The 46,465-nt window shown below is 52.2% G+C and carries 56 protein-coding genes and 1 pseudogene; 51 read left to right on the top strand and 6 right to left on the bottom strand.

Annotated features, from left to right (window positions below):
- The first annotated feature begins 111 nt into the window (after positions 1-111).
- The 13 genes from P8Z34_10745 to P8Z34_10685 all read left to right on the top strand — a co-directional run bounded on the left by P8Z34_10745 (position 112) and on the right by P8Z34_10685 (position 10,819).
- Positions 112-447 carry a TIGR04076 family protein gene (locus P8Z34_10745; GenBank protein ID MEJ2551151.1) on the top strand — a complete coding sequence of 112 codons (336 nt, stop codon included), beginning with the start codon at positions 112-114 and terminating at the stop codon, positions 445-447.
- 269 nt (positions 448-716) lie between these two features.
- Entirely contained in the window at positions 717-1,928 is a 1,212-nt protein-coding gene (locus P8Z34_10740; protein ID MEJ2551150.1) for a glycosyltransferase, read from the top strand.
- 388 nt (positions 1,929-2,316) lie between these two features.
- The gene (locus tag P8Z34_10735) at positions 2,317-2,694 is read left to right on the top strand and encodes a hypothetical protein (GenBank protein ID MEJ2551149.1); all 378 of its coding nucleotides are present in this window, start codon (positions 2,317-2,319) and stop codon (positions 2,692-2,694) included.
- A gap of 253 nt (positions 2,695-2,947) precedes the next feature.
- Positions 2,948-3,496 (top strand): hypothetical protein, encoded by a 549-nt coding sequence (locus P8Z34_10730; GenBank protein ID MEJ2551148.1) that lies wholly within the window; start codon positions 2,948-2,950, stop codon positions 3,494-3,496.
- Positions 3,497-3,896: 400 nt separating this feature from the next.
- Positions 3,897-4,265 (top strand): hypothetical protein, encoded by a 369-nt coding sequence (locus tag P8Z34_10725; GenBank protein ID MEJ2551147.1) that lies wholly within the window; start codon positions 3,897-3,899, stop codon positions 4,263-4,265.
- A gap of 305 nt (positions 4,266-4,570) precedes the next feature.
- Positions 4,571-5,035, top strand: a complete 465-nt coding sequence (locus P8Z34_10720) for a heme-degrading domain-containing protein (GenBank protein ID MEJ2551146.1) — start codon at positions 4,571-4,573, stop codon at positions 5,033-5,035.
- On the top strand, positions 5,036-6,211 hold the full coding sequence (locus P8Z34_10715; GenBank protein MEJ2551145.1) for a Gfo/Idh/MocA family oxidoreductase: 1,176 nt from the start codon (positions 5,036-5,038) through the stop codon (positions 6,209-6,211).
- Positions 6,212-6,336: 125 nt separating this feature from the next.
- Positions 6,337-6,702, top strand: a complete 366-nt coding sequence (locus P8Z34_10710) for a hypothetical protein (protein MEJ2551144.1) — start codon at positions 6,337-6,339, stop codon at positions 6,700-6,702.
- Positions 6,703-6,926: 224 nt separating this feature from the next.
- Entirely contained in the window at positions 6,927-7,661 is a 735-nt protein-coding gene (locus tag P8Z34_10705) for an SDR family NAD(P)-dependent oxidoreductase (protein ID MEJ2551143.1), read from the top strand.
- A 646-nt stretch (positions 7,662-8,307) separates the two neighbouring features.
- The gene (locus P8Z34_10700; protein ID MEJ2551142.1) at positions 8,308-8,715 is read left to right on the top strand and encodes a VOC family protein; all 408 of its coding nucleotides are present in this window, start codon (positions 8,308-8,310) and stop codon (positions 8,713-8,715) included.
- A gap of 136 nt (positions 8,716-8,851) precedes the next feature.
- Positions 8,852-9,367, top strand: a complete 516-nt coding sequence (locus tag P8Z34_10695) for a hypothetical protein (protein MEJ2551141.1) — start codon at positions 8,852-8,854, stop codon at positions 9,365-9,367.
- A 459-nt stretch (positions 9,368-9,826) separates the two neighbouring features.
- Positions 9,827-10,120, top strand: coding sequence for a hypothetical protein (locus P8Z34_10690; protein MEJ2551140.1), 294 nt, complete (start codon positions 9,827-9,829; stop codon positions 10,118-10,120).
- Positions 10,121-10,141: 21 nt separating this feature from the next.
- Positions 10,142-10,819, top strand: a complete 678-nt coding sequence (locus P8Z34_10685; GenBank protein ID MEJ2551139.1) for a CPBP family intramembrane metalloprotease — start codon at positions 10,142-10,144, stop codon at positions 10,817-10,819.
- 523 nt (positions 10,820-11,342) lie between these two features.
- Here the strand turns inward: P8Z34_10685 and P8Z34_10680 are convergent.
- On the bottom strand, positions 11,343-11,495 hold the full coding sequence (locus tag P8Z34_10680) for a VOC family protein (protein ID MEJ2551138.1): 153 nt from the start codon (positions 11,493-11,495) through the stop codon (positions 11,343-11,345).
- A gap of 43 nt (positions 11,496-11,538) precedes the next feature.
- Here P8Z34_10680 and P8Z34_10675 point away from each other — a divergent pair.
- The 4 genes and pseudogenes from P8Z34_10675 (at position 11,539) to P8Z34_10660 (ending at position 14,661) form a co-directional block, all read left to right on the top strand.
- Positions 11,539-11,982, top strand: a pseudogene (locus P8Z34_10675) (VOC family protein).
- Between the two features lie 129 nt (positions 11,983-12,111).
- Positions 12,112-12,492 carry a DUF4260 domain-containing protein gene (locus tag P8Z34_10670; protein MEJ2551137.1) on the top strand — a complete coding sequence of 127 codons (381 nt, stop codon included), beginning with the start codon at positions 12,112-12,114 and terminating at the stop codon, positions 12,490-12,492.
- An 831-nt stretch (positions 12,493-13,323) separates the two neighbouring features.
- On the top strand, positions 13,324-13,884 hold the full coding sequence (locus P8Z34_10665) for a dihydrofolate reductase family protein (protein MEJ2551136.1): 561 nt from the start codon (positions 13,324-13,326) through the stop codon (positions 13,882-13,884).
- Positions 13,885-14,277: 393 nt separating this feature from the next.
- Complete coding sequence (locus P8Z34_10660) at positions 14,278-14,661, top strand: DUF1801 domain-containing protein (GenBank protein ID MEJ2551135.1); 384 nt, start codon at positions 14,278-14,280, stop codon at positions 14,659-14,661.
- A gap of 197 nt (positions 14,662-14,858) precedes the next feature.
- Here the strand turns inward: P8Z34_10660 and P8Z34_10655 are convergent, their stop codons facing one another.
- Entirely contained in the window at positions 14,859-15,314 is a 456-nt protein-coding gene (locus tag P8Z34_10655) for a DUF1801 domain-containing protein (GenBank protein MEJ2551134.1), read from the bottom strand.
- A 281-nt stretch (positions 15,315-15,595) separates the two neighbouring features.
- Positions 15,596-15,856 carry a hypothetical protein gene (locus tag P8Z34_10650; protein MEJ2551133.1) on the bottom strand — a complete coding sequence of 87 codons (261 nt, stop codon included), beginning with the start codon at positions 15,854-15,856 and terminating at the stop codon, positions 15,596-15,598.
- Between the two features lie 471 nt (positions 15,857-16,327).
- Between P8Z34_10650 and P8Z34_10645 the strand changes: the two genes are divergently transcribed.
- The 25 genes from P8Z34_10645 (at position 16,328) to P8Z34_10525 (ending at position 37,002) form a co-directional block, all read left to right on the top strand.
- Positions 16,328-17,722: a HEAT repeat domain-containing protein gene (locus tag P8Z34_10645; protein ID MEJ2551132.1), complete on the top strand. Its 1,395-nt coding sequence runs from the start codon at positions 16,328-16,330 to the stop codon at positions 17,720-17,722.
- 173 nt (positions 17,723-17,895) lie between these two features.
- Positions 17,896-18,456 (top strand): flavodoxin family protein, encoded by a 561-nt coding sequence (locus P8Z34_10640; protein ID MEJ2551131.1) that lies wholly within the window; start codon positions 17,896-17,898, stop codon positions 18,454-18,456.
- Between the two features lie 88 nt (positions 18,457-18,544).
- Positions 18,545-19,807, top strand: coding sequence for an alpha/beta hydrolase (locus tag P8Z34_10635; GenBank protein MEJ2551130.1), 1,263 nt, complete (start codon positions 18,545-18,547; stop codon positions 19,805-19,807).
- Between the two features lie 223 nt (positions 19,808-20,030).
- On the top strand, positions 20,031-21,692 hold the full coding sequence (locus P8Z34_10630; GenBank protein ID MEJ2551129.1) for an FG-GAP-like repeat-containing protein: 1,662 nt from the start codon (positions 20,031-20,033) through the stop codon (positions 21,690-21,692).
- Positions 21,693-21,986: 294 nt separating this feature from the next.
- Entirely contained in the window at positions 21,987-22,892 is a 906-nt protein-coding gene (locus tag P8Z34_10625; protein MEJ2551128.1) for a hypothetical protein, read from the top strand.
- 52 nt (positions 22,893-22,944) lie between these two features.
- Positions 22,945-23,376 (top strand): hypothetical protein, encoded by a 432-nt coding sequence (locus tag P8Z34_10620; GenBank protein MEJ2551127.1) that lies wholly within the window; start codon positions 22,945-22,947, stop codon positions 23,374-23,376.
- Positions 23,358-24,125 carry a dihydrofolate reductase family protein gene (locus P8Z34_10615; protein ID MEJ2551126.1) on the top strand — a complete coding sequence of 256 codons (768 nt, stop codon included), beginning with the start codon at positions 23,358-23,360 and terminating at the stop codon, positions 24,123-24,125. Before P8Z34_10620 ends, P8Z34_10615 begins: the two co-directional genes overlap by 19 nt.
- A gap of 43 nt (positions 24,126-24,168) precedes the next feature.
- Positions 24,169-24,555, top strand: coding sequence for a nuclear transport factor 2 family protein (locus P8Z34_10610; protein MEJ2551125.1), 387 nt, complete (start codon positions 24,169-24,171; stop codon positions 24,553-24,555).
- A 21-nt stretch (positions 24,556-24,576) separates the two neighbouring features.
- A complete protein-coding gene (locus P8Z34_10605) occupies positions 24,577-25,350 on the top strand; it encodes a TIGR01458 family HAD-type hydrolase (protein MEJ2551124.1) in 774 nt (257 codons plus the stop codon).
- Between the two features lie 94 nt (positions 25,351-25,444).
- Complete coding sequence (locus P8Z34_10600) at positions 25,445-25,981, top strand: DUF1697 domain-containing protein (GenBank protein ID MEJ2551123.1); 537 nt, start codon at positions 25,445-25,447, stop codon at positions 25,979-25,981.
- A 261-nt stretch (positions 25,982-26,242) separates the two neighbouring features.
- Positions 26,243-26,890 carry a hypothetical protein gene (locus P8Z34_10595; GenBank protein ID MEJ2551122.1) on the top strand — a complete coding sequence of 216 codons (648 nt, stop codon included), beginning with the start codon at positions 26,243-26,245 and terminating at the stop codon, positions 26,888-26,890.
- Between the two features lie 172 nt (positions 26,891-27,062).
- Positions 27,063-27,386 carry a hypothetical protein gene (locus P8Z34_10590; protein ID MEJ2551121.1) on the top strand — a complete coding sequence of 108 codons (324 nt, stop codon included), beginning with the start codon at positions 27,063-27,065 and terminating at the stop codon, positions 27,384-27,386.
- A 166-nt stretch (positions 27,387-27,552) separates the two neighbouring features.
- Positions 27,553-28,245 carry a methyltransferase domain-containing protein gene (locus P8Z34_10585; protein MEJ2551120.1) on the top strand — a complete coding sequence of 231 codons (693 nt, stop codon included), beginning with the start codon at positions 27,553-27,555 and terminating at the stop codon, positions 28,243-28,245.
- A 172-nt stretch (positions 28,246-28,417) separates the two neighbouring features.
- The gene (locus P8Z34_10580) at positions 28,418-29,149 is read left to right on the top strand and encodes a class I SAM-dependent methyltransferase (protein ID MEJ2551119.1); all 732 of its coding nucleotides are present in this window, start codon (positions 28,418-28,420) and stop codon (positions 29,147-29,149) included.
- A 94-nt stretch (positions 29,150-29,243) separates the two neighbouring features.
- On the top strand, positions 29,244-29,981 hold the full coding sequence (locus P8Z34_10575) for a class I SAM-dependent methyltransferase (protein ID MEJ2551118.1): 738 nt from the start codon (positions 29,244-29,246) through the stop codon (positions 29,979-29,981).
- A gap of 185 nt (positions 29,982-30,166) precedes the next feature.
- Positions 30,167-30,592 (top strand): tetratricopeptide repeat protein, encoded by a 426-nt coding sequence (locus P8Z34_10570; GenBank protein ID MEJ2551117.1) that lies wholly within the window; start codon positions 30,167-30,169, stop codon positions 30,590-30,592.
- Between the two features lie 29 nt (positions 30,593-30,621).
- The gene (locus P8Z34_10565) at positions 30,622-31,365 is read left to right on the top strand and encodes a class I SAM-dependent methyltransferase (GenBank protein ID MEJ2551116.1); all 744 of its coding nucleotides are present in this window, start codon (positions 30,622-30,624) and stop codon (positions 31,363-31,365) included.
- Between the two features lie 383 nt (positions 31,366-31,748).
- Positions 31,749-32,258: a hypothetical protein gene (locus P8Z34_10560; protein ID MEJ2551115.1), complete on the top strand. Its 510-nt coding sequence runs from the start codon at positions 31,749-31,751 to the stop codon at positions 32,256-32,258.
- Positions 32,259-32,426: 168 nt separating this feature from the next.
- Positions 32,427-32,897, top strand: coding sequence for a hypothetical protein (locus P8Z34_10555; protein ID MEJ2551114.1), 471 nt, complete (start codon positions 32,427-32,429; stop codon positions 32,895-32,897).
- Between the two features lie 133 nt (positions 32,898-33,030).
- Positions 33,031-33,348, top strand: a complete 318-nt coding sequence (locus P8Z34_10550) for a hypothetical protein (protein MEJ2551113.1) — start codon at positions 33,031-33,033, stop codon at positions 33,346-33,348.
- Between the two features lie 221 nt (positions 33,349-33,569).
- Complete coding sequence (locus P8Z34_10545) at positions 33,570-34,001, top strand: VOC family protein (protein MEJ2551112.1); 432 nt, start codon at positions 33,570-33,572, stop codon at positions 33,999-34,001.
- Positions 34,002-34,026: 25 nt separating this feature from the next.
- Positions 34,027-34,935 (top strand): esterase, encoded by a 909-nt coding sequence (locus P8Z34_10540; protein ID MEJ2551111.1) that lies wholly within the window; start codon positions 34,027-34,029, stop codon positions 34,933-34,935.
- A 196-nt stretch (positions 34,936-35,131) separates the two neighbouring features.
- Complete coding sequence (locus tag P8Z34_10535) at positions 35,132-35,704, top strand: TIGR00730 family Rossman fold protein (GenBank protein ID MEJ2551110.1); 573 nt, start codon at positions 35,132-35,134, stop codon at positions 35,702-35,704.
- 63 nt (positions 35,705-35,767) lie between these two features.
- A complete protein-coding gene (locus tag P8Z34_10530) occupies positions 35,768-36,673 on the top strand; it encodes a sulfotransferase domain-containing protein (GenBank protein MEJ2551109.1) in 906 nt (301 codons plus the stop codon).
- Between the two features lie 44 nt (positions 36,674-36,717).
- The gene (locus P8Z34_10525) at positions 36,718-37,002 is read left to right on the top strand and encodes a DUF1330 domain-containing protein (protein MEJ2551108.1); all 285 of its coding nucleotides are present in this window, start codon (positions 36,718-36,720) and stop codon (positions 37,000-37,002) included.
- Here P8Z34_10525 and P8Z34_10520 read toward each other — a convergent pair.
- Together P8Z34_10520 and P8Z34_10515 are read right to left on the bottom strand one after the other, a co-directional pair.
- Positions 36,986-37,972 (bottom strand): oxidoreductase, encoded by a 987-nt coding sequence (locus tag P8Z34_10520; protein MEJ2551107.1) that lies wholly within the window; start codon positions 37,970-37,972, stop codon positions 36,986-36,988. The genes P8Z34_10525 and P8Z34_10520 overlap by 17 nt on opposite strands.
- Before the next feature lie 59 nt (positions 37,973-38,031).
- On the bottom strand, positions 38,032-38,616 hold the full coding sequence (locus tag P8Z34_10515) for a TetR/AcrR family transcriptional regulator (protein MEJ2551106.1): 585 nt from the start codon (positions 38,614-38,616) through the stop codon (positions 38,032-38,034).
- A gap of 300 nt (positions 38,617-38,916) precedes the next feature.
- On the opposite strand from P8Z34_10515, the gene P8Z34_10510 reads away from it, so the two are divergent.
- Together P8Z34_10510 and P8Z34_10505 are read left to right on the top strand one after the other, a co-directional pair.
- Positions 38,917-39,561 carry a methyltransferase domain-containing protein gene (locus P8Z34_10510; GenBank protein ID MEJ2551105.1) on the top strand — a complete coding sequence of 215 codons (645 nt, stop codon included), beginning with the start codon at positions 38,917-38,919 and terminating at the stop codon, positions 39,559-39,561.
- 93 nt (positions 39,562-39,654) lie between these two features.
- Positions 39,655-40,161 carry a carboxymuconolactone decarboxylase family protein gene (locus tag P8Z34_10505; GenBank protein ID MEJ2551104.1) on the top strand — a complete coding sequence of 169 codons (507 nt, stop codon included), beginning with the start codon at positions 39,655-39,657 and terminating at the stop codon, positions 40,159-40,161.
- A gap of 25 nt (positions 40,162-40,186) precedes the next feature.
- Here the strand turns inward: P8Z34_10505 and P8Z34_10500 are convergent, their stop codons facing one another.
- A complete protein-coding gene (locus P8Z34_10500; protein ID MEJ2551103.1) occupies positions 40,187-40,870 on the bottom strand; it encodes an isoprenylcysteine carboxylmethyltransferase family protein in 684 nt (227 codons plus the stop codon).
- A 148-nt stretch (positions 40,871-41,018) separates the two neighbouring features.
- On the opposite strand from P8Z34_10500, the gene P8Z34_10495 reads away from it, so the two are divergent.
- From P8Z34_10495 to P8Z34_10465, 7 genes are all read left to right on the top strand, one after another.
- Positions 41,019-41,510 (top strand): hypothetical protein, encoded by a 492-nt coding sequence (locus tag P8Z34_10495; GenBank protein ID MEJ2551102.1) that lies wholly within the window; start codon positions 41,019-41,021, stop codon positions 41,508-41,510.
- 73 nt (positions 41,511-41,583) lie between these two features.
- Entirely contained in the window at positions 41,584-42,303 is a 720-nt protein-coding gene (locus P8Z34_10490; protein ID MEJ2551101.1) for a DUF4386 family protein, read from the top strand.
- 41 nt (positions 42,304-42,344) lie between these two features.
- On the top strand, positions 42,345-42,848 hold the full coding sequence (locus P8Z34_10485) for a flavodoxin domain-containing protein (protein MEJ2551100.1): 504 nt from the start codon (positions 42,345-42,347) through the stop codon (positions 42,846-42,848).
- Positions 42,849-42,981: 133 nt separating this feature from the next.
- Positions 42,982-43,626, top strand: a complete 645-nt coding sequence (locus tag P8Z34_10480) for a hypothetical protein (protein MEJ2551099.1) — start codon at positions 42,982-42,984, stop codon at positions 43,624-43,626.
- Between the two features lie 85 nt (positions 43,627-43,711).
- Complete coding sequence (locus P8Z34_10475; protein MEJ2551098.1) at positions 43,712-44,170, top strand: nitroreductase family deazaflavin-dependent oxidoreductase; 459 nt, start codon at positions 43,712-43,714, stop codon at positions 44,168-44,170.
- Positions 44,171-44,518: 348 nt separating this feature from the next.
- Positions 44,519-44,848: a VOC family protein gene (locus tag P8Z34_10470; GenBank protein ID MEJ2551097.1), complete on the top strand. Its 330-nt coding sequence runs from the start codon at positions 44,519-44,521 to the stop codon at positions 44,846-44,848.
- 109 nt (positions 44,849-44,957) lie between these two features.
- Positions 44,958-45,764, top strand: coding sequence for a hypothetical protein (locus tag P8Z34_10465; protein MEJ2551096.1), 807 nt, complete (start codon positions 44,958-44,960; stop codon positions 45,762-45,764).
- Positions 45,765-46,465 lie beyond the last annotated feature (701 nt).

Here is a 46,465-nt window from a genome sequence, read left to right as displayed (position 1 = left end):
AAATCGATGGGGTGGACGGTAATACTTGACAATGATCCTGTCGCCCTCTTTGAAAGATTCCGAGAGGGATAGTGAGGGAATATTATTGGGACAGAAGGAGAAAGAACGGTCATGGATCAGGAAATCGAGCAGCGAGGTATTGCTAACATCACCGAACGGTACCGGTGCAGAATAACGGTACTCAAGAAGTCTTTCAATGAAGAGCTGTACGAGCAATTTCCTTATGGTGCCGCCAATGCATGTGGCAGGTTGGAAGAGGGCCAGCAATTCATGACCACGAACCGCTGGGACCCTCCCGAAGGATTTTGTGATTGGGCATGGCGGGATCTGCTGCCGTCGATCCACAGCATACATGCGGGTCATTCTGTACCAGCTATCGCGTGTTGTACGGATGGATTGCGGCCTGTTACCTTCAAGTTGGAGCGAATCGACAAGCAAGCTGAGTGAATCAAAGAGTCGAATAACGCGTAAACCCAATTGGCGGGAGCCGCAATATATTCTTGGAAGTGCTCTGTCGTTGGGTAGGTGGCGCAAAGTTTCTTACCATACCAAATCGGTTGGATAGAGGCACTGTGCCCGGGATAACGAATCGGGTGTGCCGCCCAACCAGTAAACCCTGGATGAATACCAGGATCCTGGCGCCGGAAAAACACACGCAGTTCAGAGCCGGCAGACTGCATCGCGGTGCAGATGTTGGATCAACTCAAGGATAGTGAATGAAAGTCGCAATACCAACCATTGGCTCTCGTGGGGACGTGCAGCCGTTTATCGCGCTGGCCCAGAGCCTGACACGTGCCGGGCACGAGGTCACTCTGGCAACTCACCCTCACATGAGATCGTTGGTCGAATCTTATGGCACAAGCTTCAGGTCGATTGGACCGAACATCGATTTCGCTCGCGAGGCCGCAATGATTCGGGAGAGTTCAAGAAACCATATTGCCGCCTTGATCCGAGCAATGCGGTTAAGCTTCGATATCTTGAAACGTTCCTACCACGACATCCTCGATCTATGCAGGGAGGTAGATCTGGTGGTGACGTCCGCCCAAAGCGCGGCGGGAAAGAATGAAGCTGATCTTTTGAATTTACCTTACCTGAGCGTAACGCTGATGCCTTGGGCGATCCCATGGAACGATCCCGAACGTCCGCTGTTGAAGAGGATCGTGTATCACTTGATTGATGAATTCGTGCAACTCGCTACAACGAGGCCATTGAATCAGATCCGGAAGGAGCAAGGTCTTCCACCGGTCGGAAGAGAAGGATTCACATCATTGCGAATGAACCTGATTCCGGTGAGTCCCACTGTGTACGCTCCAAATCCGAACTGGGATTCCCGGCATCATGTAACGGGCTACTGGTACACAGAAGAAGTGAGCGGCTGGCGGCCTCCGTCAGATTTACTCTCGTTCTTGGACTCCGGTAAGCCGCCCGTAGTAATCAGCCTTGGTTCAATGGGTTACGGTGAATCGATCATGAAGGAAACGCTGCGGCTCTTTGCGGGTGCGATCCAGCAATCTGGACATCGAGGGATACTTCAAGGCTGGGAAACTCTGAATGACCAGATGGATCTCCCGTCCACCATCTTTGCCACCGGATCACTTCCACATAGCTGGCTCTTTCCTCGATGTGCGGGTGTCATCCATCATGGCGGATATGGAACTACGGCGGCTTGCTTGCGTGCAGGAAGACCAGCCTTGGTTATCCCACACATTGCGGACCAATTTTACTGGGCAAAGATCGTCCATGACTTAGGCGTGGGACCGAAGCCTGTGCCTCAATCGAAACTTACCCGTGCTGATCTGGTCGGTTCTATTGACGAGCTCATAAATAGCGATACGATGCTACAGACAGCCACGTCCCTGGGGAATCAAATCCGATCTGAGACAGGCGTTCAGGACGCGGTGAATTACATTCAAGCTGAATTTTCATAATCAAACCTGAAGGACGATTCAATTAATACGAGTAAGATGGCCGAACCAATCGCGGGAGCCCAGGAAGCATATGCGGATCTACGCGCTTTAAAAACGCAATACCCTTCGACAGAGTTCAGGTAGACTTCCGAAGGCTTAACCGAAATTGCCCGGGAAGGGTGTAACATCTGTGTTGATCGCAGTCGCTCACTGGAAGAACACCGGGATTGTTTCTTTCCTCAAACTACGTGGGACATTCGGCCACTAAGTATCCGGGATCTGCGTGCTGCGACGAGTGCAGTGTCTACGATCTCGTTTTCTGATCCTCGATAGATTTAAACCGTTGGAGTAATGCCATATATGTGACACAATTATATTGAACACCAATCACATATAAGGAGAAGGCCGTATGAGCAATTTGAAAGGCGTTGATTTGGTAGCCCTCAAACCAGCGAGGGATGAGGAAGTCAGAAAGCAAGATCGCTCTGTCTGGATGATACTGTTGTTGATCGCAGCCGGATTGTTGGCGGTGCTGATTCTGGTTGGCTGCAGTACCGGGTCGTCTCAGGCAACGACACCTCCTGCAGGTGTGTCGTCCCCTGAAGGTGCGACGCTTTTAGAGACGCGCTGTTCGGTGTGTCATAGTGTCGACAAGGCAACGCGAACGACGAAAACGCTCGAACAGTGGGACCAGACGGTAACGCGTATGATCGCCAAGGGCGCGAAGTTGTCGGCGGCTGAGAAGTCTGTGTTGGTGGATTATCTGGCCGAAAACTATGGTCCGTGAAATATAAAGTGTAGATTTGCGGTCAATTGAGTATCTTCAACAGATACGCTATGACTCGTCGATTCTCGCCTCGATGCATAAAGTTGAGAAAGGCGTTGATTGGTGGATCTGTTCGCGGTGTTGATTTCGGCTGGTCCGCCGCTCGCTTCTGCGATCGCTGCGATGAGCGTAGATCACAGCGATACTCAAATTCGCGAATCAAATTTCCCAGCGATTTGTCTCCGCAGGAAAATGCCCTTGGTATGGAGGAATTTTGAAGAAGCGGAAGATAATTATTCTGCGAACGATTCTGCTCCTGGTCCCTTTTTTAATTATGGGGTGTGCATTGTTGGCCGCAAAGCGTCCATCGGAAGTGTCGACAGATACGCTCACCGAACCAACTGCGCCTGTCGTCGAATACCGCAACACCGAGTTGGGCTTTAGCTTCTCACTGCCTGTAAGTTGGGAAGGGTTCTCCGTTCAAACCAGCAATTGGGAAGGTTTGAAGAGCGGTGAGACTGGGGATGAAGTAGTGGAACAAGGTTTGATGCTCACCATCGTTCACCCGAAATCCACGGCGCAGCAGCCACGGCAGGATATCCCACTGATGGTATTCACCATCGAACAATGGGGCCAGATGCAGAGTGGGGAATGGTATATCGGCGCTGCGCCTGTTGGCCCGCTGGAGTTGGGCCGGAACAGTCGATACGTGTTTGCCCTCCCTGCGCGCTACAATTACGCCTTCCCGGAAGGCTGGGACGAGGTCGAGCAGATCGTTCAGGGTCATCCTTTGGTGACATTCGAACCGAATGCTGCACCCTAGGTATAGGAACAAATTCATAACGGCGCTGTTGGGAAATCCCGTTCTTCCGAAAACCCAAACGGGGAGACTGACACGTTGCGGGCGGGTCGTGCAGCCATTAGCTGGAGCCCTTCTACAGAATTCATCTCGAGCTTTGTCGAAGGACTCAGGGCAAACGCTATCGAAATTCAGCCAGATTTGTCTGGTGTATGTGTATGATCAGAGAGGCGAACGGGCTGTTCTCTGGAAGAAAAACATGTTTCCGTCGAATCGGACGAATAGGCTTTATCCTTCGTAGAAAGGGTGCTTCGCAGATAAAGGCCAAAAGGCGCGAGCCTTGATCTTTATGGATGTTCTCTTTCCTGACGAGTGATTCTATAACAGCCGCTGACGAGAGAACAGCTTGCACAAGGAGTGTCAGATGGAATGGACGATATCATTTTTACCGGATCAGCAAATTGTCGTTATCCGAACGAGTGGTGTCGCGGATGAAAAAAGTTCCTTAGAGATGGTAAAAAGCATCTCCAAGACAATGGCTGAATATAATGCCAGTCGATGCCTGGTAGATCATAGCGCGATTGACTCCGTTTCGGGTAGTTCAGTCGAAATATATTACCGCCCACAGAAATTAAACAAAATAGGTATTCCCTCCAAGATTAAGATAGCCGAGGTGGTTCTACCAGCTCACAGAGAACACTTTAGTTTTCTTAATGCCGTCTGCCTAAATTACGGCTTTTCTTTCCGAATCTTCGATGATCAAGAAGCCGCAATTCAGTGGTTGATAAAATGAACCACGAGAAGACTCCGCGAAAACGCAGTATGCTATGGGTAATTTTAGGACGCTCAACACGTGACGGAGTCTATAAACAGAGTTCAGTTTGAATTGCATCGAGGATCTTCAGGTTATCGCCCTCGGAACTCGACTCGATTTACCTGCGTTAGGTGTATGCTTTGAGACGAGGACGGCCCGCATGCTGAACCCAATCAGGATCGACGTCCTTTGAAGGACACAGGTGAGTTCCAAACCGGCTGGAACCATGAAGAATAAAGAGTATTATTTATGGATAGAACGATAATTGGAAGGCAGGAAACCACATGGATGAAATCCTCGGCAAATTGCTTGACGAAGAGAAGCAGCTTCAATTCACAAACTTCAACGAGGATACCGCCTGGGAAATTGGCTGCTGGCTGGTCGAGCATGCGATCCAAAACGAACTTCCTATAACAATCGACATCCGCCGCGGTGATCAGCAGCTTTTCCACGCAAGCCGCCCCGGGACAAGCGTCGATAACGACGAATGGATCGAGCGAAAAGTCCGGCTGGTGAACCGCTTTGGGCACAGTTCTTTTTACATCGGCCAATTATTGAAGCACGAAGGAAAAAGTATCGAGGAGATGTTCTTAATCCCCGAGAATGAATATGCCCCTCACGGAGGCTGCTTCCCCATCATTATTAGAGGAACCGGCGCTGTGGGCACGATCACGGTTTCGGGTCTGGCCCAGGAAGACGACCACAGCGCTGTCGTCCGGGCGATAACCCACCATTTGGAGGCGAGGTAGATGTCATCCAATCCTGTATTTTCGATCCTCGGCCGTCGGTTACGTCTGGCTGTGATCGGCGGAGGCGCCGGCTCCTTCATCGGCGCGACGCACCGTCGTGCGGCCCGGCTCGACGACCGTTACGAGATCGTCGCCGGTGTACTGTCATCGAATCCCGAGCGGGCGAAAAAGTCGGGCCTGGAAATTGGACTGATTCCTGAACGCGCCTATGTCAACGTGGAGGAAATGTTGGACGCCGAAGCTGCCCGCGAGGACGGCGCAGACGTAATCGCGATCATGACGCCCAATGACAGCCATTATGAGTATTCCGTCGCTGCATTGGAACGCGGTTTTGATCTCATTTGCGACAAGCCGATGACCAACACCCTGGAAAATGCAGAGAAATTGCATCGGAAAGTGGAAGAGAGTGGTCTGATTTTCTGTTTGACGCACAATTACACGGGCTACCCCATGGTGCGCCAGGCCAAAGCAATGGTCATGGATGGTCAGGTTGGCACAATCCGTTTGGTGCAAGTGGAGTATGTTCAAGGCGGCAAGGCCGATGAAAACGATCCCGACCCCTCTCGAGGCGAACTCCCCTGGCGATACGATCCTGTTAAGGGCGGCCCTTCCCTGGTGATGGGGGACATTGGCACACATGCTCACAACCTGGTGCGCTTCATCACCGGTCTCGAAATTGCCGAGGTGGCTGCAGAGGTGGGCAGCATCGTGCCCGGCCGTTTGGTGCATGATTACGCCGGCGCATTACTGCGCTTCGATAACGGCGCTCGAGGGAACTTCTGGGTCACGCAAGCTGCTGCAGGTGTGGAAAATTGCCTTCGGGTGCGGATCTCCGGTACCCAAGGCAGTCTGGAATGGATGCAGGAATTTCCCCAGGCGCTGACGTTCAAACCGCTTCATGGGCCGTCTCAAAACCGGACACCGAATGGGCCAGGCACATTGCCTCTGACTGCTCGCTCCTGCCGCATCGTTGCCGGTCACCCAGAAGGTTTCATCGAAGGGTTTGCAAACGTTTATTCCGATGCGGCTGAAGCCATCGCTGCACGTAGATCAGGCACGAGCGCGGATCCGCTGGCTTTGTATTTCCCGAATTCTCTGGATGGTTTGCTGGGCGTGCGTTTTGTATACAGCGTGATCGCATCCAGCCAAGAAAACGGCAAGTGGGTTGCCTGCTGATCGGATGAAGAAAAGAAAATCCAGCAGCGTTCCGTTCCCGTGCAGTGCATGTCTGGCAGTCTGGTAGCGGATAGGTACTGAAGGCGGGCTGCCATTTGAAGACACACAAGGATTTGCGATAAATTATGGCCGTTGCGTGGCCAGATAACCATCTTATTTTCCGAGGTGCAGGTATGATTATACGTATTTGGCACGGCTGGACGACGGCGCAGAACGCTGAAGCTTACGAAGAGCTACTGAAGGAGGAAATCTTCGTCGGGATCAGGAATCGTGATATCGCAGGGTATCGCGGAATCCAGCTTCTCAGGCGTAACAGTCCTGACGAGGTTGAATTCATTACATTAATGAGGTTCGATTCGCTCGATGCGGTGCGTGAATTTGCGGGCGATGATTTTAGGGTCGCCGTTGTGCCGCCGAAAGCCCGGGCATTGTTGGCGCGGTTCGATGAGCGATCGAAGCACTACGAACTGCGTGAGGAATTCCAAATCTGATCCCTGGCTTCCGCAAAGAGCCGATGTAAACTGAGTCTGCGAAACGTGGCCCGCATGTCGAATCTCTCACTTCGCAGTAATTGTAACTTTTGGCTGCCCTGCTGATCATTGGAGATTCGCCAGAATTCAGAATAAACGGCAAGCAAGGATCCGGAAGTTGTCTGGCACAAGCAGCTTAACGCAGTGTGATGGATACGAGACATACAGGTTAAAAGGAGGATGAAATGACCAACAAGTTATCGGGAAAAGTGGCGATTATTACGGGCGCAAGTGCCGGTATTGGAAGAGCGAGCGCAATTGCACTGGCAGGCGAAGGCGCCAGTCTGGTGCTCTCCGCACGCCGCAAGGATCGATTGGAGGATTTGGCTTCCAAAGTAGGAGAATTGGGCGGCAGGGCGGTGGTCGTCGTCGGAGACGCCAGAGATGAAAAATGTGCAAAACAAGCCGTCGCGACGGCTTTGGAAGAATTTGATTCCCTGGATATATTGATCAACAACGTGGGGGTTGGGAATTACAAGAATCTGGTCGATACGAGTGCAGATGAATATGATGAAATGATGGACACGAACATGCGTTCAACATTTCTGTTCACGCGGCACGCCGTGCCCGTAATGGTCGAACGCGGGGCGGGGATAATTTTGGTGGTCTCCTCGATGGCGGGTGTTTACGGGTTTGGTGGGGAAGCGGTGTACTGTGCAACCAAATTCGCCCAGGTGGGATTCGCCCAGGCGTTGGATAATGAGCTGCGTCCATTCGGCATCAAAGTCGGAGCGATTTGTCCGGGCGGCGTCAAGACCGAATTCGCGCTGGGTAAAGGGCGCACGGAAGATGGGGTTGCAGAGTCCGGGATGCTCGAGCCTGAAGATGTGGCCGGCGTGATTTTATTGGCCTGCACGCAATCACCACAATCGCGCATCATCGAAGTACGTATGCGAACGATGAAGGAATCGCTGACCTAGCGATCCGTGATTTGTTTCGGGCAGGATAAATCTTCCGCTCGAGTCTTTCCAATGGATACATCCTGAGCCGTACCTGTGGAATCCAATCGAACACATCCGAACTTCGTCCGGGGTTGCGTGACGTTCATGCAAGCCCGAGGTTGCGGGTGGATCACTCCCTGAAAGAGCGCCATGATCCCGTTTCCCCGAAGTGCAGGAACTTCGACTGCGAAAAACAGTGGATCTGCGAAAGCCGCTATGGCGAGGCAGGTCTTCCGAGGCACACGCTGTCGATCGCATTTCGATATATTTTCTGTCTCCGGCTTTTCATAGAATCTGAGTGCTTGATTGCGTGTATGCAATCGCCTATATTGGTTTCATCCGTCAAGGTGAATTTCAGTGAATACGATATTTAACTGGTGCGTCGACTTTTTGGTCTATCTGTCAAATCTTCTCGGGATAACGTACCAAGAAATCAATGTATGGATCTTCTTGATTCTGTGGCCGTCATTTACTGTTATGCTGTTGGTTGTGATACTCAGACAGCAGTTAAGTATCCGTGAATTCAATCGCTCGCGAGAAGAAAACACCGGTTGAGAGATATCATGGTTTCGGTCCGGGCGTGAGATACACTGCAGGATGCCGTGAACCCGAGGAGGCGGTTGCCATGCAACAGGTTATAGCTCATGTCGCGTTGGTCGTCAGGGACTACGATGAGGCCGTCGCGTTTTTTTGTGAAAAGCTTCATTTCACGCTGGTCGAAGATACCTACCAGCCCGAGCAAGACAAACGCTGGGTGGTTGTCGCTCCTCCGGGAACGGGTGGAACTACACTGCTGTTGGCGCGCGCGTCCGTCCCCTCGCAATCCGCGGCGATAGGAAATCAGACCGGTGGACGGGTTTTTCTTTTTCTTTCAACCGATGACTTCTGGCGGGATTACACTGAGATGCTTTCCTCCGGTATACGCTTCGTCCGCGAGCCGAAGGAGGCGCCGTACGGAACGGTGGCGGTGTTCGAAGACTTATATGGGAATCTCTGGGATTTATTCCAGCCGTTGGCACAGCCATCCCCGTGAAGCTTGCCGACTCGATCAAATTAAACGAATCGAAGGTGATCTTAACCAACCAGATCCTCGTGATGCAAAGTGTGCAGCATTCAGCGGTCGGCCATCCGATTGATAGCTTGTGATAGCTCTCTGATAGGTTCTGGTATTGGATTTTATCTATTTTAATGCCATGACAAAAACAAGGGCTCTAACACAAACAAGGGTTATTTTCGGCTTATTCTCGATAGCTCTCATCGGCAGTGGTCTTACGGCGATCTTTGCCCGAGAGGGCTTGCAGCTTTTGTATCCATTATTCTCCCCGGGCTCGATTCTCGATAGACTTTGGCCATCAATGGCCGAATGGCTGATATCCGTTTATCTCTCGGTCGAAGCAACCTACACGTCTTACCCCTTTCTTGCCTACGGTTACGATTGGCTTGCATTCGGTCACTTCATAATTTCCATTCCCTTTCTTATGGCCATTCGAGATCCTTTACGACTTGAGTGGGTTGTGGAGTATGGTATTGCTGCATGTATTGCGGTATTGCCATTTGCGATTGTTTTCGGGGCCATTCGAGGTATTCCCTTGTTTTGGAGACTGGTGGACGCATTGTTCGGAATAGGGGGTCTCTTATTCTTGGCAGTCTTGCGGAACCGGATCAAGCTGTTGTCTGAGCTATAAAATACAGCTCGTTGGGCAGTGTGCTGACACGCCGGTACTCGGTAGAAAACCGGAATTTTCAATTCCTACACAGCACGGTTCGGCCATCGTGCAAAATGGCTATAACGATTTTGGGCACAATCTTGATCGTTGTTGATGATACGACGGATCATTCTCGAGGAAGGAAATCGTAAAGCAGTAGATAAAACAGCATAACCAGCCGCACGAGCGCATTGACAGGATCCAATCTCAACTCCTACGCACCTCGTGCGGTTTTACCCTGCACGTGATTGTAAGCGGAGCTGAGTGGTGTATGCTGGCAGGAAAAACCTCTGGAATTTTCCCTGTAATGTTGGCGATTTTCTGATTTTCATGTCACTATGATTATGTAAGCTCGTTAAGCTCAGCTATCCAGCAAGTCTATCCGCTGAACAGCCGTGGATAACAAAGATCATCTATATTTCGATAGAGGAGAAGCGGATGACTCAAATTATTGGGATCGTTTACATTCTAGCGATGCTGATCCTTTTCATCGCCTTCTTGATTGCCTGGTTCAGATCCCACAAGCAAGTACGTGGCTATAAAAAATCCGGAGTTCTGGCAGGGCTCATTCTGATCGCATTTGAGGTTTTTTACGGTCCTTTTAGTCGGGCTCGAATCATGGCCGCCGGTGCTGCTGATTGCCCTGATCATCGGGGATGGATTCGCATTAATTCGAATGATGGCGTATACGATTGTGGGCATCCATATGTCCACTCTGCTTGGGTACCATAGCTTTCCCTAATCCAACCATCGGTGAAGGGACCTGAAACCGAAACTGTTGTAGAAACAGATGGTAAAAATGGGGATATATCGCAATCATATGAGGCAGGGCAATTGCATGCCAACGATGGGACTCTCTCCTCGATGAGATTTGAGAATAGTGATGCATCAATTCAAACCACTGATATCCCGCAACTGCCCGACCCGCCAAAAATCGATAGCGCGAGATATATTGCGCTCAGTATCGCCGCAGCAATCAGCGCAGTCGTGTATTCAATTATTTTATTTTCCCTTGCATCACCGGAGATTTCTGACATCGTTCAACAGAAGTTAGGTGGAGATGTGCCTGTTACAAACAACACACAAGTGATAGTTGGTCTGCTTGTTGTGTTGGAGTATGCATTCGCCGAAGAAATCGTATTCCGTCTTGTAATTCAAAATTTCTTAGCCAAAATATTCAACTGGCGCAAAGAGAAGTATTGGATCGCAATTTTCTTAACTACAATTCTTTGGACCTTTGGGCACACGGGAGTATTGGAACCAAACTGGGTGAAACTCGTGCAGGTATTTCCATTTGGCTTGGTCCTGGGTTGGCTCTATAAGCAACAGGGCACGGAAAGCTGCATTTTCACACATGCGATCTTCAATGTGATGATGGCTGGAATTTCACCACTTTTATCGGGTCAACGTTATCGCCATAAAGGTGTTTGATTACAGCCGGCCGGTGACTTACAATGATTGATATTCGCATCTTGGAACGGAAAGCGGCTGCCCAACCTCGAGTAGGTAATTCTAGGAGTAGATGAGTCCGCCGTTCGATCTTTTACTCGGTAGAAAGACCTACGACGTCTTTGCTTCCTATTGGCCGCACAAAAGCAGCGACGACCCGGCAGCGAGGGTATTAAACCGGGCCAGGAAGTACGTAGTATCCCACGAACCGATGAATCTCGATTGGGAGGGGTTGGTACACATCCACGGGGATATCGTATCCGAGATCGCGAAACTCAAGAATCAAGACGGACCTCCCATTCAGGTACATGGGAGCAGCAACCTCGTCCAGACGCTCCTGGCGAACGATCTCGTCGATGAATTGTGGTTAAAATATTCCCCGTCACCCTGGGCAGGGGCAAGCGCTTGTTCGGAGAAGGAACCATACCTGCGGTATTCAGCCTTGTTAAGTCTGGCGCATCGCCAAGTGGGGTCATCATTGCCTCGTACGAGCGAGACGGCGAAGTCAGACTTTCCCATGGATTTCATATCCCGCCGAAGTGTATTTCGTAATTCTCACGATGCGCGAATCATCGAAAATCGAAAGGTAGAAGTTGGCGGCATATTCAGCCTGCGAATCGAACCACAAACACGGAGCGATCTTCTGGATTTTACCCATATCCCACCTCGAGCAGCCATATTAAACGTGCCAGGCTGCAAATGCCGCCAACTTCTACGTTTCGATTTTCGATGATTCGCGCATCGTGAGAATTACGAAATACACTTCGGCGGGATATGAAATCCATGGGAAGCCCGCAGGCAGCGTGTTGACGGTGGAATTTGAATTAAGTGGGCAGCGTCTCACGGCGCTGAACGGAGGACCCCAATTCAAATTCAACGAGTCGATCTCTTTCGAAGTGATTTGCGATACGCAAGAGGAGATCGATTACTTTTGGGAGAAGTTGAGTGAAGGCGGCGAAAAGGGCTCCTGTGGCTGGCTGAAGGATAGATACGGGCTTTCCTGGCAAATCACGCCAACCATCCTTGGCGAAATGCTTTGTGACTCCAATGAAGAGAAACGGGTGCGTGTCACGGACACGTTTTTGAAGATGACAAAGCTCGAGATTGAAGCGATCAAAAAAGCGTTTGACGGCGCTGATAAATGATCTATAAAACGTATCGATCGTGCATTTGAAGTTTTTTCGATACGAGGTTGACTATGCGAGCAGCAAATCGCTGGATCGCTGCCCTTGTTTGGGTTCATGACCTGAAGGCGAAGATGGAAAGGAGATAATATGAGAACAGTGGTGAGACTCGAGGAATTCGGGATATTCTTGTTTTCAATCTATCTCTACTCGACTTTGGCTTATCCATGGTGGCTGTTTCCTCTCCTCCTGTTCGTCCCTGATATCAGTATGCTGGGCTACTTCAAGGACACGAGGGCCGGGGCGGTCGTTTACAACATCTTTCACTTTCGGGCGTTTGCACTGATGCTTTTCGTGCTGGGTGATTTTCTTTCCATGACGCTTGTGTCTCTTCTGGGAGTCATCCTGTTCGCGCATTCAAGCCTGGACCGGGCTTTTGGTTATGGATTGAAGTTCGCCGATGGCTTCGGTCATACGCACCTGGGAACGATCGGCAGCGATCGACAAACTGAACCAAGAACCGCTGCATAGCACTTTGCCGAAAGCGGGCAGGCCGATCGGAAACAGGTTCCGTCAAGCATGGATTTTCGACGAACCACCCAGCAGGCTGCTGCAGTCGGTGGAGGGAATGCGTGGAAGTCACGTTCGAAACTCGGCCGCCGTTTGCCGGAAATGGTGTATGATCGACTGATAGACGGAGATCCTGGTGCGAGCTGATCTCAGGAAAACAACGAATGCGGGGCTCATAATGAATAGTTCGAAATCGCTGCTCGGCGTTTGTGGCCTCTACTGTGGGGCGTGCTATCACTATCGTGCATCTTTCCCCGAAAGCGAGCATCTCCTGAAGGACGCAAGACGCCAGGGGAGAGTGACTCAGGGATTCACTTGTTCAGGATGCAGATCAGAAATCCTGTACATCCATCCCGGATGCGCAGATTGCAGCATTCGAGACTGTGCGGAACGTAGAGACATCCTGCACTGTGGGCTTTGCTCCGAGTTCCCTTGCGATCGAATCCGGACTTTTCAGAACGATGGACGGATCCACCACCTTGATGTTGTTTCGAATTTAGAAACGTTGAAGTTGCAGGGAGCAGATCAATGGTTGGCCGAACAACAAAAGCGTTGGCGGTGCGCATGCGGAACAGGATTTAGCTGGTATGAAAGATCTTGCCATAATTGTGGTGAAGAGTTGAATTCATATCGCAGCGGAAAGACAATGTTCGGTTGATCTCCGAAGTGCAACACTCGCTATGATTTGAAGCACGCAGCGAATTTCACGAGATGATGTCTTTGGCGTCTCGATGGATAAGTCCGTCGTCGTGGTTTCCCGACCAGCACCGGCCGTGCCCCAGGAGGTCGTAGGTGGCTAAGTTGATCTACTCAGCCATCATGTCGGTGGATGGTTATATCGAAGATGATACCGGCAAATTCGAATGGGCGGTGCCTGGCGAGAATGCCCACGCATTCATAAACGACGTGATGCGCCCGGTCGGCATCTATCTCTATGGACGGCGTATGTATGAAGTGATGGCTGTCTGGGAGACCAATGCCAGCCTGGCCAAGCAGTCCTCCATACAGGCGGACTTCGCCCATATCTGGCAGGCAGCGGACAAAGTGGTGTTCTCCAGGTCCCTGGATTCGCCATTGACCACCCACACACGTATCGAGCGTACGTTCGATCCGGAAAAGGTAAGGCAGATGAAGGCGGCAGTGGAATCCGATCTCAGCATCGGGGGTCCTGAGTTGGCCGCCGAAGCTTTCAAATACGATCTGGTCGATGAATGCCACCTGTTTCTCGCGCCAATTTCGATAGGCTGTGGGAAAAGATCTCTCCCCAGAAATCATCAACTTATCCTGGAGTTGACGGACCAACGGCGGTTCCCCGATGGAATGATGTATCTTCGTTACTACATTCGTAGATAAGCGCTATTTTTTGGTGTTAACGTCTATTTATACCAAGTTCATCGTAGTATTTCCCTCCGCGAAGATCGATTCGCAGCATTACTTTTCCGGAAGCAAAGTCAGGCCGTTAATTGCTGCAATTGGACCAGAAGATTGAGAAGGGAGGTTGGAGTTTATTCTCTCCGCAGGAGTGATCACTACCATCGATGGACTATGCCTTTTGATGGTTCTTTGATGTATTGCATTTCAGGCTTTGAGTACATCAAGTCCTGAGTTCTTCGATACATCAGACGAGGCACCTGGCGCCGGATGCGCAGGTGTACATTTCGTACATAATAGGTCCAAATTGCGTATATAATAGAAATACAGCAGCAGCACCAAGGTAGATACTTGGATCTTCCTGGAGGAGAAGCAATGAACGCGAGTAAACAAATCGACGAGATGATTTCAGGCCTAACGGATTGGCGAGGGAAGGTGCTGGCCAAGCTGCGCAGAATCATCCATGAAGCTGACCCGGAGATCATCGAGGAATGGAAGTGGAGGGGCGCTCCGGTCTTTTCCGACCATGGCATAGTCTGTGTAACCAATGCTTTTAATGACAAGGTAAAGTTGACTTTCTACGATGGCGCCAGCCTTCCCGATCCGAATAAATTGTTCAACAGCGGGCTTGAAGGCAAGAAATGGCGCACGATTGACCTGTATGAGGGGGATCAAGTGAACGAGCGTTCGTTGAAGGTGCTCATTCGAGCGGGAGTGGATTTCAATAAAGCCAAGGGGAAGAAGAAGGCCGTCAAGTGAACGTATTTCGCGGGTGGTTGGAGCGGAAAGCGCGGACTTACGTGTTGAAATCTAGCGAACGAAGCCGAACGCCACGTCATCGGCTGCCCTCGGCATTGGCTGAGCTGCTCACCGATGAGTGAGATAGAATTGTCCACGGATGGGTCGAACAGCGGCTCGGCGTAAAGCCCGACCGCTTGTGCGTACCAGTGCCGGCGCTACGGAGTCCAGCCGGGTAATTCCGCCGCCTGCCGGATCCATGCCGCCAACTGCGCCTCGTCGAGATGGTCGTCCTCGTGGATATCGAGGTAGCGTACTTCCTCGTGCTTGGATTTGCCAGGGGGGACAGGATGGAGCGACGCACCGCGGAAGAACGCCACCTTTACGTACTTCGTGAAACAATGGAAGTTGAGAAACCAGCCCTGGTCCTCGATGCCATAGAAGGGGGAATTCCACTTCACAGCCTTGCGGACGTTGGGCACGTTGCGCACGATGATGTCGTCGAGTCGGTGCCCGACGCCGCTTTTCCAATCCGGCATGGCCGAAATGTAGGCCTGCACAGGTGCGTCGCCGTCGGCCTTGGCGATTTGAGGATTACCGCCTGATAGGAGGACTGGTTTCACGGCGGGCTTTTCAACGACGTTTGTCGTTTCATGGGAGGTTTTCTTGGCCATTACGTTCACTCCAGGATTGCTGTGCCTTCGATCTCGAAGGGGATGCTGAGAGACAGATCTGCCACGTCGATGGATGTGCGATAGTACCGGCGTGCCTAAAAGATAATTAGTATCTATAATATCATAAATGTTTCAGGCTGATTCGCAGAAAAGCTTATCTCGGAAAACCACTGATTCGGCGGCGCAGGTGCTACGCGAACGCCGCGCCAATTGCCGATGTGGGACGGCCACGCTGCCGTAGTTTTGGATTCCATTTGTGTTTGGATGTGCCCGCTCAATCTCTACAGACCATCCTGATTGTGCTCGACCATCTTACGCAGGTATTCCTCCCCAAGGAGCAATCGGGCTGCTTTCTCGACAAGTCCACCCAGGAACGGATTCCTGCGACCTAAGGAAATCTTCCTTGATAGTCGGACGCCGTTCTCTGTTTCCGATCCGTCGAAAACAACCTGTACAGCGAGAAGGGAGTGCGGGAACATGACCTTCCATACGACGATCGAGGTCTCTCCAAGCTGAGTCACGAAGAACACCTTATACTTCATGGTCTGTTTCTTGCTTGCGATGAACTACTGAAAGAACAGGCTGGAGCCGGGCGTGAGCGGATCTCCCCCAGATATTTGCACAAGATGTGTTCGGTTGGGCAGTATCGCGCGTAGATCTCGTTCAACCGCCGGATCGCATTCGCGAGTTGTTCTCGGGAGCAATTCAGTGCTGTCTCTGCATTTCGTCCCATGTTTGGCGGAGGTCGTAAATCAGAATGGGTCGTCAGGTGATTCTTCTGGCCTTTCTCAGAAAAATGCCAGATGTGGACAGGCGTGATGTTTGATTGCGAATTATACTGAATGTCAAACTCATGCCGGTCTTTGGGCATCCAACCCTCAATATCGTGCCGTTGTTGCCGGCCGCTGAAACCTTGTGCAGCGCTGCGTTTGCCAGAAGATTCTGCGGTCTCTCAATCCCGCACCTGCGGAATGACCGTTTGCTGACTGAATTGAATCGGAAAGGATCTTGAAATGACTCGCCGATCTGTGATCATCATCGTGTGTATGCTCATGGGTATCTCGTTTGGAACCGGATGCAGCACGCCGACCCGCATGGTTTCACCACCATCACCTTCAGCCACGCCTGCGCCCGATCTCACGCCGTCCATTTCTGTGCTGCGGGACATGGGCTTTGATGAGCCAAACCAGAACGATTCAGAAGCATTGGCATCGGCAATAGGTGACATCACCAATGCCGGTCCGGAAGGCGCCCGGGCGTTGAAGGAAGAGTTGGCTGTCATGGAACAGGCCGGCGAGGAGGATGTGGAATTCAAGTTATTGGCTGCCTATATCCTCTGGGACATCGGCGAACTGGAGGAAGCCGATACGATCGCCGATGTCTGGTCCTCCATACCAGCCGATCAATGGGTTTATGAATTGCTCTTTATACCCGCTTTTCAGGCCGCTTCCACACAGGATTCCCGGGCTTTGCCGATGCTTAAAGTACTTACGTTGGACAACCAGGGTAAATTCTTCTCGGAAAGACACTATCTATCATTCGAGTATCCCCGAACTCATGAGTTCCTGTGGGGATCTTACGGTTCGAAGGGATTGCCGGTGCTGCATGAATTGCTGCAGACGTCTGAAGACCCGATCGTGCTGTCTTCCGCTATCGGGCTGTTAACCCGCGCACAGTACCTCCCCGCCTTGCCAGATATTCGCAAAGCGGTGGACAACGAGGCCACGGGTGTGCGTAACAGCGCAATTGTGGCATTGGGCGGATTTGGCCATCCGGATGATTACGACCTTCTTATCGCTGGGCTTGACTCCACCGATACCGGGGAATTACTCCGATACGTCTTTTCGTTGGCTCAATTCGGCGATTCTCGAGCAGCAGCTCATCTTATTCCGTTGCTGGAAAGCGACGAAGCGGACCTTCGCCAATGGGTTGCTCTGGGTCTGGGTGAGTATCTGACGACGCCGGAAGGACTGCTAGCTTTGAGAGAGAGTGCCGCTTCGTCGAATGATGAGGATTGGGCTGATTATTGTGAGGCGCTTGTCCAGAACGTGCTCGATAGCGCCGGCCTGACGTGGGAAGAGTATGAAGCGCTTCCGGATTCTGATCAAGCGGAAGTGACACATGCCTTCCTTACGTCGTCGATAACCTTGAAGGATGGAGAAGAGTCGATTTCCCGTGATGAATTCCTAGAAATGGTTGCCGAATGGAGAGAAACTGGTCACATCGCTTTGGGGAATTGGGATTGGGTGGAGGTGAGTCACGTTTTACCTGTCGCCACAGCCGATGACATCGATCTGCTGCTGGATGCCAAATCCAGATTCTACTTGCGATTGTCCGATGAGTGTCTCTATGACACAGCCTTTGTGGATGAAATCGTAAAATTTATCGGCCGAGGCCGGTATCGATAGGCAATTATTTGCTTCGATCTGAAAAGGACGCAGGGTCCAGGCTGGTTGAACTGGACGAGTGGTATTCGACCCGAATGAAATGAAACTCGTGAGTTACGAGAGCGTTACGCGCTTAAGAATTGGGTCTATTGCCTGATGATCCCCACCACAAGATTTTTGGCCGGGAGGCATCTATGAAAACGCTCGTCATTCAGGGAAGCCCGAAAAAAGACGGCAATACAGCTACGCTGACAAAAAGCTTCCTGGATGGGCTTGTCAGCGGTGGGAACGAAGTTGAAATTTCTGAATTCTGGCTGAACGACATGGATATCCAACCCTGCCAGGGCTGCTTTCTGTGTTCAGGAACATCGCGCTGCATTTACGACGATGATATGCAACGGATTTACCCCGAGATCGAGTCGTCGACGTTAATCGTCTTTGCTGTGCCGATATATTGGTGGCACATGAACGCGCAAACGAAGTTGTGCATCGATCGACTGACTGCCCTTTTATCGCTGGATGACCAGCTTCCCGCCCTGGTAGGTAAACACATCGTTTTGGTGGTTTGCTACAATTACCGCGCCTGTGCTGAATGCACGATCAAGATGTTTGAAGATTTCAAGGACTGGATAAACGTGCGTTTGGATGTGTTGGAGCACTGCGCCAAAGAGGGGCATGTATCGTCGGCGGCATCTCGCTTGGAAGCAGCGTATCGATTAGGAAGGGAGATCGGTGAGAATGAAAGTGATCGGTGAATATGTGTGCGGCTGGTCTGGATAAAGATTCCACTCGCCGTACAAGCAATTCAAAGTTGCATATCTTTTCAATATCAGGATATCGATGATGTTGATAATACAAGCTGCCGCATTCCTCTGCTTTTTTATTTCTTCGATTACCATCATTCATCCGAAAGCAGGATGGAGTCGTCTCGTCCTGTTCGTCCCGAAACTTTTCTCGGGTTCCTTCATATTGTTCAGTGGCTTGTTCGGGGGGTGCGCTGCAGTTGCCGGCTGGTTGATTGGTCGGGATGTCTTCTCGCTGATCTTCGGATGCGCGGCTTTGTTTATATCGGCGCGTCACGTTTATCGTTTGCTCGAGCGCGCGCTGCGTTTGAGGAAGCATTTCGAAGAGATTCGGCCTTTGCCCGGCACTCCGGAATCCATGCGAAGAGCACCATCCATCTTGGGTTATGCATTGACCACGCCGAAGGCGTACACCTGGGAAAAAGACGTCCAGATAGGAACCCACGTGGAAAACGGCGGGAAAATCCTGGCGGATGTCTGGTCTCCTTCAAGAGAAACAGGTCATTCTGGTTTAGGCGTCGTCTATCTCCATGGCAGCGGATGGCATTACGCCGACAAAGATTTCTGCACGCGTCCTTTCTTCCGTTATTTGACAGCGCAGGGCCACTTGATCGTGGATGTCGCCTACACACTTGCGCCTGCGGCGGATATTTTTGGGATGCTTGCGGATGTGAAGCGTTCGATTTGTTGGATGAAAGATCATTCGGCCGACCTGCACATCAAGGCCGATCGAATCGTTCTCATGGGTGGGTCTGCAGGAGGCCACCTGGCGCTGCTGGCGGCATACACGCCGAATCATCCGGAACTGGATCCTCCCGATGTGTGCCTCGATACCAGCGTTCGTGCAGTCGTTTCGTATTACGGTCCACCTGATTTGAAGGCGCAATTCCGAAGCTTCGCGGAATTGCCCGGCTTGACGGGGAAGAGCGGAATAGAGCGGATGTTCATGGAATTTCTGGAATCCCGCTTCGGTTTTGAAGTTATTCCCGTCCACCGCCTGCTGCCAGAAGCTCTGGGTGGAGAGCCGTCGACGATTCCAGATGTATACGAAAGCGCCTCACCGTGCCATCACATCGGAAAGCACTGTCCGCCGACGCTGCTGCTGCAGGGCCTGCATGATTTCAGCGGTGCAGCTCCGGAAGTGCGTAGTCTACATCGTACGCTCTTGGCTGCGGGGCGCCCTTCATATTTACTCGAACTTCCTGACACGGAGCATGGGTTCGATCTGTATAAGCCGAAATTGTCGCCGGCTGCGATAGCTGCGACGTATGTTGCTGCCAGATTTCTGGAATCTCTTGTCTAGGTGTGTTCAATGCTGGATATGTCGGTCTGCCAATTTGAGTTCGATGGGTTATCTCCTGGCGGCCTCTCTTGATTCTGTTGGGTGCTCCGTTGTAGGGAAGCGTTCAATACGATACCTCAGCTTTGAGTTTACTTTTGCTATTGCGGAAGTAAGTGTATGCTTATCTCCAGATTATGGGGAAGATCCTTCGAGTTCGTTGTGATGAAAGGAGTAATGAACATTGATGGGTCGTAACAACCTGTGTGTTCTCATCGTTCTGTTTGTCATTTGTGTAATATCAACCGGCTGCGACACTGAAAGGTCAGCTCCAATCACGGAAGCGGTCGTTCCTACGCAAACAGAGACGCCGCCTCAACTCCAGCCTGCAGATACGCAAACCAGCACTCCAGCCCCTACGGAATCGGTTTACTGGCCGTATCCGCGCAACAATCTAACTAACACGGCCGCCTACACATCCACCGGATGGCTTCTGCTTGAGAACCCCAACCATCTTTGGGATCTGGAAGATGAGCGATATTCCTACATGAATCTTTATCCTGTCGCCGACGATCTGGACGGCGATGGCCACGCCGAATATGTGATCGGGCGGTATGATCCACGAACGCTGGACGGCTTTCTGACCGTCTTCAACGTGGATGACGGCAGCATCCAATGGGAAATGCCGTTGGAATATATCACTCGCTATTGTCCGCCAGTGATCACCGACCTGAACAATGACGGCCAGCTTGATTTGGTTTTCGCAAACCAGCGCCAGGATAGCCCGGATAGAGCGGTTGCTCAGATCTATGCCTTGAACGGCAAGGACGGCTCAATCATTTGGCAGCATCCTTTCTCTGAAGGCGGCTTAGGCATGACCGTTGCCGATGTGAACGCGGACGGCCAGATGGAAATTATCATCAATTCATACGGTCATCCGAGGAAACTTCGTCTGCTCAATGGGCAAGACGGCAGCCAAATCTGGGAACGGGAGACGACCGGCGCTCAATACGGTCAGCCGACCGCCGCCGACCTCGATGGAGACGGCTTATTGGAGATCATCAGCCATCATCATCTTTACTGGGATTGGCAATCGGTTGAGCGAATGATCGTTTGGGACAATTTGGGAAACGAGATGTGGCATTTCGATACCTCTCCAACAGAAGCTCAATCGGCCAACGCTCCGCCGGAATTAGGAAAGACTCCTTGTGAAAGCTGGGAGTCGACCACGGTAGCCGATTATAACGGGGATGGGGAATTGGAGATCGGTTTGGGCTCACGCTGCAATTACTACCTGCTGGACTCGCGAGGAAACATGATCTGGGAAACGCCACTGGCTGTCGAAGGTTGGGGATATATCGTTTTCAAGAATGACGACGGCAGCTTATATCAACCACAATCAGTCCATGGCCAAGGCGGTTTTTACCGCGACTCGGCCGTGGGAAATATCGATGACGATCCAGCTTTAGAAATCGTTTTTTCGATTTGGCCGGAATACACGGCCGACCAGTTCTTTCCATCAGGAAATTTCGTCTACGGCAACATCGTTGCGCACAATGAATTATGGGCGCTGGATGGTGCAGACGGCTCGGTGCAGTGGATTTTTGAGGGCAGCTATGGCGAATATCCGCAGCTCGAGCAAATGTGGGATCCGATTCTGGTCGATCTGGATGGGAACAGCCAGCTCGATGTGTTGGTCCTGTCAGACGACAAGCACCTGTATGCGGTAAACGGTGTGACGGGTAAAAAGATGATGGAGTATTTCTCCTATTTGCCAAAGCAATGGGAAGCAATCCACCTGACCTTCGTACCTGATGGCGATCGGGGTGTGCTCCTGTTTGCATCCGAGCGGCGTGGGCGCTTTAACACGTTGAATGCCCTGGTCATCGCTGAGCGTGCTCCCGAGTGATGCTGTCGGCCGGGATGTTTGAAAAGAAACACCAATAAAAATATCTTTACACCATTCACGCTGGCCACATTTCCTGCTGCATAAATGGGCGGGTTTCTGGTTCCGTGTTTCACAGCGTATTTCACGATTTGTCTGCAAGCGATCTCGACCGGCAAGGGTAGGGGTCTGGCAGTACTCGCGTAGTTGATTCATGTTCGGGAATGAATGAGGGTTGGCTCAAATCCACCCGAAGTGGCATACGGTCGATAGAGCATCAACATTACCCCTCCAAGAACATATCAAGGTGATCTGATTATGGTCGACGAAAAAAATGATTCGGCAGTATTCCTCACGATGGCCCGGACAAACGTTGGAAAATCTTGTGCGGGCACACTCATCGAAAGCATTCGCGACTTTGGCGGTGAATTGAGCCGCTGTCCGGTATGGCTTTTCGAGGCCCATCCCGAAGAAACGCCCTGCGGCAGCCTGGCGGGGAACGGCGTGCGGGTTATCCCCCTGCGTGTGCCGGATTCCGTGAAACAGTATTACTATGCCGATAAAGTGTATGCCTGTGCCCTCGCCGAGGAAATGGCCACACAAAATGTAAGGTCGCTAGTCTGGATCGACCCTGGCTGCCTGGTGATCCAACCTCCGCTGTTGTTCGATCTCGGCAAGGCGTTTGATGCGGCGGTGAGGCCCGTGCACATTAAAAATGTGGGGCTATCACCTGCACAACCCTTGAACGTCTTTTGGAAGCGCATCTGTGAGGTCGTCGATATGGAGGATATCCGCACGACGGTGGAGACGTACGTCGGTGCGCAGCGCATACGTTCCTATTTCAATTCCCATGCCTTTGCCATCAATCCGTCGAAGGGTTTCCTCCGTTGGTGGTTTGAATGTTTCGAGATTCTGGCCTGTGACGGCGAATATCAAAAGGCCGCTTGCCCGGACGATCTGCACCAGATCTTTCTTCACCAGGCCGTCTTGAGTGCCGCACTGGTCAGCAGGTTTACGCCGGAGCGAATCCGTATCTTACCGCCGGATTACAACTATCCCTACAATCTGCATTCGTCGGCACCCGTGGAACGGCGGGCTGCAGCGCTCAACGACCTCGTGTGCATCGCCTACGAAGAGCGCCCTTTGAATCCCGGCCTGGTGGATGACATCGCCATTCACGATCCATTGCGGTCATGGCTTTCGAGAAATACTGCGCCTGGCTGAGCGGCTGGTACGCGGCGCCCGATACTGCCCGCGTGGTGGAAATAAAGGGTTCGTGTCTATGGAACATAAGGGCAGAACGCAAAAAATCGTTGACTGGTTGAATGCCAGAGACAGCCGGGTGTTGATTCTCGCACCGGTTTATGCCGCGATCGTGCTCGTTATAATCGTTGCATTCATCGTGAATACGACTGCCGGTCCATTGCCAGATGGTGCGGGGAATCTGTTCGTGCTCATCCTGGCGGTGTTGCTGTACTCGAGCGGCATCATGCAAATCGTAAAAAGTGAGATACCGGGAACACCGATCCGCGGTGTGTACGCGCGTGCAATGGGGGTTGTCTGGGTCATCCTGTGGGGTGTCGTCGCCAGGAGGCGAAACGCGCCGGACGTATGGATTAGAATACACCTGGCGCGTCGACGAATGAGATCCCTCGCGCGAACAATCCCCATCCTTCGAAGGAGGCATTTATGGAAAGGCCCAAAGTGATCGTGCTCAACAGCGCGTCTGTGGATGGGAGGCTGGCGATGTCTCCCGATTCACTGCTGCTGTTTGGTGATGAAAGGTGGCAATCGATCGAAGGCGGTGATCGATTCAACGTGTTTGAATGGCTCAAGACGACTCACAACGTTCAAGCGACCCTCGAGGGCAGCGGTTCTTTCGTTCGACGTGGAGAACACCCCGATCCACTTCCGCCGATCGAAGGAGATCCGCAGCATTTGTACGCGGATTTTCTGCCGAACACCGTCCTTCAGCGGGAGGGTCACCGAGGCTGGTTCACCGCCGTGGATGGCCGCGGACGCATCCGCTGGATGTACAAGGACGAATTCCCGGATGAGGCTTGGCGGGGATGGCATTTACTGGTCTTGACTTGCAGCGCAACGCCGGCGGAATATCTGACTTATCTTCGACGGGAGACGATTCCTTATTTGGTGGCGGGGAAATCGCGCGTGGATCTTAGAACGGCTCTGGGAAAAATGCATTCTCGCCTCGGCGTGACGAGTCTTCTATCGACCGCAGGCGGTATTCTGAACGGCGCTTTATTGCGTGATGGTTTGGTGGACGAAATAAACATCGAGTTCCTTCCTGCGGTTATCGGAGGTACAGATACGCCGTCGTTGTTCACCGCGCCAGATCTGGAATCCGGCGAATGGCCGATCCAGCTCGAATTGATTTCGACCCAGGTTCAATCCGGGGGTCAGATCTGGCTGCGATATCGTGTTGGAAACAAGGCATAGGACCTGTGAAAGGACTCTAGCTAAATAGGTAGGATCGATGGACATGGATGACCAAGAGGCGAAGCGCTTGATAGCGGCATATGTTGAAGGATGGCGGGGAAACGATCTGCAGAAAATTGTAAGCGCATTGTCCCCGGATTGTATTGTCATCGAGTCACACGGTCCAACATTTCGAGGACTCGAGGCGATCAGGCAGTGGGTCGAGAATTGGATTGCCGCAGGGAGCAGAGTCGATCGTTGGGACATCACCAGCTTCCATTTTCTTGAGGATTCTGCGACATTTGAGTGGGATTTCGAGTGTACCGCAGACGGCCAACATTATCACATCGAAGGCGTCAGCATCGTCGAGTTTTCGGCGGGAAAGATTTCCGCCATGCGGGAATACCGCAGGACGGGGCCTCCCTTTAATGGATTGTATCCCTCCCGATGAGAAGCTTTTGCTGGAGGTCGGATGAAGACGACGCACACGATTAACGGACTATTATTCGATCTGGACGGCGTGATGTATGTGGAAGATCAGGTGATCGAAGGCGCAGTTGAAACGATCCGCCATGTACAAGCGCGCGGCATTCCCTACCGCTTCGTGACCAACACGACGACGAAATCCCGCGAAGATCTGTCTCAAAAATTGCGGTTGCTGGGCTTGCCCGTCGAACTTAACGACATTCTCAGTGCGCCCTACGCGGCCCGCGTCTATCTTCGCCAACGCCGGCCTCGTTCGTGCTATTTCGTCGTCTCGGAAGCGGTGATGGACGAATTCCGGGAGTTTCCCACCTCCGAGACTGATCCCGAGGTCGTCGTTATTGGCGACATTGGAGGCGCGTGGGATTACGATCTCGTGAATCGACTCTTCCGAATGATCATGGGTGGCGCAGAGTTGGTTGCTCTCCACAAAGGCAAGTATTGGCAAACCCCGGAGGGATTGCGTGTGGACATCGGGGCGTTCGTTGCCGGGCTGGAATACGTCACCGGTGCGGACGCCACGGTAATCGGCAAACCTTCTCCGGCCTTTTTCGCGTCGGCGATCCACGAGTTGGGCTGCCCCAGGGAGGAGATCGTGATGGTGGGAGATGACATCGAATCCGACGTCGGCGGTGCGCAGCGCTGCGGATTGCTTGGATTTCTCGTGCGGACCGGGAAGTATCGGCAGGAGATCACAGCCGCATCATCCGTCTCACCGGATGAAATCCTTGACTCGGTCGCCCAAATGATGGAGTATGTGTAGTCGATGCGTCGGGTGTCTGGAAATTCGCCTGCAGAGATCGTGTGAGTGATTCGGAACTGATGAGGGCGGCGTAGTCGGGAAAAGGATGTGCAGTGTGAGCGTCTACATCGCGTTATTCCGGGGAATCAACGTGGGCGGCCACAACAAATTGCCCATGCAGGAGTTGGTCAAGACACTGACAGAACTAGGTTTTCGAAAGATCGAAACTTATATCCGGAGCGGCAACGTTGTCTTCGAAAGTGAAGAGGCGAATCGAGCGGCACTTATGCAGGAAATGCGCAGCAGTATCGAGAGGCGTTTCGGCTTCGTTCCGGACGTGGTCGTTTTGCGTTCGGATGAACTTACCGAGGCGGCGGAGTCAAACCCCTATCCGGAAGCCGTTGAAGAACCAAAGAGCCTGCATCTGTATTTCATGAACACAGCGCCGCAGAACCCGGATCTACAAAGATTGGAAGAAATAAAAGGCGAGAATGAAAGCTTTACACTGCTGGGCAAGGTCTTCTACTTGTATGCGCCGGATGGCATTGGCAGATCGAAGCTTGCTGCGGGAATCGAAAAAGCACTCGGCGTTTCTGTGACGGCGCGTAACTGGCGCACGGTGACGAAAATCAGGGCGATGGCACAACGTTGAAGGTCAATCCGAAATCGACGCGTACATTCAAACGGTTCCGGCGGCTGAATGGCATCCGTGAGCGTCTTCGATTTCTTCCGTATTGGAGTTTGACGAGGCCATATTATATCTGCCTCGATAATTCGCGATCGCTGGCCGCACGGTCGGGTTTCAGGAAATGACGTGGGGAAAATCGAAAACTATCGTCAAACACTGAATAATCTGGAACACTGGGATTCATTTTTAATGCAAGAGTCCTGTCTGCCAGGCCCGAGGGCCAACTTGGAACTCGCCTTCGCTGCGGCATTGGAAGGATCGGAAGCACAGCTAATCGAGTATGCAGGCCTCGGTCCTGATGAAGCACCAAAGAACACGAAAGAAGAATTCCTGGCGGTCTGTGGCGTGATTGGTCTGGGATACCTGGCGTATCGAGGAGAGGCGAAGCATTTCGATCTCATCCGGGCACGGGCATCCGATCCGAGATGGCGGGTGCGTGAATCCGTCGCCCTGGGGCTGCAAAAGTATGGCGAGGTTTCGTTCGAAGATGTATTCGCCATGCTGGTCGAGTGGGGCAAGGGATCATTGTTGGAGCGAAGGGCTGTCGTGGCGACCTTGTGTGAACCTTCCCTGCTGCGTGATCCGAATGATGCAGCAAAGATCATCGATTTACTTGATCGAATTACAGAGTCGCTGTTGGCGGAAGAAGATCGCCGAAGCGAGGAGTTTAAAGTCTTGCGGAAAACCCTGGGTTATGGCTGGAGCGTTGCGGTGGCTGCACATCCACACCTTGGTAAGCCCAAAATGGAGAAATGGATTCGATCCGGGGACCGGGATGTCCTCTGGATCATGCGGAACAACCTGAGGAAGAACCGCTTGAAGAAAATGGATCCGAATTGGGTCGAAACGCAATGGAAAGCGCTGACGAGTTGATCCTGGTACACCTCTGGTCTGTGTTGAATGGAAAGGGGCCGCTGCCCGACATCGGACAGAGGGATAGAAGCCCCTCATCGGGAATCCTGGTGAAAGACGAGATGGAACAACCACGGAAATTTGACCGTTCAAAACCACCGATTAGCAAAATGGTTTCCAAAGGGTGATGATGATGGAAATTCCCGATGAGATTTTCGATCGAGCGTTTGCAATCTATGAGGAATTCGGCCCGGACCGGTTGATCGACCGCAGGGAGCGTTTAGAAGCCGAATTGGGGATTCACTCCCCGGAAACCATCGATCTGATTATCGAGCGCATGAAAGAAATATCGACCACGATTTGGGAGATCGCGAGACAGGGTGGGGAGATCAAGCTGGGCGAGGACAAAGTTATTGAACGCATCCAGGACCCGCATCCATATTTGAAGGGCGAGGGATTGCAGAAAGCCATCTTCCTGGTCAATTATTTTGCCTGGCACGAAGGTTTTGATGTGTAAGCGGAAGGGGTATCCGGAAGGGCCGGGGAAAAATAAGGTGTCGTGAAGAGTGAGCCGATGTGACCTCTCTGATAATGGGCGGGTTCGGGAACACTGGAGAGAGAGATTGAAATCCGTATCATCTACTCGAGATCGCCCGCTGGTACTTTATGAGGAGAAGACAGATTTGTCGATCACAAAGACCATCGCCAGGTGGGTTTCAAATTACGAAAATCAAGCATCCGTCGGGTCGAGATTTCGAGCCAAACGCATCGCTCCGTTGCGGAAGCTGATCGAAACGGTCTTCAGGGAACATGGGACCGTCAATATGATCGACGTCGGGGGTACCGAGAAATATTGGGGGATCGTCCCCCGGCAGTTCCTGATTGATAACAAGGTCAGCATCACGATCCTCAATCTGCCCGGTCAACCGCTGACTGAGGCTCACGATCCGTTCAAGTTTGTCGAAGGCGATGGCTGCGATCTATCCATGTTCGACGACCATTCTTTTCACGTCGCGCACTCCAATTCGGTGTTGGAGCATGTTGGTGATTGGAATCGAATGCTTCAATTCGCCGGGGAAGTCTCCAGAGTGTCGGAGAGATACTTTGTCCAGACGCCGAATTACTGGTTCCCGATCGAACCACACAGCATGACGCCTTTTTTTCACTGGCTTCCCAAACCGATTCGAATCTGGCTGGTTTCTCACTTCCAGCTCGGGCATTGGGAGAAGGCGGCCTCGAGGGACGACGCCGTGCGGATCGTCGAAAGCGCCAGGCTGTTGAACAAGAAACGATTTCAGCAGTTATTCGGGGATGCGGAGATACGCACGGAACGATTTCTCGGGCTGCCGAAATCATTCGTCGCAATACGCGGGTGACGTGAAGCCGTTGAAATGACGAGTGAGCTGGGATTAGGCATCGAATTCGAAGCCCGTCTTAGGGAAAACGCTTTGATCGGAAAAGTTGCCATGCCTTTATTCATCGCTTCGTGCGGCGTTTATGACTGCGCTGCGTTAGGAAGCTAATCCTATTTCCGAGAATGGTGTACGGATGGACCGTGATGTGTGGCTCGATAAAATGCGCAAAATGACACAGGCGCTTTACGATCATATTTCGCCGGAGTACTGGGTGAACTTTGGATTTTATGCGAATGAGACGCATCTGGTATTTCTTCAGAAGTTGTTAGATCGTGTGGCTCCGCATGGCGCCTTGCTTTCCGCAGCGTGTGGCGCGGGGCGATACGATGGCATGCTGCTGGAAGCGGGACATGACGTGACCGGCATCGACCAATCTGAAGGGATGTTGGAAAGGGCAAGGCAGCACTTTCCACAGGTGAAATATGTGCGGATGGGCCTGCAGGATTTGGACTTTTTAGAAGCGTTCGACGGCGTGATTTGCGTGGACGCGATGGAGAACGTTTGCCCGGAAGACTGGCCGGAAATCATGGCAAATTTCTGCAAGACATTGAAACCGGGTGGCTTGTTGTATTTCACGGCAGAGCTGTATGACTCGGAAGAGTTGAAGGCTTCCTACGAACGGGCACGGGCGATGGGGCTGCCGGTCGTGTTCGGAGAATTGGGCGATGAAGTCGAGCGGTCTTACGAACGGGTGATGTCGTTAACGCCGCCGGGGATTCCCGGAGATCTGGCAGGTTTGGCCGTGTACCATTATTATCCTTCGATGGATCAGATTCGAGTTTGGATCGACCAGGCGGGGTTTACGCTGGAAGAAGAAAGCACGGGAAACGATTATGCCCATTTCCTGGTGAGGAAAAGGGATTGACCGCTTCCGTTGGCCGCAAGTACGCTGGAAATATGGTTACATGCTGGGGGACATTGGTTACGGGTGAAGGATATGGTTCGAAGAGGATGGAAGGTTGAAGCCGAATAACTTGCATGCAGATGATCCGAACAATATGTTGAATGAGCAAATTTCGTATTATCAGGCGCGGTCCCGGGAATATGATGAATGGTTCTATCGTCAGGGCCGATATGACCGAGGTGAAGCCCTGAATCGACGTTGGTTTTCCGAAGTCGAAGAGGTAAGCCGGGCGCTTCATGCCTTCGAGCCTGCCGGCAACGTTTTAGAGATTGCCTGTGGTACGGGATTGTGGACGGCGCAAATCGTTCAACATGCGACGCAAGTCACGGCGATCGATGCGGTGTCTGAAGTCCTGGCGATCAATCAATCGCGTGTAAATTCTTCGAAAGTGCACTACCTCCAAGCCAACATTTTTGAGTGGCAACCTCGTGAGCAGTACGATACGATCTTCTTCGCCTTCTGGTTGTCGCACGTCCCTCCAGAACGTTTTGAGGCGTTTTGGACGCTGGTAAAAAGTGCCTTGAAACCGAAGGGCCGGGTATTTTTTATCGATTCTCGCTACGATGCGACTTCCACCGCACAAGACCATGCGTTGGAAGGATCGAACGCCACGACCATATCAAGACGTCTAAATGATGGACGCGAATTTAGAATCGTGAAAGTATTTTACGATGCCGCTCAACTATCAGAGAGACTCGCCAAAACTGGGTGGCAGTTCACGATCGAAGAGACTTCCCATTATTTCATTTACGGTTGTGGTACCGGGTCTTGGAATTCGAATCAAGTACTGTGACTGTCAGGTAGCGTAATCATACGAGGTGTGCGATGACGGAACAGGAACGGTATACCCTGGAGGAAGCTCACATCAAATTCGCCAAGTTGGCAAACGGGCAGGTATGGGTCGTTGGAGAAAAAACGAAGGTCGGATGCAGAGAATGATGAAATGCTCATTGCCGCATTTAGTTCGCTTTACCACTGGTGTCAGGTTGGAAACTCTTATCGCGTGTTTTTCTCGATCTCGAGCGAGCGGAGGAAGCCCTCGTCCACGCCTTGTGGTGCATGGAGTTGACGGAACGAGAAAAAGATTCCATGGAGGACTTTGACGAGGCTTATGCCCATGAGGGGTTGGCAAGCGCGTATGCATTTCAAGGGAAAACTGAAAGCGCCAGGAACCATTTCGACCGTGCGCGGGAGCTTGGCGAACTCATCGCGGACGATGAGGACGAAGTAATCTTCCTGAACGACTTGATGGGTGGAGATTGGGCGGGCGCGATCTGGTCCGGTCTCCGGGCCGAGTATGGGTGCTTCCAGGTGGATACAGCAGGGTCCTCGAATTCCAAAGAGAAGATGCGGATGTGCCGCGCAGGATCGGGGAGAAAAGAGCCTCAAGAATCACGCCGATAGATTGCAGGGAGCTAGTTGAGGGAATTTGTATGGACGATTCGCGTCTGGGATACGAAACGTGGGAGAATTTGGCCGAGGCGTACGCCGAGAAAGTCGAAACCAAAGCCCACAACGCGCTATACGAACGGCCTGCCACCCTTTCGCTGCTGCCGGGATTGCAGGGAAAGCGGATATTGGATGCGGGGTGCGGCCCCGGGGTGTATGCCAAAATCCTGCTTCAACAGGGAGCTGAAGTCGTTGCCTTCGATCGATCTCCGAAGATGGTCGCGTTGGCTGAAAAACGGGTCGGTGAGGCGGCTCTCGTATTGCAGGCTGACTTTGAAGAACCACTCGATTTCGCAAGCGATGAGGAGTTCGACATCGTGCTGAGTTCGCTTGCGCTTGATTATGTCGAAGATTGGCATCCGGTTTTCAACGAGTTCTTTCGTGTACTCAAATCCGGCGGAACACTCGTGTTTTCCGTCGGCCATCCATTCGGCGGCTATCGCCGCTTTCGGGAGGACACTGGCTACTTCCAAACGGAGGCCAAAAAGGAAATCTGGACCGGTTTCGGTTTTGAAATTGAGGTTCCATTTTACAGGCGGCCGCTCTCGGCGATCGTCAACCCCCTCATCGCGGCCGGCTTCGTGCTCGAGCGAATTCTCGAGCCCATACCGCTGGAAGAATTCAAACGATCGGACCCGCAGGATTATGAAAAACTCATCAAAGAGCCGGGTTTTCTCTGCGTCCGGGCGCAGAAGCAGCCAGCGATTCCTATGACGAACCAACGATAGTGGTGAGGAGACTGATGGTGCTGTGCTAATAAAAAACAGGGCAAATTTTATAAAATCTAACTCGGGCTTGGTCGTTCTCGTGATGCCGGATTTATTGAACCACACGTGAACGTATCTCGTACGGTTCGTGGTGCGGAAGGGACGATTACCTCGGCTATCAGGATATCATCGTTGCGACGAAGGAGCACAAGCAGTAATTTTAGGCATCCTCGAAGCTGCAGCTGACAACTTCAACAACAACAGGAGAATGTATTCGTGCTTGATGAAGTGTTGATTTACTTGGAGGGGAATCTTCTCATAATCGCTGATCGGCAAATCGTGCGTCCTGCAGTAGAATCGACTTCGAGGCATGCAGCGTTTGTACGATCGGAAAGGACTTTCCAATGAGCAGCTATGAACGCAGTACGAGAGAATGTAAAGTGAGTCAGATTCCCCACGAACCGCTCCAGGCTATTCGGGATTTCTTCCAGAAGCACGACCTGGGGGATCCGGAGCGTGAAACCCTGGCGTGTTGCGAAACGATCACTGAAAAGAAGAAGACCAGTAAACTGCTCACCTGGCTGGAAGGAGAGCAGGACATGCTCATTCACACCTGGATGCTGCTCACCTCCAAGTGGCTGGTCTGGGTGCGGCGCGGCGATCGAACGGGCATGGTATCGAATGCGGCAAATTTAACTCAGGTAAGGGCCAAAGAATACAAATCCATTTTTTCTAGAGATTCGGGTTTGGAGCTCTTTGGATATATCGGGGAGTCCAAAGGCCGCGTTCGTGGATACATTGGCATGGGAACGGAACCCGTTGCGCAGGAGTTTCGCGAGCAGGTCATGAAGGCTATCGTGGATATGAAGCCCGCGTCGAGTAAAAGAGGCTGGTTCCGTTGGTTCTCGAGATAATCTTGGGTTCTTTCTCGAGGAACTCCTTTTTTCTATTCCGGCAAATGGATAGCATCGCACTGTTACATTGTTTATTGATGAATCCGATATAAGTAGATCAAATTCTGAAACGTCCATGTCGTGCGGTATGCACTTCTCGCAATTTGAGCTCGCATGAGGATGTGAGCAGTGCAAGATGAATTTGTAAAACAATACGAACACTCCTGGAGAGTGTTTGAGAAAATCGTAGAGGCGTTTGATGAAGAGACCTGGCTTCATACAGGCCGTAAATCGTATACCCCGGCTCGAATAGCATTTCATATTCTAAAGGCAGTCCAATACTATATTGAAGACAAAACGATCACTCATTTTGCGTCCGGTATTCAATTCGAAGATGAATGGGATGAGACAGGCGAAGGTCAACTACCAACACAAGATGACGTCTTGTCATGTATCCGGGATTTGCGAGAAAAAACCGCATTGTGGTTGATAGGTATGGATTTCGAAGGCAAGAACACGAAATTCGAATGGGCTGGAAAGACGAAGATGGGTGTGGCGATTTTCTTGCTGCGGCACAGCCTTTTCCATCTTGGTGAATTGAGTAGTCTTCTCAGCGAAGCCAAAAGTGGCGACGTTGATGATTATTTTGCCAACGCGTGATTCGGCATCGATCTTCTTGTTCCAACGACATCACATATCTTTTAGGATGGAGATTTCATAAATGGATCCAGCAACGCTTACGGAACACGTCGTGCGGGATTTGTCCCGGCACCGGAGTCGAAACGATATCCTTATGTCCATCTGTAATGCATCGGGGATGGACTGGACGGAAGCGCAGAGATTTCTGCATCAAGTTGAGCAAAATCAAGGCGAGGCGATCGCCGCCCGGCGCAGACCGCTTTTGGTCATCATGTCGCTCGTCGCGATCGTCGGGGGTTTGCTGACCGCAGGGGGAGTGGTCATCGCCACGCTCGACGGGTGGATCGTTTTCTTGCTTCAACTGCCGATTCCTTACCTTGGGAACGTCGTCTATTTTTCCCTGGGAGTCCTCGCCTTCGTGGGGGGAATCGTCGGATTACAATCTGCAATGAAGCGTCATACGCCCTCCTGAGTGCATCATCCAATGAATCGCCAGCCATCCTCCTGTTTGAATCTTCGGAGGGATGTAGTCAGATAAGAACATCTTCGACGCCGGTCCAAAAAGAATTTCATGTAAGTTCATTGGATTAGTGCGAGTAGACGCAGCGCCCGAGACTGTCGTGCAGGCAAAATTCAGTTTTATCGCATCTTGATTCCATAATTTGGTGTGGAACGTTGGAAATGGAGAGACGAGTGAACCGAGTCCATATCGTTACCCTGGGAGTGAAAGACATTAACCGCTCACTCGAGTTTTACCGGGATGGTTTGGGTTTTTCGACCACGGTAGACGAAAGCGATCCGCCGATCGTTTTCTTTCAGAGTGACGGGCTCACCCTTGCGCTGTGCCCCAAGGGGTCCTTGGCCGAGGACATCGACGAGAACGATCCTCCGCAAGGCCAGGGCTTTTCGGGCACGACGCTGGGTTTTGTCGCCCGGAACGAGGGGGAGGTCGATCGAATCCTGCAGCAGGCGGAAAAGGCGGGAGGGACGATCGTGAAATCCCCGCAGCGCGCTTTTTGGGGCGGTTATCACGGATACTTCGCAGATCCGGATGGTTACTATTGGGAAGTCATGTCCTGGGAGAATTGGCGCTTCAAGCAGGACGGAAGCCTGGATATCGACTAACTGCTAGTTCGGGTAGATTGCGATAATGCAAATCTTTACGACACTTGGCCCCAGGACTTCCGCAGATCTGAATATGATCTTGCCGCACGAGCACATCTTCGTCGATCTGCGCACGTGGGATACGCCCGGATACGCGCAGGCCGATCGTGCGGACGTCGTGCTTCTCATGGCGCCTGAACTGCGCAACGCAAAAGCAGCCGGGGTTACCGCCATCGTCGAATGCAGCACCGTCGGCGTGGGAAGGCGCGCCGATCTCGATCGCGCCGTGTCCGAAGCTGCAGACTTGCCGGTCGTAGTCCCAACCGGCGTTTACCGTGAACCGTGGATTCCGGATTGGGTCCGCGACGCCAGCGGAGCGCGGTTGACGGATTGGATGCTGGGTGAATTACAGGGCGAAATCGAAGGGAGCGGGGTGCGAGCGGGCTGGATCAAACTGAGCGCCGGCGACGAGGGGATCACCGACTGCGAAGCCAAAGTCCTGCGGGCTGCGGCAGCGGCCGGCTGCGAGACGAATGCGGTGATCGGCAGTCATACGATCCGAGGGCGTGTCGTTCGAGATCAACTCGATATCATCGAGTCGGTGGGATATACGGCCGATCGCTTCATCTGGATTCACACGCAGGCCGAGCCGAATTTTTCGTTGCATCTGGAAATGGCTCGGCGAGGCGCCTGGCTGGAGTACGATTGGATCGGAAGTCAGGATGAGAGAGACATTGAGAATATACGTCGATTGTTGGATGCTGGTCTCGCGGGTCGATTGCTGCTCAGTCAGGATCGCGGCTGGTACGATCCGGCGCTGCCGGGCGGCGGCACGCCCAAGTCCTACACGTATCTATCCGAGCAGTTTCTGCCCAAATTACGGGCGGCAGGCGTTTCGGAAGGAACGATCCGCCAGCTCACGCAATCCAATCCGTTTACAGCTTTTTCTCGCTAGAGCAAGCCGGTAAATTTCTAGCAATCACCAAGACCTGGGTTCGCCCCAATATAATCCTCGATCTACAAAGTCTGCGTTATACTTCGTTGTCGGAAAAATGAAAAGTAACAATCTGTGAGCAACCCTTTGGCAGTTAACACCGTGAGGGCGAAAAAGAACGAGGAATTTATATAATTCGAAGGATCCGACGTATTCCATGAAAAGAATTTGCGTGTTTTGCGGATCGAGTCGAGGCAGCCGGCCGGATTACGTGCAGTCTGCACACCAATTGGGCCGTCTTCTGGTTCGCAAAAAGCTGGATCTCGTCTACGGGGGTGCAAGGGTGGGGTTGATGGGCGAGATTGCCGATACCGTCCTGGCGGAAGGCGGCGAAGTCATCGGCGTAATGCCCAGTTTCCTGTTGGATAAGGGCGTTGCCCACGAGGGGTTGTCCGATCTGCGGATTGTCGCTTCCATGCACGAGCGGAAGCGTGTGATGGCGGAGTTGGCCGACGGTTTCATCGCGCTGCCCGGCGGTTTTGGGACACTCGAGGAGTTCTTCGAGGCGTTGACTTGGGCGCAGCTGCGAATGCACCCAAAACCCTGCGGTTTCTTGAACACGCATCAGTTTTACCGACGGCTTTTGGGATTTCTCGACCATGCGGTGGATGAGCAGCTGCTCAAAAAGGAATACCTTTCGATGATCATCGTTGAAGATGATCCGGAAACGCTGCTCGAGAAATTCGAGGTCTACCATCCGCCCACAATCGATAAATGGATCGGCCTTTGATTTGGACAGCGGCTTTCCCGGCGCAGGATAACCTGCTGCAAGGCTGCCGGATGGCAAAATGAGATGAAGCGAAAGTTGAGCGAATATCCTAGAAAGAAGCGGGAACACTGGCACCATCTGCTGGACCCGACGATCTGGAATGAGTTCGAATTCCGTAAGGATGATGTTTTCATCGTTTCCTATTCGAAGTCCGGATCGACATGGGTGCAGCAGATCGTGGCGCAGTTGATCTGGAACGGAGCGGAAGGCATCGTCTTGTCGGAGGTGTCTCCCTGGATCGATTGTCGTTTTCCGTCCAGAGAAGAGCGATTGGAAATTGCCGATAAACAGACACACCGCCGCTTTTTAAAAAGCCATCTTCCCGCAGATATGCTGGTAATCTCACCCGGGGCGAAATACATCTACGTTGGCCGGGATGGGCGCGACGTGCTGTGGAGCTTGTACAACCATCATTGCATCATGAAAAAAGACGTCGTTGAATCGATCGACAGCGTGCCCGAACGAACGGGTCCGCCACTGGGGGAACCCCCATCCTCCGTAGTCGATTATTTTCGCGATTGGATGTCGATGGACGGCTACCCGTGGTGGCCGTATTGGGAGCACGTTCGCTCGTGGTGGGAGATCCGCGATCTCCCCAACGTAATGCTGCTTCATTTTTCGAATCTCAAACGGGACATGCCTACGGAAATCCGGCGCGTCGCGGCGTTTCTCGAGATCGCCCTCGATGCAACAAAGTGGGATGTTATTCTTGAGCATTGTTCCTTTGCGTACATGAAAGCCCACGCCGATCAAAGCGTTCCGTTTGGGGGAGATATTTTCAAGGGGGGTGGAAAGCGTTTCATGCACAAGGGTGTCAACGGCCGCTGGCGGGATATGCTTTCAGCAGCGGATATCGATGCTTACGAACAAACGGCGCGGGAGAAGCTGGGCGGAGAATGTGCCCGCTGGCTTTCAACGGGCGAAAAGTAGAATGCAGGTGCTGCCGAATCCAAACTGTGCGGCAAGGAGATGACATGCCGGCTTATTTCATCGCCGAGATCGAGATAGAAAAGCCCAAGTTGTATGCGCAGTACGTCGAAAGAGCTGCCCCGATAGGAGAGCGCTTCGGAGGACGATACATTTTCCGCTCGGAGTCGATTCACTCGGTTTCCGGCGACTGGTCTCCGGACAGAATGATCGTGATCGAATTCGAGAACAAAGAGAAGATTCTTGAATGCTTTTCTTCGGATGCGTATAGAAAAATAGCACCATTGCGGGAAGGTTCGACGCAATCGAGGTCGATCATCGTTCAATGTTAAGGGCCTCGCCCATTTTGACCCGCTTCCTTTCCGTCGATGATGCGAACCAGTCATACTTAACGCCGGTCAAACGCTCGGATGCTTTCCAAAGCTCGACGGCAAGCTCTGTGTCGTAGGAACGACCGCCGGATCGCAACAACTTTGGATGCCCGCGCAGTCCTGCCCAACTCCCGGGACCGTAATAACCGCCGCCTCGAACGTCCAGTGCGGTTGCCGCATAGAGCGTGGGTAGAGCGCCCATCTTCGGTGGCTGGCCGAGAATCGGGTTCAGCATCCGAATCAACCACCAATCCAGGCGAAATTTGGATGAACTCCAACCATCCGGAAGGTGGGTCGCCGTCCAACCAGGATGGACCGCCGTGGCGATTGCGTCGACGCCGGCGCGTTCGATAAGCCTCTGCAGTTCGTAAGTAAACAGCAAATTGGCGAGTTTGCTGCGCGCATAAGCGCCATCCGGATCGTGTCGCTTCTCGCTATTAAGATTGTCAATATCGATTACGCCAAACCGATGCCCCCAACTGCTCGCCGTGACGACTCTTGCCCTGGGTGTATCGATGATGCGCTCGAGCAGCAGACCGGTGAGCGCAAAATGCCCCAGGTGATTGACGGCGAACTGCGATTCAAAACCGTCGACCGTCCTTTCGAAGGGAACGTTCATGATCGCCGCATTATTGATGAGCATATCCAATCGATCGTGGCGTCGCTTGAATTCCATCGCAAAGCGATGAATGGAAACGAGGGCGGCGAGATCGAGGCGAATCGATTCGACTTTCGCAAACGGATACGTCCGCACGATTTTTTGAAGCGCCGATTTGCCTTTATCCTCGTTGCGGCAGGCGAGTATCACCGTGCAGGCTTTGGCTGCAAGCGCCGCCGCCGTTTCGTAGCCGATGCCCCGGTTTGCACCGGTGACGATGGCGACTTTGCCGGTCAGATTCGGCATGCCTTCAAGTGTAAATTTGGATTTCATCCCTTTCTCCTCTCTTTGATATATAGAATGAACGTTCATTCTATACGTGTTAAAAAATTTTACTTTGCGATTGCATCCCAACAGGCGTTGGCGGCATCGTCGATCGTCTCGTCATCGAGTTCGATCGTGCCGCGAATATGTTGTGTTGCCAGAGAGATGGCGACGCCAAAGCTCAACTCGACGCTGATTTCCAGCGGTATGTTCTTCAATTCGCCGTCTTGCATGCCCACTATAAAGAAGGAGGTGATGAAGGGCATGAGATCATCCGCAAAGATCTCCTGCAGCCTTGGGTCGTAATAGGGAGATATCTCGAATTGCTCCAGGAACTTGGTTTCTTTTGGATGGTCGATGTAATAACGAACGAGCTGCCGCCACCAGTGGACGAATCGTTCCTGGAAGGGAGTCTGCGCCGAGTAATCCGCTAAAACGGCGTGAATCATATTGGACTTGATCTCCTTGTACAACTCGAAAATCAAATCCTCCTTGCTGGCGAAATAATGGTAAATCGTGCCTGCACTCACGCCGGATTCCTTGGCGACCATTGCCATAGGCGTGTTGTGGAATCCGCGCCTGGCGATCAGGTCCAAAGTCGCCGTTATAATTGCGGCTCGTTTCTCGGGCACTTCCGTTTCGCCTGGGCTCATGATTATCCTACGAGTGAAACGAATGAACGTTCAATCGAGATATTCTAACCGCCACTTCGGGGCTTTGTCAAGCGCTGGGGCTGCGCTGCGTCCGGATCTCGGCGAGAGGTGACCTGGTTTTCTCGTCGATGATTTCGAAAGGAAATACCTTATAATGCGTCTGTACCTTTTTCGGACGGTCGAGCAAGGTATAACGCGCGGCAGGCCCGTAGACATTTACGAGGCGGATGTCCGAAGAGCGTTGACGATAAGGACCGTTGCCCGCCACTTCGGAGCAGCATGAAGTGACAGAAGTTCCGGATGGATGACGAAAAGCCTTCGGCCATGTTGGGAAAATTCCTCTCGAATCAGCTCCGTTCTCCATCACGCGGCATTTATAGTTGGCTATTGGCACGGTTGTGGAACCGCAGAAATTCCGCTTTGAACGAATTCGCTTTCGATCATCTCGACCTGGCGGCAAACGACCGTGTGCTCGAGGTGGGCTTTGGAGGCGGCTACCTGTTGGGACGAATGGCCGATGTCGTGACGCTGGGTTTCCTGGCCGGTGTGGATGTCTCCGAAGGGATGGCCGCTTCCTGCAAGCGGCGATACCGCCCGTTGATCGATGCCGGCAGACTCGAAGTCCGCTGCGGGCAGGTGGAAACGCTGCCTTATTCATCCGGGTGCTTCGACAAATGCTGCACGGTCAATTCGATCTTTTACTGGGCGGATGCTCGACGCGGCATGGACGAGATGTATCGGGTACTGGTCGATGGCGGCAGACTGGTCGTCTGTTTTACCAGCAAACAATCACTCGAAGGTAAAAGCTTTGTGCGAAACGGCATTTCACTGTATCGCGGTGAAGAAGTCTTTCAAATGATGGAGGCGGCCGGTTTTAACGTACTCGAGGTGAATCGAGCAGCAGACCGCCACAGAGATTTCCTTTGTATTACCGGTGAGAAGTAGGGCGCTGCTGGTTCAGTCACGTTTATAATTCAAAGGGAAGGTTGCCTGCGTCAGATCGGTGCCTGGAGGTTCGATCGTTTCGCGGGGTTGAAGATGGCTGGATTCAATCGCAGACTCTATCGCAGTTTGAACGAATTCCTGACCGACGTACGGATTCTCGTCTCTCGTCGAAAAGACATCCGCACGTTGGTGCGCGGCGACGTCGTCGCACCGGCATTCCGCGAGCGCTTGATGCTCACAGTCACCGCTGTGAACCGCTGCCGCTACTGTTCGTACGGCCACGCCCGGGCAGCGCTTTCGCAGGGAATTTCGGGAGAAGAGATCGAGGCGTTGGGCAAAGGACTCTTCGAAGGAAGCCCGGCCGAGGAAATTCCGGCCATGCTGTACGCACAGCATTGGGCGGAGATGGATGCGGAACCAGAGCCACAAGTGCGAGAGCAAGTCGCAGCGCGTTATGGGGAAAACGTCCTCGCGATGATCGAACTGGCGCTGCGCATGATCCGGGTTGGGAATCTAACGGGCAACACCTTCGATTACCTGCTGCATCGGATATCGTTTGGAAGATGGGGCGCCTGGGGTAAGCAGATAGGTCCACCCTGAGTATCCATTGTTTCACTTCGGAAAATCACCAAACGTAAGGTACCAGGCGATATTTGACTTTTTGCGTGTATTCAGAGTAGCCCTCGAGCTCTCGCTGTAAAGTGGTGTCCTCCAGATAGGTACGCACGATAAACAGCACGATGATCAAGGCCGCCGGTATAAGGGCCCAGAGTGAGTTCAGAAAGAGCGCCACGAAGGGGTAGCTGAGAATATCGCCTGCGTACATCGGATGCCGGATGAAACGATAGGGTCCCGCCTGGCTCACCTGATGGCCACGCTCCTCCTGGATGCGTACGAAACTCGACAGATACTCGTTGGCAATTCCACTCCAAAACCCGAGTGCGTATCCCGCCAGGATGAAAACCATAGATATGATTTTGATCGGAATGGGTGTAACGAAGTTCTGATGCCGGCCGGCGTCCAATGACGCCGTAAACAGAAACGCGAGAATCAGGATCCAATAAATGCCGATCAGAATCCGATCCCACTTTTTCCCCTTACCGAAGGCGGTCACCCTTTCCTGCAGCAAATCGGGTTTTTTGAATTTCAGGTACATCCCCCAGGCGATAAAAACGATCAAATACGTGGCCAGAAAAATCCACATCTCGATCCAATCCCATCTTCCCGCAGCGAGCACGATTGCGGAGATGATGCTCGCCAGGATGACGATCGTTACCAGATAGGGTAATTTGCTCTTCTTTTTTTCCATCGTAAACCTTTGTTTTCTATGACATCCCTTTTCGTGGGCAGTATTGATTTTCCTGCTGTATGGGGATAAAATTAGCCATGCCTAACTTTCTTAGAAAAATGATATACCATCCTATCTGTATAGTCAAGCGCTCAACCCGGAGGTTCAGATGACATTGGATATCGCCATTCGCTACCTTATCGTTTGGAGTGCTGTCGGTGCTTTCGCATTCTGTATCTACGTCTTCGCCGTCTTCAGAGGCGGACTGGTGTATACCGCACGAAAGCAGGACGGTACGTTGAAGGAGCGTATCCCGCTCAGCGGCATTCTAAACATGCTGCTCTTGCTCTTGATCATCGTGGGCTTTCAAATCTTGGCCAATTACTATGGCCTGGCTCGCAGCGGTCTGACGATCCCTTTCATGGTGTTATTCCTGTTGAACTTCGTACATTACATCATCCTCTTTCTTTTCGATACACTCGTCATCGATGGATTGGTCATCGGCGTTTGGCGGCCGGAGTTCCTGAGACTGCCCGACGACATGGGTGCGGAGTCCATGAAGAAGCACATGCTGAAGTCGATTCCGGTAGGTATCGTAGCCGGCGTGGCCTTGACAGTGATTAGTACTGCGATATCCTATTTCGCAATGTTTGCCGGCTGATACGGCGTTGCGTTCTGGTGAGCCGGCGCCGTGCGGATTGAATCATTGGAAAGAAATGAAAGGATGATGGACGATGGAACGTGGAGAAAACAGCCCGAGTGTCGAACAATCCGATGGGGATATATTCCGGATTGGCGCTGCGGCCGCCTTTATCGCCGCAGCGGTGACGCTGGGGGAGGTGATCGCTCAATCGATCTCGCCCCTGCCGGGAACGGTCGTCGAATGGTTCGCACTCTTCCAGAGAAATCGGCTCGTGGGACTTCTCCAGTTTTGGGGATTGGAAGTCGTGATGTACGTCATGTTCGTGATCGTTTTCCTGGCGTTTTACAGCGCGCTCAAGAATGTCGATCGGACCCGCATGAGGATCGCGGTAACCCTGGCGCTGATCGGGGTTGCGGTATTCCTGGCCACGAACAATCCGTTCGCGATGCTTTCCCTCAGCGACCAACACGCGGCTGCAGCGACAGAGGCACAGAAATCCATCTTCGTCGCTGCGGGGCAAGCTTTGTTGGCCAACACAAACCAACGGACCGTCGGCGGATTCAACGTGGGCCTCTTCCTGGTTTCGATCGCAGGATGGATCGTCTCTGCAAGCATGCTGCGCAGTAAATCCTTCAGCAGGTCCACCGCTTACGTCGGGATTGCAGCGAACGTCCTTTCGCTGCTCGACTATTTGCGGCAAGCGTTGACGTCGTCAGAGATCATCGCCTTGCTCGTAATTCTTCCGAACGCCGTTCTTCTGATCATCTGGTATTTCTCGATCTACCGGCAGCTATCGCGCTTGGGTCGCTGACCGGGAAGTCCATTATCTAAACATCGTAGAAGGAGTGTACTGTGTCACCATCGATTTTGGTCGCCTACGCCACGCGCTACGGCTCGACGCAGGAAGTCGCCGAAGCCATCGCCGATGCGCTGCGCGAAAATGGATTTGAAGTCGATTTACGGTTTGCACGAGAGGTACGCGAGATCGAAAAGTACGACGGCATCGTGCTCGGGGCACCGCTTTTCATGTTCCGCTGGCACAAGGACGCCCATCGCTTCCTCTCGCGCCATCGTGCGGCGCTCGGCGATCGCCCGGTGGCTGTCTTCGCACTCGGTCCCGTTCACGAACCGCACGACGAGCAGGAATGGCAGAACTCGCAAGATCAACTCGACAACGCGCTGGCGAAGCACCCCTGGTTCAAGCCCGCGAGCCTCAAGCTGTTCGGGGGGAAATACGATCCATCGAAATTGGGTTTCATGATCAAGATTCTTGCCGGGGACGCGCCGGCCAGCGACCTGCGCGATTGGGAAGAGATCCGTGCCTGGGCCGTGGGGTTGAAATCGATCCTGAGCTAGAGAAAATGGTTATCCGGCCGCGGCGGATGAGTGGATTCGGGCAACTTGGTTCTATAATGTATCCAAGACGGGCAGAGTCGAGAGGTGCATAGGCCTGTGGGAAACGATAGAAATTGATCAAGAGGTGGTTCCCATGTCAGATGCGATCGAAATCCATTCACCGAATGCCCCAATAACGCTTTGTACATGGAAGCCAGCCACGGAGTGCGACTATTGTTCGATCCAGGGCGAGTTCATGTGTCGCTATGAGTCGAAAGACCTGGTCCATTTCTTGATGCTCCTGCTGCCGTTTGCAGTCACCGTCATCGCCGGGACGATTCGTGCCCGCTACGGTATGCTCCTGTTCTGGTGGCTCGCATATTCCATCTTCTTTTTCTTCGTGTGGGAAGCGCGTGTCTTGTGCCGGCACTGCCCCATGTGGGCCGAGGACAGCCGCGTTCTGCACTGCCATGCCAACAGCGGGGTAATTAAGATCTTCAAATTCAAACCCGGTCCGATGAGCAAATCGGAACAAATGCAATTTCTCTTGGGCGGATTGATCTGGTTTGCCTTTCCGTTCGTCTTTCTCCTGATGGGACGGGAGTATTTGTTGAGTTTCATCGGTCTGGCTGCGGTGGTCAGTGGGATTTACAGCTTGCGGCGATCCATCTGCAGTCGCTGCATTAATTTCTCTTGTCCGCTGAACACGGTGCGCAAGGAATACGTAGATGCGTATCTGCAGCGCAATCCGGAAATACGCGCTGCCTGGGAGAAAAGTGGATATCGGCTGGGGGAGTAAAGGAGTTGTCAACCGCATCTACTATCTTGATGGGGAGTATACATACAGGCCAGTTGATAACATCGGCCGTAAACAGGGGACATTGATGGCTCGTGAATTTCGATACAATTTCATCCGGCGCGTTGTCAACCGTATTTTTATCTGGCTGCTGCGGTTGGGAATTGCGCCCGGGAGATATTATTTGCTGACCGTCGCCGGTCGTAAATCCGGGCGGCTGCATTCGGTGCCTGTGGTGCTGGTAGAAGAAGGGAACGATCGTTGGCTTGTGGCGCCTTATGGGGACGTCGATTGGGTCAAGAACGCTCGGGCTGCGGGGACCATTCGGTTATCCAGGGGCGCCGACCGGAATGATTATCAGATTCGCGAATTGCTGCCGGAATCCGCAGCGCCGATTCTGAAGACGTACGTCAACGAAAATCCGATTACCAGAGATTTCTTCGACGCTCGTCCGGATTCACCTGTGTCGGCGTTCCTGGCGGATGCAAAGCGTAAATTTGTATTTGATCTGATTCAGGTGAAGGCAGACGAAAGGACGACAACGTAGTCCTTGTACTCTGAGATCGGAAAATATCGAATAAGTTTCGATCGTCGTGATGCTGGAAGTACATTTAGTAAAGTCAAGCTTCCCGCTTGTGTCGAATGAACGCAGGACGAGTACGATCGCCGTTTGACCATCGCGTCCAGAGGGTGTCCATGCTCACCTCCAACGACCGGCTTCCTTACGACCTAGAGAATCATATCGCACTCGTCACCGGCGCAAACCACGGCATCGCTCGGCGATGTGAAGCAGGTCTGGCAAACGTCATTCATATGCGCTGGAGCCGTTGATTGGCGAAGATAAAAACGGTGTTTTGGAGAAATTATATTATTCGATTGAGAAAGGAGTGGCGGTATGAAATTCACGATGAGTCCGAACGTGGCCGTGAGAACGGATCGCTTTTCTGATGCGGTTAGATTCTATTCCGATGTGCTCGGGTTTGAAAATCGCTCCGACGATCCGGCACTCGGCGATCATGATGCCCATCCGCTTAATTTGTTCGTCATCGAAGATGAAGAAATCAGCGGACCGGTGATGGAGTTGTTCGTCGAAGACCTTGAACGAGCCCGGAAGGAACTTGTGGCGCATGGTTGTGAAGTCCTTCGCTGGCGCGGCAAGAGCCAGGATTGCTATGTAAGAGATCCGTTCGGGGTTATCTACAATCTGTGGGAAATCGACCAATAGCGCATAGTCTGCCGATCGCAGTTGTGTTCCAGACCGTTGGGTAATAATGATTGAGATTCTGATAAATCAACGTTTTCGATAAATTTGCCTCACAAGTGGATCGTTTACCATGTGCACGAGTTTTGTTTTCTACGCAGAAAAGACTTACATCGGCATGAACTTCGATATCTCCGACCGCGCCATCAAACTCGGTTTGCGGGGGGATGATCAACTCATTGTCTTCCAGCAGGAGAATTCCAGATTCTTACCGGCAATCGGCATCAACGACAACGGCACGTTTGTTAACCTGCTCATGGTGGATCCCATCGATGCCGGAGTGTATCGGCGGGGGAAAAATTGCGTGCACATTATCCGGCTTTTTGACGGGATCCTGGGAAAACAACTCGACCTCGCTGATCTGGGCGGATATCTACAGGACAAGACGGTAGTCAACGTTCCCCAGATCAGCGTGCACAGCATGATCGCTGGCACAGGTCGTCGTGCCTGCGTAGTCGAACCGGGAAGATCTACCATACTCTTAGAAGACGTTGGCGAAGATTTCATGGTTCTGACGAACTTTCCCCTGTCTGACTTTGTCAGTCGAGACTACCGAGAAGTTGACGGTGTCGGATCTGATCGCTATATAGCGTGCTACAGTATGCTCGCCGAGTCCAAAAATTTGTTCAACGTCGAACGGGGATTTTCAATCCTCGAAACGGTTTCACAGTCCGGCGGCGATTTCCCCACGCAATTATCGCTGGTTGCGCTCGTGGAGGATGGGGTGGTTAACTTCACGATTAAAAGGGAGTTCAAGCGCCAATACGTCTTTTCGTTTAAGGACAAGACCGTTCGCACTTCGGCAGGTTTTGAAAGTTCAAATCAATGGGTCCTCGGCAGATCAGGACTACATCTATCCGATCTTGCCTCGGGGGCATAATAATTAATTATTCCGAGTTCACCATCGTTTTCGTAGGATATGATTGATTTTATTCTCTCTATTCACCACAACAGAAGTAGAGTGAATATCAAACTTTTCGCTCCCATCATTCGCGAAGCAACTAAGGTTACTGGGTGTTGTATCTTACTGGGTATGAGCCTGCGAATATCTCGTCTTGTAAATTATTCGATATGACATTCGAAAAACAGCTGAGGCATCGTGCAAATGAAGCTCTTGAAGAATAGAGGGTTGATGTGTTTGAAAGACACGCGGTTGTGGTTACTTGTCCTAATTGTACAGGTGCCTTCGTTACGGAATTATTATGTCGCTTCGTCTATTCCTTTTCCGTCATTGGTATTGATCCTATCTAGCCTAGTATTCTTATTCATATTCTGTGCCCTGATAAGGATTGATTCATTCCCATTGATAAAACGGGTCTTATCCATAAAAACCCTGCCAGTACTCCTTCTATTCGTCATTTGGCTAGTTGGTTCATTTATGTATTCCCAGAAGGAGGGTCTATATCGGGGTGGAACCGGGGACGATGCCATGCAAGTTCCGGTTCTTGCTATGAGGCAGGGAATTGCACCATATGATATTACCCTTCTTGGTGAAGCTCCAGTAAGCCCGGGGCTTGGTTGGATTATATTGAATGCACCATTTACTATTTTTAAGGCAACGTCATTGTTCAATGTGTTTTA

The organism is Anaerolineales bacterium (assembly GCA_037382465.1).
Taxonomy (GTDB): Bacteria; Chloroflexota; Anaerolineae; order Anaerolineales; family E44-bin32; genus WVZH01.
Note: the sequence above shows the minus strand (reverse complement) of the source record. Positions and strands in the feature narration are given on the sequence as shown.

What these genes read in the sequence shown, in the direction of transcription:
- P8Z34_10520 (MEJ2551107.1), bottom strand. Translation starts at nt 37,972, where the DNA reads ATGAAATCCAAATTTACACTTGAAGGCATGCCGAATCTGACCGGCAAA.
- P8Z34_10660 (MEJ2551135.1), top strand. Translation starts at nt 14,278, where the DNA reads ATGAACGCGAGTAAACAAATCGACGAGATGATTTCAGGCCTAACGGAT.
- P8Z34_10690 (MEJ2551140.1), top strand. Translation starts at nt 9,827, where the DNA reads ATGACTCAAATTATTGGGATCGTTTACATTCTAGCGATGCTGATCCTT.
- P8Z34_10700 (MEJ2551142.1), top strand. Translation starts at nt 8,308, where the DNA reads ATGCAACAGGTTATAGCTCATGTCGCGTTGGTCGTCAGGGACTACGAT.
- P8Z34_10715 (MEJ2551145.1), top strand. Translation starts at nt 5,036, where the DNA reads ATGTCATCCAATCCTGTATTTTCGATCCTCGGCCGTCGGTTACGTCTG.
- P8Z34_10615 (MEJ2551126.1), top strand. Translation starts at nt 23,358, where the DNA reads ATGGAAAGGCCCAAAGTGATCGTGCTCAACAGCGCGTCTGTGGATGGG.
- P8Z34_10535 (MEJ2551110.1), top strand. Translation starts at nt 35,132, where the DNA reads ATGAAAAGAATTTGCGTGTTTTGCGGATCGAGTCGAGGCAGCCGGCCG.
- P8Z34_10505 (MEJ2551104.1), top strand. Translation starts at nt 39,655, where the DNA reads ATGGCTGGATTCAATCGCAGACTCTATCGCAGTTTGAACGAATTCCTG.
- P8Z34_10725 (MEJ2551147.1), top strand. Translation starts at nt 3,897, where the DNA reads ATGGAATGGACGATATCATTTTTACCGGATCAGCAAATTGTCGTTATC.
- P8Z34_10495 (MEJ2551102.1), top strand. Translation starts at nt 41,019, where the DNA reads ATGACATTGGATATCGCCATTCGCTACCTTATCGTTTGGAGTGCTGTC.
- P8Z34_10735 (MEJ2551149.1), top strand. Translation starts at nt 2,317, where the DNA reads ATGAGCAATTTGAAAGGCGTTGATTTGGTAGCCCTCAAACCAGCGAGG.
- P8Z34_10515 (MEJ2551106.1), bottom strand. Translation starts at nt 38,616, where the DNA reads ATGAGCCCAGGCGAAACGGAAGTGCCCGAGAAACGAGCCGCAATTATA.
- P8Z34_10525 (MEJ2551108.1), top strand. Translation starts at nt 36,718, where the DNA reads ATGCCGGCTTATTTCATCGCCGAGATCGAGATAGAAAAGCCCAAGTTG.
- P8Z34_10540 (MEJ2551111.1), top strand. Translation starts at nt 34,027, where the DNA reads ATGCAAATCTTTACGACACTTGGCCCCAGGACTTCCGCAGATCTGAAT.
- P8Z34_10640 (MEJ2551131.1), top strand. Translation starts at nt 17,896, where the DNA reads ATGAAAACGCTCGTCATTCAGGGAAGCCCGAAAAAAGACGGCAATACA.
- P8Z34_10680 (MEJ2551138.1), bottom strand. Translation starts at nt 11,495, where the DNA reads ATGGGTAAAATCCAGAAGATCGCTCCGTGTTTGTGGTTCGATTCGCAG.
- P8Z34_10610 (MEJ2551125.1), top strand. Translation starts at nt 24,169, where the DNA reads ATGGATGACCAAGAGGCGAAGCGCTTGATAGCGGCATATGTTGAAGGA.
- P8Z34_10740 (MEJ2551150.1), top strand. Translation starts at nt 717, where the DNA reads ATGAAAGTCGCAATACCAACCATTGGCTCTCGTGGGGACGTGCAGCCG.
- P8Z34_10470 (MEJ2551097.1), top strand. Translation starts at nt 44,519, where the DNA reads ATGAAATTCACGATGAGTCCGAACGTGGCCGTGAGAACGGATCGCTTT.
- P8Z34_10465 (MEJ2551096.1), top strand. Translation starts at nt 44,958, where the DNA reads ATGTGCACGAGTTTTGTTTTCTACGCAGAAAAGACTTACATCGGCATG.
- P8Z34_10560 (MEJ2551115.1), top strand. Translation starts at nt 31,749, where the DNA reads ATGAGCAGCTATGAACGCAGTACGAGAGAATGTAAAGTGAGTCAGATT.
- P8Z34_10705 (MEJ2551143.1), top strand. Translation starts at nt 6,927, where the DNA reads ATGACCAACAAGTTATCGGGAAAAGTGGCGATTATTACGGGCGCAAGT.
- P8Z34_10635 (MEJ2551130.1), top strand. Translation starts at nt 18,545, where the DNA reads ATGTTGATAATACAAGCTGCCGCATTCCTCTGCTTTTTTATTTCTTCG.
- P8Z34_10510 (MEJ2551105.1), top strand. Translation starts at nt 38,917, where the DNA reads ATGGATGACGAAAAGCCTTCGGCCATGTTGGGAAAATTCCTCTCGAAT.
- P8Z34_10710 (MEJ2551144.1), top strand. Translation starts at nt 6,337, where the DNA reads ATGGCCGTTGCGTGGCCAGATAACCATCTTATTTTCCGAGGTGCAGGT.
- P8Z34_10745 (MEJ2551151.1), top strand. Translation starts at nt 112, where the DNA reads ATGGATCAGGAAATCGAGCAGCGAGGTATTGCTAACATCACCGAACGG.
- P8Z34_10670 (MEJ2551137.1), top strand. Translation starts at nt 12,112, where the DNA reads ATGAGAACAGTGGTGAGACTCGAGGAATTCGGGATATTCTTGTTTTCA.
- P8Z34_10720 (MEJ2551146.1), top strand. Translation starts at nt 4,571, where the DNA reads ATGGATGAAATCCTCGGCAAATTGCTTGACGAAGAGAAGCAGCTTCAA.
- P8Z34_10475 (MEJ2551098.1), top strand. Translation starts at nt 43,712, where the DNA reads ATGGCTCGTGAATTTCGATACAATTTCATCCGGCGCGTTGTCAACCGT.
- P8Z34_10630 (MEJ2551129.1), top strand. Translation starts at nt 20,031, where the DNA reads ATGGGTCGTAACAACCTGTGTGTTCTCATCGTTCTGTTTGTCATTTGT.
- P8Z34_10530 (MEJ2551109.1), top strand. Translation starts at nt 35,768, where the DNA reads ATGAAGCGAAAGTTGAGCGAATATCCTAGAAAGAAGCGGGAACACTGG.
- P8Z34_10605 (MEJ2551124.1), top strand. Translation starts at nt 24,577, where the DNA reads ATGAAGACGACGCACACGATTAACGGACTATTATTCGATCTGGACGGC.
- P8Z34_10625 (MEJ2551128.1), top strand. Translation starts at nt 21,987, where the DNA reads ATGGTCGACGAAAAAAATGATTCGGCAGTATTCCTCACGATGGCCCGG.
- P8Z34_10480 (MEJ2551099.1), top strand. Translation starts at nt 42,982, where the DNA reads ATGTCAGATGCGATCGAAATCCATTCACCGAATGCCCCAATAACGCTT.
- P8Z34_10590 (MEJ2551121.1), top strand. Translation starts at nt 27,063, where the DNA reads ATGGAAATTCCCGATGAGATTTTCGATCGAGCGTTTGCAATCTATGAG.
- P8Z34_10655 (MEJ2551134.1), bottom strand. Translation starts at nt 15,314, where the DNA reads ATGGCCAAGAAAACCTCCCATGAAACGACAAACGTCGTTGAAAAGCCC.
- P8Z34_10580 (MEJ2551119.1), top strand. Translation starts at nt 28,418, where the DNA reads ATGGACCGTGATGTGTGGCTCGATAAAATGCGCAAAATGACACAGGCG.
- P8Z34_10550 (MEJ2551113.1), top strand. Translation starts at nt 33,031, where the DNA reads ATGTCCATCTGTAATGCATCGGGGATGGACTGGACGGAAGCGCAGAGA.
- P8Z34_10645 (MEJ2551132.1), top strand. Translation starts at nt 16,328, where the DNA reads ATGACTCGCCGATCTGTGATCATCATCGTGTGTATGCTCATGGGTATC.
- P8Z34_10500 (MEJ2551103.1), bottom strand. Translation starts at nt 40,870, where the DNA reads ATGGAAAAAAAGAAGAGCAAATTACCCTATCTGGTAACGATCGTCATC.
- P8Z34_10490 (MEJ2551101.1), top strand. Translation starts at nt 41,584, where the DNA reads ATGGAACGTGGAGAAAACAGCCCGAGTGTCGAACAATCCGATGGGGAT.
- P8Z34_10650 (MEJ2551133.1), bottom strand. Translation starts at nt 15,856, where the DNA reads ATGAAGTATAAGGTGTTCTTCGTGACTCAGCTTGGAGAGACCTCGATC.
- P8Z34_10565 (MEJ2551116.1), top strand. Translation starts at nt 30,622, where the DNA reads ATGGACGATTCGCGTCTGGGATACGAAACGTGGGAGAATTTGGCCGAG.